The sequence below is a fragment of the Pseudomonas sp. KH_027 genome, assembly GCF_057838565.1.
Genome location: NZ_CM174470.1, coordinates 1 through 57417, shown reverse-complemented (window position 1 = coordinate 57417; position 57417 = coordinate 1). Strand labels below are relative to the sequence as shown.

The following is a 57417-nucleotide window of genomic DNA, read 5'->3' as shown; positions in this document are numbered from 1 at the left end:
TGCTTTCCACCAGCGTAGCCCCGTCACGGATCAGTTGATGGCAGCCGCGGGCACCCGGATGGTGAATCGATCCTGGAATCGCATAGACCTCCCGGCCCTGTTCGGCCGCCAGCCGCGCCGTGATCAAGGAGCCGCTCGACGGGCTCGCCTCGACCACCAGCACGCCCAGCGAAAGGCCGCTGATGATCCGGTTGCGGCGGGGAAAATTACTCGCCTGCGGTGGGCAGTCCAGCGGGAACTCCGATACCAGCGCCCCGCCTTGTTCGCGAATCGCCGCCGCCAAACGCAGGTGCCGCTGCGGGTAGAGGTGCTTGAGCCCGGTGCCGAGTACCGCGACGGTTTTGCCGCCGACATCCAGCGCGCCTTGGTGGGTCGCGCCGTCGATCCCCAGGGCCAGGCCGCTGGTGATCACAAAGCCACCACTGGCCAGGCTTCGCGCAAAGGCCCGCGCCGTGTCCAGGCCCGGCTTGGAAGCCCGGCGACTGCCGACCATCGCCAATTGTGGCTGCTGCAAGATGCCCGGCTCACCGGCCACGAATAGCAGCGGCGGGGCATCCGGCAGCTCGGCCAGCAGCGCCGGGTAATCGGGGTTGTCGCACATCAGTACCTGCTGACCCGGCTGTTCGAGCCAGGCCAAGGTGGCGGCTGCTCGTTCGCGAATATCGGCACTACGCCGTGGCTCGGCACAGGCTGCGGGCAAACCCAGGGCGCACCAAGCCGTGGCTGGTGCGCTGAGGGCGGAGGAGGCGCTGCCGAAGGCGGCGAGCAATTTGCGAAAGCGCCGCGGCCCGAGTTCGGGCAGGCAATGCAGGCGCAGGCGAGCTTCCAGCTCGGCGGGGGAGACGAGTGACATGCTGATCATCCTTGATCGGCCCGCCGCGGCGGGCGGCAAGATTACGGGTGAACGACAAGCCCCACGCCGTGCGAGAGGCCTGTTTTGTTACGGGTTTTGTACCTTGTCCATCACCGCAAGCGAGCGGGTGGCGTTCAGCACCAGGCCATAACTGAGCTTGTCGAAGGTGTGGAACACCATCAGCAGGCCGGCACGCTCGTCGGGGATCTTCACCGATTCGCCGGTGATGCGGTCGCGCACGGTTTCCCCGGTCTTGTACACCGCCAGCACGTTGCCCTCGGTCAGCCCATCGCGCTTGCCCTTGTTCAGGGTCACCACGTCGAACTGGCCGATCTGCGTGACGCCGCGCGGCACATCGAGGATCAGGCCTTTCACTTCCTGCGCTGGCGCGCTCGGCATGAAGGTCGAGTTCACCGCACGCTCTTCGGTGGGAAACAGCCGGTCGCCGTTGCGCACTTCCTGGGTGGTGCGCGTCAGGTTCATGGTCGCCACATCGCCTTCTTCGGCAACCACTTCGCCGCCACCGATATCGTCGGCGTTGATGCCGAGAAACTCCTGGGTGTCCGGATCGGTATAGGTCTTGCCCTGGCGGAAGATGCCGTAGATCGGGTGCGCTTCATCGAAGCTGCCGCGGGCGTACACGCGGTCACCGGCGCCACTGACCACCCGCTCGGCCGTGCCGGCCACGATATAGGGTGCGCCCTGGAACTGCTCGGGCGAATCGACGATGCGGTTCTTGATCAGGAAGCTGTTGATCGCTTCCAGTGGAATGGTCGGGATCGCTTCGGCCATCGGCGTGCTGCGCACCTGCGGCGACAGCTTGATGGTGCCGCGCGACTCGCCACGGTTGAGCATCAGGCGGGGTTGACCGTCGATGTAGACCAGGCTGAGCAGATCGCCCGGATAGATCAGATGGGGGTTTTCCACTTGCGGGTTGGCGTGCCAGATCTCAGGCCACTTCCACGGCTCACGCAGGAATTTGCCGGAAATATCCCAGAGGGTATCGCCCCTGACCACGGTATAGCGGTCCGGATGGCCATCCTTGAGCTGCACTTCGGCCTGAGCCAAGCCACTGGCGGCAAGGAGTAGCAGGGCGAGTAGTGATTTCCTCATGCGGTGAATCCCTTTATTATGTGTCTTCACGTAGAACGCCCAAGGGCTGCTCCGAAACCCTCGGAAGCCGCGGCCTGAAGCCGTTTTTCAATGCTGCTCAGCATATTAGCAGCGGATTTTGACTTTATTCCACAAGTGCATCACACAACGCATATGGCAATTCTAAACATCCTCGAGTTTCCCGACCCGCGCCTGCGCACCATCGCCAAGCCGGTGGACGTGGTCGATGACGCTTTGCGTCAGCTGATCGACGACATGTTTGAGACCATGTACGACGCTCCGGGCATCGGCCTGGCCGCCACCCAGGTCAATGTACACAAGCGCGTGGTGGTGATGGACCTCAGTGAAGACCGGAGCGAGCCGCGGGTATTCATCAACCCCGAGTTCGAGACCCTGACCGAGGAAGTCGACCAGTACCAGGAAGGCTGCCTCTCGGTGCCGGGCTTCTACGAAAACGTCGACCGCCCACAGAAGGTCAAGATCAAGGCCCTGGACCGCGATGGCCAAGCCTACGAAATAATCGCCGAAGGCTTGCTGGCGGTGTGCATTCAGCATGAGTGCGACCACCTGAACGGCAAACTGTTCGTCGATTACCTGTCTACGCTCAAGCGCGACCGCATCAAGAAGAAGCTGGAAAAGCAACATCGCCAGCAGGCTTGAGTCCGACACCAAAGGCTTGCTGCGGCAGGCCTTTTTCTTTTCTGGTGCACTTTATTTCAGGAGCAACCTTCTTTGCGCATCGTCTTTGCCGGCACGCCGGAATTTGCCGCACAGCACCTGCAGGCCCTGCTGACTAGCGAGCACGAACTGGTCGCCGTCTACACCCAACCGGATCGCCCCGCCGGTCGTGGCCAGAAGCTGATGCCCAGCCCGGTGAAGCAACTGGCCCTGCAACACGCGATTCCCGTATACCAGCCGCAAACCCTGCGCGACCCCGCCGCGCAGGCGGAACTGGCGACGCTGCAGGCAGACTTGCTGGTGGTGGTGGCTTACGGCCTGATCCTGCCGCAAGTGGTGCTGGATACCCCGCGCCTGGGCTGCATCAACAGCCATGCATCCTTGTTGCCGCGCTGGCGCGGGGCGGCGCCGATCCAGCGCGCCATCGAAGCCGGCGACCGCGAGTCCGGCGTGACGGTGATGCAGATGGAAGCGGGCCTGGATACCGGGCCGATGCTGCTGAAAGTCAGCACCCCGATCAGTGCCGAAGACACCGGTGGTAGCCTGCACGACCGCCTCGCCGAACTGGGCCCGCCCGCCGTGCTGCAAGCCATCGCCGAGCTGGCCGCCGGCTCCCTGGTCGGGGAGGTGCAGGACAATAGCCTGGCCACCTACGCGCATAAATTGAACAAGGACGAAGCGCGCCTGGACTGGCAGCGCCCGGCCCTTGAGCTGGAGCGATTGATTCGCGCCTTCAACCCCTGGCCGATCTGCCACAGCACCCTCAATGGCGAACCACTGAAAGTCCTCGCCGCTGAACTGGCCGAAGGGCAGGGCCGGCCTGGCCAAATCATCCAGGCCGGGCGCGAAGGTTTGACCGTGGCCTGCGGTGCCGGCGCGCTGCGTCTGACGCGCCTGCAACTGCCCGGCGGCAAAGCGCTGAACTTCGCCGACCTGTTCAACAGCCGGCGCGAGCAGTTCGCCCTCGGCACGCTGCTGGGGGCAAGCGCATGAATCCGCGCCTGGCCGCTGCCCGTGCCCTGGCGGCGGTACTCGCCGGCAAAGCCTCGCTGAACAGCTCCCTGCCGGCACAGCTGGACAAGGTCGAGCCACGGGACCGTGGCCTGACCCAGGAGCTGGCCTTTGGCACCGCGCGCTGGCAACCGCGTCTGGCGCTGCTGGCGGAGAAACTCCTGCAAAAGCCCTTCAAGGCTGGCGACAAGGACCTCGAAGCCTTGTTGCTGATCGGTTTGTACCAGCTGTTCTACACGCGCATCCCGGCACATGCGGCCATCAGTGAAACCGTCGGCTGTGCCGACCAGTTGAAGAAGTCCTCGGCCAAGAGCCTGCTGAATGCCGTGCTGCGCCGGGCCCAGCGCGAAGGCGAGGCCTTGCTCGCCGAGCTGGAAAAAGATCCGGCCGCCCGCACCGCCCATCCGCGCTGGCTGCAAAAAGCCCTGAAAGCCTTCTGGCCGGAGCAGTGGGAAGCCATCTGCGCGGCCAACAACGCCCACCCACCGCTGATCCTGCGGGTCAATCGGCGCCTGGGCAGCCGCGATAGCTACCTGGAGGAACTGCAGCGCGTCGGCTTTGCCGCCAGCGCCTGCAGCTTCAGCCGCGACGGTATCCTCCTCGCCGAGGCCTGCGATGTCACCACGCTGCCGGGGTTTGCCGAAGGGCGTGTCAGTGTGCAGGACGAAGCCGCGCAACTGGCCGCCGACCTGCTGGAGTTGGCGCCCGGGCAACGGGTGTTGGACGCCTGCTGTGCGCCTGGCGGCAAGACTTGCCATCTGCTCGAAGTGCAGCCCGAGCTGGCCGCCGTGGTGGCCGTCGACCTGGAGGCCAAGCGCCTGCTGCGGGTGCGGGAAAACCTCGCACGCCTGGGCCTGAGCGCCGAGCTGATCGCCGCCGATGCCCGGCAGACCGAGCTCTGGTGGGACGGCCAACCGTTCCAGCGCATCCTGCTCGACGCGCCGTGTTCGGCGACCGGGGTAATCCGTCGCCATCCGGATATCAAACTGACCCGCCAGGCCGAGGACATTCCGGCCCTGGCCACACTGCAGGGCGAGCTGCTGGATGCGCTCTGGCCCACGCTGGAAGTCGGCGGGGTGCTGCTGTACGCCACCTGCTCGACCTTGCCGACCGAGAACAGCGAGGTGCTGGAAGCCTTTCTGAGCCGCACGCCCGGTGCCCGTGAACTGGATATCGCCGGTCAACTCGGCCAGCCAGCGCCCGGGATGAAACAACCGCACGGCCGTCAGCTGCTCGCGCAGGAAGGCGGCCATGACGGCTTTTACTATGCCAAGCTGATCAAGATCGCCGCCTCGACTCGCGGCTGAGGAATTACAGGGATGAAAATCATCATTCTCGGCGCCGGTCAGGTCGGCGGCACCCTCGCCGAGCACCTGGCCGGCGAGCACAACGACATCACCGTGGTCGACACCGATGGCGACCGCCTGCGCGACCTCGGCGATCGCCTCGACATTCGCACCGTACAGGGTCGCGGCTCGTTCCCGACCGTGTTGCGCCAGGCTGGCGCGGACGACGCCGACATGCTGATCGCGGTGACCAACAGCGACGAAATCAATATGGTCGCCTGCCAGGTCGCCTACACCCTGTTCCACACCCCGACCAAGATCGCCCGGGTGCGCGAATCCGCCTACCTGACCCGCGCCGGCCTGTTCGACAACGAAGCGATTCCGGTCGATGTGCTGATCAGCCCGGAACAGGTGGTGACCAACTACATCAAGCGCCTGATCGAATACCCCGGCGCCTTGCAGGTGATCGACTTCGCCGGCGGCAAGGCCCAACTGGTCGCGGTCAAGGCCTACTACGGCGGCCCGTTGGTCGGCCAGCAGCTGCGCCAACTGCGCCAGCACATGCCGAATGTCGACACCCGCGTGGCGGCGATCTTCCGCCGCGACCGGCCGATTCTGCCGCAGGGCGACACGGTGATCGAGGCCGACGACGAGGTGTTCTTCATCGCCGCCAAGGGCAATATCCGCGCGGTGATGAGCGAAATGCGCCGCCTCGATGACAGCTACAAACGGATCGTGATCGCCGGTGGCGGCCACATCGGCGAGCGCCTGGCCGAGGCCATCGAAAGCCGCTATCAGGTGAAGATCATCGAGATGAACCCGGCCCGCTGCCGCCACCTGTCCGAGACCCTCGACAGCACCATAGTCTTGCAAGGCAGCGCCTCGGATCGCGATCTGCTGGTCGAAGAAAACATCAACGACGCGGACATCTTCCTCGCCCTGACCAACGACGACGAGGCCAACATCATGGCCTCGCTGCTGGCCAAACGCCTCGGCGCGCGCAAGGTGATGACCATCATCAACAACCCGGCCTATGTCGATCTGGTGCAGGGCGGCGAGATCGATATCGCCATCAGCCCGGCGCTGGCGACCATCGGCACCCTGCTGGCCCACGTGCGCCGCGGCGATATCGTCAGCGTGCACTCACTGCGGCGCGGAGCGGCGGAGGCCATCGAGGCCATCGCCCATGGCGACGCCAAGTCGAGCAAAGTGATCGGCCGCGCCATCGAAGACATCGCCTTGCCGCCGGGCACCACCATCGGCGCCCTGGTGCGTGACGAAGAAGTGCTGATCGCCCACGACGACACGGTGATCGAGTCCGGCGACCATGTGATCCTGTTTCTGGTCGACAAGAAATACATCCGCGATGTCGAGCGGCTGTTCCAAGTCGGCCTGACGTTTTTCTAACAACTGTGGGAGCGGCTTGAGCCGTGAGAGTCACCAGCTCGCGGCTCAAGCCGCTCCCACGAAACCGATGCACGCGGAGCTCAGATGCTCGAATCCCTGGAAAAAATGCTCGCCAAGGGCGTGGATAACGCCCTGTTGCGCTTCGGCCTGGGTAAGGGTTACCTGGACGTGGGCGACTTCGCCCGCGCGGCCGAGCATCTGCAGCGGTGCGTCGAGTTCGACCCGAAGTATTCCGCGGCCTGGAAGCTGCTCGGCAAGGCGTACCAGGGCCAAGCCGATCAGGCGGGCGCCCGCCGGGCCTGGGAGCAAGGCTTGAGTGCAGCCCAAGCGCATGGCGACAAGCAGGCCGAGAAGGAAATGACGGTGTTTCTGCGCAAGCTGGACAGGCAGCAGCCGCCAGCTTGAAGCCCGGGCCGTCAGGCGTCTTCGGGCTCCTGATAAAAGCGCAGGCCGACACCCTCGGCATCCACTCGCATCACTTCCATGCGCAGGATCGGCGCCTCGATCGGCAAATCCTGCACCTGCCCGGTCACCAGCGTGCCTTGTTGCAGCGCCACCAGATCCGGGTGTTTGACATACACGCCACCGTCGGACAGGTCGCGCGTCTGGGCAATCAACTCGCCAAAGCTCGGATGGCAAATCTTGATCCGGCACTTCATCGACGTACGTGGAGATTGTCGCTGGTTGGACATAAGCCTCGTCTTCCTGAACTGCGATTATCCGTTGATAACGCAAATCGACCCGCACGCCCAGGCATGCCCTGAAAAAAGCGCAGCCCTCAATACCACTTCGCCTCGCCCTCGGGCCGTTTCTTGAAGCGTTTCATGCTCCACATGTATTGGCTCGGATACGCCCGCACGTAGCGCTCGACCACCTGACTCATGGCCGCCACGGCCGTCTGCGGGTCATCGCTGTACATCGCCTCGGGAGCCGCCTCGAGGATCACCTTGTAGCCCGAGCCATCCTCCAGGCGCAGCGCATGCAGGAACACCCCGACCGCCTTGCCGCCGGCGAGCATGCCCGGCACGAATTTGCTGGTCAGCGCCTGCACCGCGCAGAAGGGCACGAAGAAGCCCGATGAGAGACTCGGCTCGGGGTCGGCGGGAATCCCCACGGCGCCGCCTTTGCGCACTTCCTTGATGACACTGAGGATGCCTTCCTTGGTCGAAGGCGCCACGCGGTTGCCGAGTTGCACGCGCTGTTTACGCAGCAACTCATCGACCGCCTTGAGCTTCGGCGGACGGTAGAAAATGATCGGCTTGCACTGAGTGCAGTAGTAATGATTGAGCACTTCCCAGTTACCCAGGTGGCTGGTGATGCCGACCACACCTTTGCCGGACGCCAGCGCCGCCTGCAGCACCTCCAGGCCTTGCACTTCGCGCACCAGTTCAAGGGATTTGCTCGCCGGCCAGACCCAGGCGCAAGCGCTTTCGGTCAGCGTACGGCCAATATCCATCAGGCTCTGGCGCAGCAGGCGATCATGGGCCGTCGCATCCAGTTCGGGGAAGCATTTGCGCAAGTTGATGCTTGCCACGTCGCGCGAACCGTTCGGCAGCCGCCACATCAGCCAGCCGATCGCGCCCCCGAGGCCTTGCACCACCCGCCAGGGCAGGAGGGCGAAGAGGCGTAGAAAGCCCACTATCAATGCACCTTTGAACTTCTCCACCGGCAACTCCTGAAATTTTCGAGGCGGCTATTGTAACCAGACCGAGAGATGACGAGGTGGCCCGCTCCTACCCGGCGGCTGCCAGCTCGGCGTAACGCGAACAATCGGTGGTGTGATCCATGACCATCCCGGCCGCCTGCATGTAGGCGTAACAGATGGTCGGGCCGACAAAGGTGAAGCCGGCCTTTATCAGCGCCTTGCTCATCGCCTCGGCCTGCGCCGTGACTGCCGGCACCTGGCTGCGATTCTCGAAGTGATTGATCTTCGGCACCCCGCCGACAAACGACCAGAGCAGCGTCACCGGGTCGTCCAGCTGCTGCCAGGCCTGGGCATTCCTGCGCGCGGCCTTGAGTTTTAGGCGATTGCGGATGATCCCAGGGTCGAGCATGCGCTCCTCGATCTCGGCATCGCTCATCTGCGCCAGGCGTTGCACGTCGAAACCGAATAGCACCTCACGGTAGCGCTGACGTTTCTTCAACACGGTGATCCACGACAAGCCGGCCTGGAAGCCTTCCAGCAACAGCAGCTCGAACAGCTGTTGCGGATCGCGTTGCGGCACGCCCCATTCCTGGTCGTGGTATGCCCTATACAGCGGGTCGTCGGTACACCAGAAGCAGCGTGGCATAAGGCTCCAGGGGGTAGAGGCGAGTGGGAATCGGGTATACTCCCGCCCTTTCTGTCGCAGCCTCAGTACAGGTGAATTTTCGTGAGCCAGCCTACGCCTGCCGTGCGCACCTTCCAAGACTTGATCCTCGCCCTCCAGCAATACTGGGCCGAGCAGGGTTGTGTGGTGCTTCAGCCCTACGATATGGAAGTCGGCGCCGGCACCTTCCACACCGCCACGTTTCTGCGCGCCATCGGCCCGGAAACCTGGAACGCCGCCTACGTGCAACCCAGCCGTCGCCCCGGTGACGGCCGCTACGGCGAGAACCCCAACCGCCTGCAGCATTACTACCAGTTCCAGGTGGTGCTGAAACCGAACCCGGATAACTTCCAGGAGCTGTACCTCGGTTCGCTCAAGCACATCGGTCTCGACCCGTTGGTGCATGACATTCGCTTCGTCGAAGACAACTGGGAATCGCCAACCCTCGGGGCCTGGGGTCTGGGCTGGGAAATCTGGCTGAATGGCATGGAAGTCACCCAGTTCACCTACTTCCAGCAGGTCGGCGGCATCGAGTGCTACCCGGTGACTGGCGAGATCACCTACGGCCTGGAGCGCCTGGCCATGTACCTGCAAGGTGTCGACTCGGTCTATGACCTGGTCTGGACCGACGGCCCGTTCGGCAAGGTCACCTATGGCGACGTGTTTCATCAGAACGAAGTCGAGCAATCGACCTACAACTTCGAACACGCCAACGTCGAAAAACTGTTCGAGCTGTTCGACTTCTACGAAAGCGAAGCCAACCGCCTGATCGAACTGCAACTGCCGCTGCCGACCTATGAAATGGTCCTCAAGGCGTCCCATACGTTCAACCTGCTGGATGCGCGCCGGGCGATTTCGGTCACCGCACGTCAGCAGTACATCCTGCGCGTGCGTGCGTTGGCGCGCTCGGTAGCGCAGAGCTACCTGCAGGCGCGGGCCAAGCTCGGTTTCCCGATGGCCAGCCCCGAACTGCGGGATGAAGTACTGGCCAAGCTGAAAGAAGCAGGGCTTTTAAGCGATGAAGTATTGGGCAACAGCCAGGAGACAGCAGAATGAGTGCGCAAGATTTCCTGGTTGAACTGGGCACCGAAGAGCTGCCGCCCAAAGCCCTGAAAACCCTCGGCGACGCCTTCCTCGGCGGCATCGAAAAAGGCCTCAAGGCCGCCGGCCTGAGCTACAGCGCCAGCCGCGTGTACGCCGCGCCACGGCGCCTGGCGGTGTTGATCGAGGCGCTGGCCGTCCAGCAGCCCGATCGCAGCGTCAACCTCGACGGCCCGCCACTGCAGGCTGCCTTCGACGCCGAAGGCAAGCCGACCCAGGCCGCCCTGGGTTTCGCCAAGAAATGCGGGGTCGAACTGGCGGCCATCGACCAGAGCGGGCCGAAGCTGAAATTCAGCCAGAGCATTCCCGGCCAAGCCGCCGCTGGCTTGCTGCCAGGCATCGTCAGCGCTTCGTTGAACGAGCTGCCGATCCCTAAGCGCATGCGCTGGGGTGCCCGCAAGGAAGAGTTCGTCCGCCCGACCCAGTGGCTGGTGATGCTGTTCGGCGACGCGGTGATCGACTGCGAAATCCTCGCCCAGAAAGCCGGCCGTGAGTCCCGCGGCCACCGCTTCCACAACCCGGACAAAGTGCACATCAGCAAGCCTTCGACCTACCTCGAAGACCTGCGTGGCGCCCATGTGCTGGCCGACTTCGCCGAGCGCCGGGAACTGATCGGCGCCCGTGTCGCGGCCCTGGCGGCCGAGCAGAACGGCACGGCTATCGTACCCGCCGGCCTGCTGGATGAAGTCACCGCCCTGGTCGAGTGGCCGGTGCCGCTGGTGTGCTCCTTCGAGGAGCGCTTCCTCGCGGTACCGCAGGAAGCCCTGATCACCACCATGCAGGACAACCAGAAGTACTTCTGCCTGCTGGATGCCAACGGCAAGTTGCTGCCGCGCTTCATCACCGTGGCCAACGTCGAAAGCAAAGACCCGGCACAGATCATTTCCGGCAACGAGAAAGTCGTGCGTCCGCGCCTGACCGATGCCGAGTTCTTCTTCAAGCAGGACAAGAAGCAGAAGCTGGAAACCTTCAACCAGCGGCTGGCCAATGTGGTGTTCCAGGCCCAGCTCGGTTCGGTATTCGACAAGGCCCAGCGGGTTGCCGGGCTGGCGGCCTTTATCGCCGAACGCACCGGTGGCGACAGCCAGCGGGCGGCCCGTGCCGGTCTGCTGTCCAAGTGCGACCTGGCGACCGAAATGGTCGGCGAGTTCCCGGAGATGCAGGGTATCGCCGGTTACTACTACGCCCTGAACGACGGCGAAGCCGAAGACGTGGCCCTGGCGCTGAACGAGCAGTACATGCCGCGCGGTGCCGGTGCCGAACTGCCGACCACCCTGACCGGAGCGGCCGTCGCGGTCGCCGACAAGCTCGACACCTTGGTCGGTATCTTTGGCATCGGTATGTTGCCCACCGGCAGCAAGGACCCCTATGCGTTGCGTCGTGCAGCCTTGGGTGTGCTGCGGATTCTGATCGAAAAGCAGCTGGATCTGGACTTGGCCGAGGCCATCGCCTTCGCCATCCAGCAGTTCGCCGACAAGGTCAACGCCGAAGGCCTGGCCGCCCAGGTGCAGGACTTCATCTTCGACCGCCTGCGTGCCCGTTATGAAGACGAAGGCGTGGACGTCGCGGTGTATCAGGCCGTGCGTGCACTGTCGCCGACCGCGCCGCTGGACTTCGATCAGCGCGTACAGGCGGTTCAGGCCTTCCGCGCCCGTAGCGAAGCCGCCGCCTTGGCCGCGGCGAACAAGCGCGTCTCCAACCTCTTGGGTAAATTCGACGGTCAGGTACCGGCCAGCGTCAACGTCGAACTGCTGCAGGAGCCGGCCGAGCAGACCCTGGCCCAAGTGGTCGCCGCCGCCGCCCAGGCCGTCGCGCCGCTGGCGGCTGGCCGTCAGTACCGCGAAGCCCTGGAACACCTGGCCAGCCTGCGTGAGCCGGTCGACGCCTTCTTCGAGGCCGTGCTGGTCAATGCCGATGACGCCGCGGTACGCGCCAATCGGTATGCGTTGCTGGCGCAGTTGCGTGGCCTGTTCCTCGGCGTCGCCGACATCTCGGTGCTGGGCTAAGCCGTGAAGCTGCTGATACTCGATCGGGACGGAGTGATCAATTACGACTCCGACGCCTATATCAAGTCGTTGGATGAGTGGATTCCGATTCCCGGCTCGATCGAGGCCATCGCGCAATTGAGCCGCGCCGGCTGGACGGTGGCGGTCGCCACCAACCAGTCCGGCCTGGCGCGCGGCTATTACGATTTGTCCACGTTGGAGGCCATGCACACGCGCCTGCGTGAACTGGTAGCGGAGCAGGGCGGAGAGCTCGGCATGATCGAGTTCTGCCCCCATGGGCCGGATGAGGGCTGCGACTGTCGCAAGCCGAAACCGGGCATGCTCGAGCGCATCGCCGCGCATTACCGCGTTGCGCTTGCCGGCCTGTGGTTCGTCGGCGACAGTAAGGGTGACTTGGAGGCGGCGTTGGCCGTCGATTGTCAGCCTGTGTTGGTGAAAACCGGCAAAGGCGAAAAGACCCTCGGCACAGCCGTGCCGGCAGGAACGTTGGTATTTGACGATCTGGCGGCAGTTGCCGCACAGCTACTCCACTCTCATTAGGCGGGCACTGCCCGCGACGGATAAAGCTCCTATGTCGACAGTGCAGGCCATCAGAATCTTTCTCTTCTACCTGCTGCTGTCCATCAGCGCTTTGCTCTGGTGCAGCCTGAGTTTTTTTGTCGCGCCCTTTCAGTCATTCGAAGCGCGCTACCGTTTCATCAACGTCAACTGGTGCCGCTTCGCGGTGTGGTTGACTGCGGTGATGCTCGGCATTCGCTATGAAGTCAGCGGTGCGGAGAACGTGCCGAAACAGCCCTGCGTGATTCTCTCGAAACACCAGAGCACCTGGGAAACCTTCTTTCTCTCCTGCTACTTCGAGCCACTCAGCCAGGTGCTGAAGCGCGAACTGCTGTTCGTGCCGTTCTTCGGTTGGGCGATGGCCCTGCTCAAACCCATCGCCATCGATCGGGACAACCCCAAAGCCGCCCTCAAGGAACTGGCCAAGCAGGGCCATGAGCGCTTGCAGGCGGGCATCTGGGTGTTGATCTTCCCGGAAGGCACTCGCATCCCCACCGGGCAGATCGGCAAGTTCTCCCGTGGCGGTGCGGCGCTGGCGGTGAACGCTAACCTGCCGGTACTGCCGATCGCCCATAACGCCGGCGAGTTCTGGCCCAAGCAGGGCTGGGGCAAGCGCGCCGGCACCATCAAGGTCGTCATCGGCCCGCTGATGCATGCCGAAGGCACGGGCCCGCGCGCCATTGGCGAACTGAACGACCGCGCCTATGCCTGGGTCTCACAGGCCCAATGCGATATCGGCGCCTTGCCGGCCTGCGACGTTCAGGCGCCGGCCTAGAGAATGGCCCTTCCAAGCCGCTCAGCATGCTTGTAAAACTCTGATTTATAAATAAAAAAAGCCCCGACAGAAGCGGGGCTTTTTTATTCCCGGGCACTTGATGTGCCCATATCGAGCAACGTGTCGACGGGCGACAAAGCTGTCATCCGCCAATCAGATAAAAACCATATAAATCAATGACTTACAAAATAGAATGGGCGCAATTATTGGCATGATTGAGCCACATAAAATGGCATTTTCTGTCGAAATGACCGCAATTAGTGTCATTTTCCGCAAGCCCCTGAATCGAGCCGCGTGCAGCACTACATTTCGGTAAGACAGCCGACGTGCTGGAGACAGGCCTCAAGCAACTGCCTGAATTGACAACCTGCCAATCTTGAACAGCGTAGCGATGTTCCAAGAACAACGGAATCTCCACCCGTCGCAGGCTTCGAGAGTTTTCAGTGTTGTCGGAACGGTGAACGTCTGACTACTTAAGACGCTCGGCTTACATTGCGATACTCCTAGCGCCAGAACCCAGGTGCTCTGTACCCGCCCTGTACCCACGTAACATTGAAGTGGTCGCCAGAACCCTGTCCGGGGCTGGGCACCATTGAACATAGCGCCCGATACACGCACTGCACGGATCGGGAATGTATTAACTTTTTGTTAATAATTCTTCGAGTCACTCGCCTTGCCAGCCCCACCCACAGAACAGCCGCAGCAGTTAGCTCCTTAGGATTGCAGGGGAACGGCCACGTGCCGCAGCTTTTTGCAGGCAACAAAAAACCCGCCGAAGCGGGTTCTTTCCTGACCATTCAACATCCTGTCGATGCGTCCTAGCGATGGTCAATCATCCTTGATGCCGAGCACATCCGTTGCTCAGTGGATGGAGCTAGATTAGTGCCCGCAAGGCCATGCCGGAAGCGGCGAACAACGCCAGGCCGTGTAAGCCATTCGCTATAGCGGCTCTGAGCGGCCTCATACGTTCGAGTCAGCCATCTCTTCGCCTTCGTAGCCCCACCCCTGCTTTTTGGCCTTTTCCACCAGCTCGGTAATTAGCGCCATATTGGGTAACCGTGCTTGACCCCGTGCGGCCTGGAGAGAACCGTCTTTACGTTTCCAGATGAAGCGATAGCCTCGTTGTTGAGTCCCATCGCTGTAATTGTAGATGCACCATTGGAAGCAGAGCTTCCATCCGTTCGGGAAGACGTTTTCTACATTTTCTATAACAGTAACGCGTGCCTGGACAGCCATAAATCACCAAAAAAGCAGTTAAGATCTTAATTGCACAATCAAGATCTTAATTGCTTTTTTGGTTTAATCAAGCCAAATCTCGACTATCGCGCCAACGCGGATTCCCTTTGCACCGGTTCCCTTTAGGTATGCCCTATCTGATACGTGGGGCGTGGTACGGAGGCGTTGGAATCAGCAGGCGGCTACACAGCTTTTTAAGGCACACGTTTAAGCCCCGGACATCCAGGCTTGGAAGGGTTTCTCAGCTAGAGAGGTATGAATCGAAGGATGCAAAAAGCTTTTTAACTCGTGTGCAAGTTGGGCGGGCGCCTGCGACAGATTCTAGATAGCAATCTGTCGCAAAGTCGAGCATGGAAAGGCGCCAGCCAACTTACTAGACAAAGCCTCACTCGGAGGAAGAACGGGCTTCCAGCAGGGACAGAATCCATTGCGCAGGGGCGTCATGCCCCTGTGTGTCAAAGACAAACTCCTGTCCTCTGGCCACGCTGCTGAGCAGGCACTCATTGCCCACTACGTGCCATCGACGTACATCACCGTGATAACTCAGCAGTGAGCGTCCACCTACAGGGGCAAAAAAACCTGGAAGCCTCCAGTTAGTCTGCGCGCCGCTCTCTGAAGCTGTCAGCACCAGCCGCTCATCAAAATGCGTGAATACACCTGCACCTGGAGCATGGGTGTGAGCGCCTCCAACGACTAGCTGATCTGCCGACTCGTACAGGGCATTAGATGCATCTGGGGAGTATGCGAAATGCGGGTGATAGCGCGCCCAATGCATTTCATCACTAGGGAGTTCATCGACCTTGTGAATCCGCCCAATCTGCATCCAACCCCAGATGATATGGCGTGCCCGTTCCGCTCTGTTGAAGCGCCAGCCTTCTGCCGTCTGCTCAACAGGTCTGAACGATCCAAAGAACAGAAAAACATCACCGGCTTGAACGCCCTGCTTGCGAAGGTGCCCTTGGGCACTACCCATCTGTCCCAATAAAGGTTTCCAACCAGGCGACCGTGGTAGGGAATCAGCGCGCAGATCTGGATCCAAGTGGGCGAAGTGGCGACTCCGCTTGGCATCGCCTGTGAGATCTACAACCAGATCACCAACGTTCATATCCCCAAACGACAGGTCTTGATAGGCAATGGGCGAGCCTTTATCCGGAATAGGCAATGAAAGCATGCGCCCATCCGGAAAAATCGGGCTTGGACACCCCCCTGCCGTGGAATCAAAACCTTTGCGACTCAGGATGATGCGCATCAGCGGCCTCCGCATTTAGACATACTGGTGAGCTCATCTTCAGGCCACTGAGTCGGATGACCGTGCCTACCCGGTTGGTAACGCGACCGTATAAAAGAGATAAAACGCTCGGCTAACGCTTCGGAGGACTGTATGCCATGTGCCGACTGCCCACCGGGCAGGGCAGGTCGAACTGCTTCAGGGAGCGCTATAGCTTGAGCTCCGAAGTAATAGAACTCGTCAGCAATCAAAGCGTACTGCCCAGATAGATCACGGCGTAGATCAAAAGGACTGGGGGCATCGACACCAGTATCCCAGTGATTGGGATTGGGCACTTGCTCAAAATGCCCCGGCTCGAATGCATCTGGAACAAGGGGCCGGTAGATGTTATCTCCCGCTTTGGGAATAGGGCCGGATTTGCCGAGGTTAGGTATTTTGTCCTGGAACAAGGGTTCGATGTAGTAGTCGCGCAGGTGCAGTTTTTTACCCACCTGCATCAGATAAATGAGGCGCTCTTCACCGACATGATCCCCAGTCAGAGCCTTGGAAGTGAATCCAGCAATCCAGTCTCCCTGTTTCTTTAAGCGACGAATCTGGGGCTTGCAGGTGGCTAGCGTCAGCGTATGACCAAATGGATTCGGTGCGAATCCAGTGTCATGAGTCATTTTGTAGCTGAACAACCGCATTGGTAGCTCCTTTTACCAGCAGAACATCAAACTAAAAGGCTCGCCCGTACCGGCCTCAAGCCAATCCAAAGATACTCGGTGCAAGTCACCGAATGCTGTCTCGCAGAAGTGGCCATGACGGCTGTATGCGGACAGATCAGCCGATCCTCCATCCAGAAAGAAACCGTGGAGTGTCGTGAACACACCTGCGGCTGGCAGTTCTAGCCTGGCCAGCGGAATGCCCAACTGCATTGAGAGCCACCCCAATGCTTCGACAGGCGCATGATTTTTGAGAGCATCTGCGCCAAGGCTGGAATACAACGTCTTTGCTGCATCCACAGATATGAATGCCCCCCAAGCCTGCATGCCCTGCCCTGAGACAAAAGAAACCATAAGGTCGATGTGAGGTACCACATCACTGATCTCGGGCCATTGAATAAGTGTCATCTGTGCCACCTCCTATGTGCTTGGCACGTAGACAGGCTTTAGGCCGCTCTAAGAGCGCGGAAAACCGTGACACGAATCACATTCCCAAGGGCTAAATAGCTAACGCAACGTATGCGTCCGGCAAAGGCATCTAGCCCGCTCTGCTAGGCCAAGACATGGTGTGCACTTCAATTTAAGTGGACACCTCGTCTAGCCTTTTTAAGCAGATATTCCATGCAGCCAACGCGCCGTTCCTATCCCAAATCCTTCAAAGCCCAAGTCATACAAGAGTGCTCACAGCCCGGGGCCTCGATTGCCAATGTCGCGCTGAGCCACAGCCTCAACGCGAACCTCGTCCATAAGTGGATTCGGCTGCAATCGCAGAAAAATGTCGCCCTGCAACCGGCCTTCATCCCGCTGAAATTACAGGCACCTGCGACACGATCAGAAATCACCGCCGCCACTATTCGCATCGAAGTCCCAAGCCCTCGCGGAACAGTCGCGATCAACTGGCCGACCGAAAGCGCAGCCGCCTGCGCGACCTTTCTTCGAGACCTGTTGCGATGATCCGCATCGACTCGATCTGGCTCGCCACCGATCCCATGGACATGCGCGCCGGTACCGATACCGCGCTGGCGCGGGTCGTGGCGGTGTTCGGTGCGGCGCAGCCGCACTGTGCTTATCTGTTTGCCAATCGTCGTGCCACGCGCATCAAGGTGTTGGTGCACGACGGGTTGGGTATCTGGCTGGCGGCCCGCCGTCTGCATCAGGGCAAGTTTTTCTGGCCGGGCTCTCGACACGGCGCTCAAGTGGAACTGGGCGCTGAGCAGTTGCACGCCCTGGTGCTCGGTTTACCCTGGCAAAGAGTCGGGCCAGGCGGCGCGATTTCTATCGTGTGACGCCTGCCATGGCCTTCCTGGCCGTGCAATTGTCCGATGAGTCTCTCGCCGGTACTGGCCTGCTCTGGCAAAGTCGGCGACATGACTTCGCTTCCCAATCTCGACCAGCTCAACCCTGAACAACTGCGCGCTCTGGCGGCGCAGTTGATGCAGCGCGTCGAGAGTCTCGATCAAAAAGTCGAGTCAATGGACAAGCAAATCCACCATCACAAAACGGTTAACGAGAAACTGGCCCACGAGATCGCGCAGCTCAAGCGCTTCAAGTTTGCCAAGCGCAGCGAGCAGCTAAGCCCGGCCCAGACCAGCTTGCTCGATGACCTGATCGACACCGACATCGCGGCCATCGAAGCCGAGCTTGAGGCCCTGCAACCGGCTCTCGTTTCGACCGAGGTTCGGCAAAAACCTAAACGTACGGCCTTGCCGCCACAGTTTCCGCGCACCCTGATCCATCACGAACCGGACAACACCGAATGCTCATGCGGCTGCGCCCTTAAGCGTATCGGCGAAGATGTCAGCGAGAAGCTCGACTACACGCCGGGCGTGTTCACCGTCGAGCGCCACATCCGTGGCAAGTGGGTCTGTGATCAGTGCGAAACCCTGATTCAGGCACCGGTTCCGGCGCAGGTCATCGACAAGGGAGTCCCGACCGCCGGGCTGCTGGCCCACGTGATGATCGCGAAGTTCGCTGATCATTTACCGCTCTACCGCCAGGAATCGATTTTTGGTCGAGCCGGTTTGGCCATCGCGCGCTCGACTCTGGCCCAATGGGTCGGCGTATGCGGCGTGCAACTGCAACCGCTGGTCGATGCGCTGCGCGACGTGGTGCTTGGGCATCACGTCATCCATGCCGACGAAACACCGGTGCAGATGCTCACGCCGGGCGCGAAGAAAACCCACCGCGCTTACGTCTGGGCTTATGCCACCAGCCAGTTTGCCGACGTGAATGCCGTGGTTTACGACTTCAGCCCCAGCCGCGCCGGAGAACACGCCCGCAACTTCCTGCACGACTGGAAGGGCAAGCTGGTCTGTGACGATTTTGGCGGCTACAAGGCCAGCTTTGAACTCGGCGTCACCGAGATCGGCTGCATGGCTCATGCTCGGCGCAAGTTCTTCGACCTGCACGCCACCAACAAAAGCCAGCTCGCCGAACAGGCCTTGCGCTACATCCAGTTGTTGTACGAAATCGAACGTGAAGTCCGCGACCTGGAGCCGGATTTACGCCGTCGAATACGGCAAGAAAAAGCTGTACCGGTGATGGACGCTCTGCATATCTGGATGATCGCCCAGCGTCAGCTCGTGCACGATGGCTCAGCTATTGGCAAAGCCCTGGATTACAGCCTCAAACGCTGGACGGCGCTGTCGCGCTATCTCGATGATGGGGCGGTGCCCATTGATAATAACTGGGCGGAAAACCAGATCCGTCCATGGGCGCTAGGTCGCAAGAATTGGCTGTTTGCCGGCTCACTGCGTAGCGGCAAACGTGCGGCTGCGATCATGAGTCTGATCCAGTCGGCACGGCTCAACGGGCATGATCCGTATGCTTATTTGAAGGACGTGCTGACTCGCCTGCCGACGCAGCGGGCGAGTGCTGTCGACGAGCTGCTGCCGCATAGATGGCAACCGGTTTAGCTGCGCAAGACGGGATGCCCGGACGCATACAACGCAACAGCGCTCCAGAATTTATTAACAGTTTTGATAAATAAAACCCGAGCTTACCGCTCGGCTGAACCGTACCAGTAGGAAGAAAGCAGGCCAGATAGGATCCAGGAGGAATCCATCAAGTACTGAGGATCAACAGGCCCATTGAAGAGCCTGTTGATCCTATTCAATTACTTCGACTTCGCAGGCGGGTAGTTACCGCGACCACCTCCCAATTTGTTACCCGTGGTACTTGGCTGAATAGCCCAGTTTTTCTAGAGACCGTCCTGTCTCAGAAAAAACTTCGCTTTGGGGTTGAACAGCCCGATGCAACAAAAAACCCGCCGAAGCGGGTTTTGTACAAGCACGATGGGTCAGGTGAGATCTACTGCGGATTTCGGAGCACCGTGACCGGCCGTTTCGGTTGATCGTGACCGGTCATTTCGCTAACGCGTGACCGCTCATTTCGGTAGCAACGTGACCGATTTTCCGCCTGTTCCGAAACAGGTGGTCACGGCTTACCGAAATCGCCGGTCACGACTTAGCGAAAGCCTTCCCCTTCGTTGCGCATGACCTGATGCGCCGCCATCCTCGACCGATTTCGGGAGAGGAAGATGGCGGCGCCGCGAGTAGCCATGCGAAACATCAAAGAATGTCTGCGCCTCAAGTTTGAGGCCGGCTTGTCCCACGAGAAGATTGCCCGTGCCTTGCAGCTGTCCAAGGGCGTGGTTAGCAAGTACATCGCGGCGGCGCGGGTGGCCGGGCTGGACTGGCCGGCGCTGGTGGCCATGGACGAGGCCGCGCTGGCGGCCGCCTTGTTTGCACCGACGTCGACGAACAAGCCGCGCGGTGAGCGAGTGCTGCCCGATGTGCTGAGCATCCACCGCGAGTTGCGACGCAAGGGCGTGACCTTGCAGCTGCTGTGGGAGGAATATCTCGCCGCGCATGCGGGCCAGCCGACCTACCGCTACACCCAGTTCGTCGAGCACTACCGGCGCTACGCCCAGACGCTCAAACGTTCGATGCGTCAGCTGCACCGTGCGGGCGAGAAGCTATTCATCGACTATGCCGGGCCGACGCTGCCGGTGGTCGACCCGGCCACCGGCGAAGTGCGCCGGGCGCACATCTTCGTCGCCGCCCTGGGCGCCTCGAATTACACCTATGCCTGCGCGACGCCAGGCGAAACCCAGGTGGACTGGCTGACCTCGCTGGGCCAGGCTCTGACCTACTTTGGCGGCGTGCCGGAAATGGTTGTGCCGGACAATCCGCGCGCCCTGGTCGCCCAGCCGGATCGCTACGAGCCGGGCCTGAACCGGGCCACGCTGGAGTGCGCGCGTCATTACCAGACGGTGATCCTGCCGGCACGGCCACGCAAGCCTCAGGACAAGGCCAAGGCCGAGGTGGCGGTGCAGGTGGTCGAGCGCTGGATCATGGCGCGGCTGCGCCATCGGCAGTTCTTCAGCCTGCATGCGCTCAATCAGGCCATCGCCGAGCTGCTGGAGGATCTGAATCGGCGCCCGTTCAAGCGGCTCGATGGCTGCCGGCGCGACTGGTTCGAGCGCCTGGATCGCCCGGCCTTGCGAGCGCTGCCGGTGCATCCCTACGAGGTCGCCACCTTCAAGCGCTGCAAGGTCAGCATCGACTACCACATCGAGGTCAATGGCAGCTTCTACAGCGTGCCCTCCGCCCTGGCCCGGCAGAACGTGGACGTGCGACTGACGGCACACACCCTGGAAGTGCTGCATGGCAACCGGCGGGTGGCCAGCCACCTGCTGCTGGGGCGACGCGGCGCTTACAGTACCCAGCGCGAGCACATGCCCGCGGCGCACCAGGCGCATCGCGAATGGACGCCACAACGCCTGCTCGACTGGGGCGCGCGGATCGGCCCCTACACGCGCCAACTGATCGATCACCAACTGACCCACAAGCCGCACCCGGAGATGGGCTACCGCGCCTGCCTCGGCCTGCTCTCGCTGGCCCGGCGCTATGGCAATGCACGCCTGGAAGCCGCTGCCGAACGTGCCGTACACCTGCGCGCCTTCACCGGGCGCAGCGTGCGCAACCTGCTCCAGCAAGGCCTGGATCAACAGCCGCTGCCCCAGCGTGCCGCCGAAACGACCTTACCCGGCGACCACGAGAACGTCCGTGGCGCCGACTACTACCAACCCCCGCAACAGGAGCTGTTCGATGATGCCGCAACACACCCTGAATCAACTGCACCAGCTACGCCTGGACGGCATGGCCCGCGCCCTGGAAGAGCAATGGACGCTGCCGGCCAGCCACAGCCTGAGTTTCGATGAGCGCCTCGGCCTGCTGCTCGACCGTGAACTGGCCTGGCGTGACAACCAGCGCCTGGTACGGCTGCGCAAGAAGGCCAAGCTCAAGTACGCCAACGCCTGCCTGGAAGATCTCGACCGCCGCTCCGGTCGCGCCCTGGACGAGCGTCTGATCGCCACCCTGGCCAGTGGCGACTGGATCCGCCAGCAGCACAACCTGCTGCTGACCGGCCCGACCGGTGCCGGCAAAACCTGGCTGGCCTGCGCCCTGGGCAACCAGGCCTGCCGCCAGGGCTATAGCACCCTGTACCTGCGCACCCCGCGCCTGCTGGAACAACTGCGCATCGCTCATGGCGACGGCAGCTTCGGCCGTACCCTGCAACAGCTGGCAAAGGTCGACGTCCTGGTGCTGGACGACTGGGCGCTAGCCCCGCTGGAGGAAGGAGCCCGGCATGACCTGCTGGAGGTGATCGACGACCGCGCTGGCAGCCGCTCCACCATCCTGACGAGCCAACTGCCCATCGAGCACTGGCACGGCTGGATCAACGACCCGACCCTGGCCGATGCCATCCTCGACCGCCTGGTGCACAACGCCTACCGGCTGACGATGAAAGGCGAGTCGCTGCGCCGAAAAAAAGCCGAGGAACAAGCCGCATCGTGACCGATGCGATTACAATCCAGAACCCGCGCAACCGGGGTGGAAGCACCGGTCACGTATTAGCGAAACGCTCGGTCACGTTCACCGAAATCCGCAATCTACCACCGGAGCACTAGGGCCGTACGCCTTAACCGCCGCGATACCACCATCACGTGCTTGAGTGGAGGTTGGTCTGTCCTAGAGCTGGTGGGCAGGTAGTTAAGAGCCAGAAACCATGTCGCCCAATAAGGACTGGTAGCTCTATCCGTTTACCCTGGCCTCTTCCGCATACCAAAGCAGAGCATCTAGTTCGGCTAGGTTTTTAGCAGGGTACCTCTTGGTTCGCCTGAGAGCCGTGCGGAGATGCCTGGCTGCATAGATGTACTTGTCTCCCTCGGAAAGCCCCCTAGGACGCACAAGGCCGCTTGCCCTCAACCAGCCTTTGATAGGGTTGTTCGCCACATGGTAGAAGCTCGGGAAGAACTGGCAGAGCATCTCCGAGAACAGGGATCCACGAGTCTCAAGGAAGATGTCGCTCATCCTGTTGATCTCGCGAACAACCACCACATCCCTTTCGACTTCTGGTGCATCCAAGACGCGAACCAGGCTCCTAGAGAGCTCCCTGTGATCACAGTGCTTGCCCTTGATCTCCCAGCCCTTTGCCTGGAAACGACTTCCACCATCCAGTACCCAGATTGCGCGAAGATTATCGTAGAAGGACAAATTTCTGTTCTGGCTCCACCTGGCAGCACTAGCAGCATCCCTGAACAGTCTCTCCAGATCGTCCCTGTTGGCATTGAAGATTCTCATGGCTGCACGACGAGCTCGCAGAATGCTACCCACCTTCTCCAGGTCAGTCGGAAGCGGGAGGACGTATTCGACGGCGTAGCTACCATCATCAGCGGTGCCCTTCTTACCCTTCTTGCCTGGCTTTGGCTGACGGGTGGCCTCTACATAGCCTTCCAGCCACTTCGCATCCACGACAGAAGACTGAGGCTGCAACTCCAGCACCCAGGTTTTGGCTTGCTGGAAAGACGCCTCTGAAATGACGGTGAAGCCATTTATTTCATGGTTATCGGAAAAGGCAGCCACAGAGAGATTGGACGATCCAATCAGGGAGTAGCATGTGCCGTCAGTCTCTCTCCAGAACATCGCCTTGGGATGGAATCCCTGAATGTCTTCTGCGGCGAAGAGCTGGGTCTTGTACCGAATGGGGAGCCACTTCAGAACGCTTTCGCAGGCGGCCTTACGGGTAAGGCCGAAATCCTGGCCGACCACCATCATGAATTCCTCACAATGAGATCCAAGCTTTTCTTCGATAGCCCAGTTCGTCAGGTACGCGCTGACGATGTAAAGCTCTTTGGATTCGGCGATAGCTCGATGATAGTAGCTTTTCAGGTTCTTTTGATCGGCCTTACGGGGCAGAAAAATCAGTTCCATCAGAAATCCTTTCAGAGTGAGGCGCCAGTGAAAGCCTGTGTTAGCCCGCTCAGGGGCGTACCAATATGTATATAGACCAGACACAGCACCATAGATGTGTCTGCTATTTCGCTAGCGGCAAAGTAATCAAAGGTCAGGTACAGAATCCGAGGGGGAGAGTGCTGACTTCATCCATGAATAAATACTCAGGCTTGAGGGTATACGGAACATTGTGTACCCGAGGCTGGCGTTACAGTTCCGATAACCTGTAATCGCAACGCTGCGTTCATATTTAAGAAAAGGCTCGTGGATCGGAAAATGAGCCTTTTATCTTCCTACTTTTGGCAACTGATATTTATACAGGCTCCAATGCCCGCTCCGAAGCATCTAAGTCAAAAAAATCCTTCGCTGTATTCCCGACATACTTTGTAAGCCAGTAATTTGTTGAGGCACCGATCACAACCCCCACACCAAAGGGGATTACCTTCATTGTAGCTTTCTTTGTGAACTCGATTCCGATCTTCTTAAACAGCTCTTTTATAGCCTGTAGAGCCGCTCCCTTAAGGTATTTATCAACCATTTTCACACCAGCTTTAGATGCGATTCTTGTTGCACCGGCAGAGCCGACTTGCTCCAATGAACCCGCTAAAGCAATGATGAATGACATGTGTTTTGCGTCTTCATTAGATAGATTTTTATTAATTGCCAATGCAATGCACATTGTCATATCTATCTGAAGTTTCATACAAACGGTTACGTCTGCAAGGCCGCCGCCCACCAAAGATACTGCGGTTCCAATTCCTGGTATCACACCCGCTAACGCGGTTGCACCACCAGACGTTGATGCCAATTTTGAGTATCTTTTTATTATTTTTTCGCAAACCAGATTCTTAAGTTCTTTTTCACTGGCTTTTGGGCGCGAAGCTCTTGCCTGCTGTTCATATTGTGAAACGACAACTCGCGCATCCGCTGGGGATATTGCAATTATCTCAACAGCCTTCATCAGGGCGGACGCGTTATCTTCCTTTTCTGTCATAATTACTTCCTCATACTACACGTGTGAATAACCCGCTTTTAGTGACAGTACCATCGACAGGCCTTTAGCGAGGATCAGTCGACTTTGACTGCCTGATCTCCTCTTCTTGCCGAGCACGAATCACCGTCTCCAGATCCTTGATGTGCCTTTTTGTCAGCTGTCCTGGTAGCGAGAAAGAAAACAGCATTGCGATGCACGCCAAAAAGAGCAAAAAACACTCGACCCCTATCTGAATGCAGCTAGGCCAGCCGAGGTTCAGTGATGCCAAAAAAGCTACAGCAAGAATAGCCAAGTACAGGTAAAACAAAGCAGCATGGCGCTTGAGATCGCGCCGTATCTGCACCAGGTAAAACGTATCTTGGCGCCAGTTTCTCCCACGCAAAGCACGCTCATTTCCGACAATAGCCATTACTGCGATCAAGAAGCCCGCCAGGATCGAAAAGACCGTAACCAAGACGGTGAGGGCATTGCTGTTATTGTGGTACTTCTCTTGAAACTGCCAAGCAAAGTATGCGGCGACGAGCGTGTAGAGCACGGCCAGCAGCACCTTACGCCTGCTTACCTTAGGCTCATCTGGGATCATTTCTGCCATAGCTTCTGAGTAATCAACTCGTCCCTGTACTCGACCAACGCCTTGTAGACCTCTGTATTGATCAGATCGTTAGCTCCGTCTCGACGCAGCAACCGAACCTTTTTGGTTGGCGTCACTTCACCAAGGCGAATAGGGGTACCCTTCTTGGTGATGACTGTGACATCAATGCTGTCATCTTCTTCATCCATGACGTCTTCGCCTACAGACTTCATGGCTTCTAGAACGATAGATTCTGCCCGAGAGCCGCCCTCTGCCTTGATGACGGTGCTCACCTGAACCTCCTCCCAGTGACTTGCCAACATCTCACGTTGTGCTTCGTTGACATCTTCTGCAAACAGGTCTTTCAACGTCCCCACGAATGCCTTCAAATGAGAGGACACGGTCGTAGCCCCGGTCTCATGCGAGTCCAAAATCTGGGTTGCCCGGTACATGGTAGTGTTGAGCCTCAACTCTTTGATGCCCTCGTCTTCAAGCACCTTCTTTTTATTCTGGTTGGTGACCTTCCGTAGCTCAAATGAGACATCGCCAGACTTCATGGCAGCCTTGCTAATAAGCTCTCGCAGATATGTCGCCACCGCTGCTACTCGGAAACTGCCTTCTGTAATAACAAGCAGATCGTTCTGATCAAGCAGAACGAAAGCGTCAGAAAGCTTAAATGCACGATTAGCCGGTGCCTGAGCAGCATGATCCTGGTCAGTAGCACTAGCGACTTTGAGCCCCATTGTGGTCATTTTTTCACCTGGGACACCTGCGCCTATAGCTAAGCACAGGGGCTGCTCACCTACTGTGTCACGATGACGAACCCCTACGACGCCAAGCGTTCCCATCGCAATTTCGGTCTGCGCCATGCTCCCCAACTTACTCATCGCCGAGCGAACCAGCTGCTCTAGGGGCTTACTAGGTGCCGTGTTTTTGTTATAGGTTGCACGAACATAATTGATGTTTTTTTGAACAGGGCGGCGAGACACTAAAGACACTCCATTGCGCAAATTAGGACTCTATCGTCGGTCTTTTCCGCCTTGTTTGCCAAGCTAGTTGTGCAGCACTTCACAATTCGGCTTCAAGAGCCGACAACTGCTCTATCAGCATCTGCTTGGCCCAAAACGGGAACATCCAATTCCTGTATTTCGGGACATATCGACCGCTGTACTGCCAAGCCAATCGCTTGAGCTCTTTAGCGATCATCGGACTGTAAGCGACAGAGCGGACAACTACAGATCCATATTCAAGTTCCCGCACATCCACCCACAGCCCCTGGATCGTGAACCTCATCCGCTCGGCAGACTGTGGGCTCGAATCTTGCGCCATGCTGGTCTCGGCAAGGGGTGAGGTGGGCTCGCTGAGCGATGCAGCATTCGGTAATTGCGGATAGAGCCACTGCTTCATATCTGTATCGTGCAAGATGATTCTTTTGAGTTCGAGCAGCCCATCAACTGAGGGCGTTATGGTCAAGCCACTCAAATCGATCTCGACGGTACGAATGCCTAACAGCTCAATCCGCACCTGCTTTTCATCTCGTACAAATGAAGTGGCTGCGAACTCAATCAGCAGGGGGCCATCGCTCAGGTCTGCAACTAGATCAGGCCTGAAGTCCCCCATCCAAAGCTCTTCTTTGACCGACTCAAAATCCCACCAGGAACTCTGATCTTCAGAATCAGGGAAATGTCCTGGCTGTGCGGGCAACTGCAATCCCAAGCTTTCCCTCACAACCTGCTTGGCGTATCGATGCAGAAAGCTTTCGGGGGTTACCTCACATGATATTTTTCGCGAGAAATGAGAGAAGTGATGAACGCGCTGAGGCCCTTTGCGAGCAACTACGGGCTCGTCGCATTCGAGGCATCGGCATCCGCAAACCAAGCCACGCGCGACATCGCCAATCGAAACAACTTGGTCATTAAGATCTACCGCTATCGTCATGGTCATGAGGCATTCCTCTGGAGTTGAGAAGGCCTCAAGGGTGAAAATAAGCGCAGCCAAAAACCTCCAAGAACCGCCGAATTCCGGAACTTCCGGTTAAAAGCACTTACTTATCAGCAGCATAGGGACATGCATGATCGAAGCACTTCAGCGTCTACAGCACCACTTGAAGGAGAACCCATCGCGCGGGCGCTCCTATGAGATCCTGTTTTTCATGGCTGATGCGGGCCTTGCTCGCCCTGATTGCACCGAAAAGCTGCGGTTCGAAGCCAAGGCCCTGCTAGCAGGTTGCGGTACCGTTGCAGAGCAAGAAATGGATCCCAAGGATTGGGTACCGTCCATTACGATCCTGCGACGCGCTCTGCGTCTGGCCCAACCAGCATCCTCTGAGCAACACCTGGAACTGGGCTACCAACCCGGCGGTGGCAGGGGCAACGTCAGTCTCTACTGGCTGGAGTTAGCAACCGAGAACACCTCAGCCCAAGACACTGAAACCGAACCCTCCTCGACGATGGTCTATCGTCGCTCCGTTAAAGGTTCCATCAAGCCATCACTCGCGGCCCGCCTATTCTTACGCGACGGTGAGATGCGTAACTTGAGCGGTCGTGGCATCAGCTTTCTGAGCTCGATTCTTCTGGGCAGCGCGTTTTGGATAGCCATGCTCGGCATGATGCTGCTCAGTCTGAGCCTACGTCAGGGGCCCATGACCATGGGAAGCCTCATCACCCTTTGCCTAACTCTGGTGGGGTTTGTTTTCATCTGGAAAGAGGTTTACTCCCCCTGGTTTCGCGTCATTGACGATTGCGTTGTCAAAGCGCCCCACTGGGTTTCTGCCTTCAAAGAAGTTAGCTGCGAGCTGGAAATGTTCCGCCATGAGGATTCTCGCTGGACACGCCTAGTGCGCTTCTCAGCAGATTGCCCTGTTTGCGGCAGCAATATCGAGCTCCAGCCCGGCAAACCAGACCACAAGCTCCCTCTGGTTGGCCGCTGCATCGAAAGCCCGCATGCACATGTCTATAGCTTTGACCGTATGACACTTCGCGGTGCGTACATTGGCCCCCCCATGCCCGAGGAGAGGGATCAGTAAGGAATCTTTATCTTCTGATCCAGAATCGCGTCCGGCAGCGCCACCAGCGGATCCAGCCAGTCCGCTTTAGCCCGAGCCCAGGCCAGAAACATCTGCTGCTGATCGGACAAGGCACCTGCTTCAAGGGCATCGACTTCTTGGGCGTGTAAAAACGCACGGATGGTTTCCGCCTGTTGCCAGCGCTGCGCATCTGCAATCAGCTGCTCCAGCCTTTTCTTCTCGGCGTCCTGAATCGCTTGCTGTGCCAATGCCTCCTGGCGGCGCTTTTCGCGGATCGCCGCCAAGCGCTCTTGCTCTTCCTGGTAGCGAAGCCTGCTGATCGCCCTCCTGGCCATCACCTCCACCGCCTGATTGAGCTGCTCCTCGATGGGTTGCCGCACCGTGTCTTTGACCACCGCGTCGTGGCCATCGCCGCAACGGATTTCGAGCGTTCCCGACGGGGTGTACTGATAGCGCGGCCAATAGCTATGTTCGCCACGACTTTTGGCCGCCAGCTCTTTCTCCGTTGGAACATAGTTGGAGCGTTTGGTGGGCTCATAGATGCCTAGCGTGAAGTGGCTACCAAACATCTCGACCTGCATGTGCCTATCACCAGGGCGCAGGCTGTAACCGCGCTTTTCCAAGGCTTTGACCAGGGTATTCAGCACCCGGAATGCCCGCTTGCGCTGGCCAACCGAGACAGCGATATCGAATCCTTGCCCTCCAGGGATCGGTATCCCTCGGTTGTCTTTGTAGCCGCTGTTGAGGGCATCTCGGGTAGCCGCGACCAGGGGATGCCAGTGCGTACCCCGGCTCGGTACCCGGATGTGATTGGCAGGATCATGCTCAAACGCCAGAACCGGCAGTAACCGCTCATCCAGCGGTGGTGCCTCACCAGATGGTTTGACGGGTTGCACGACAAAACGGTGAAGGTGACGGGGATTGCCTTTGAACACCGGCAGCGTTGGAGGAGCAGATACTGCTTTGCCCGCTTTCAGCTTGGCCCAATGACCACGGGGCGGGGTCGGAATCTGCAAGCGACTGCACAGCTTCTTCAAGCCGACATCCGACAGGCCATAACGCTTAGCCACGGATTGCACGGGCTCGGCCCACACCTCGGCAAACAGTTTGTCTCGATCATATTGCTCCCACATCACCGCCTCCGGGAAGTTGAGCTAGCGGCCATTTACCCTATAGCGTGTTATGCGAAGACCGGTTCGACTCCCCAACCGCCGACCCACGCCATCAAAAAATTCGCCCGACAGTCTCCAAGGCGGCGCGTTTACGCACGCCGTCACCGAGCAGTACATAGAACGTATGAAAGGTCTGAAACACGAAGCCGTCATTGAATTCATAGAGCGGAGAGGTGCGAACAAAATCGCCGACATCCCACCTGCGCGCGGAGTCATAAATGACGGTATGCGCGTACAAAACTACCGGCTGGCGATTAGTTTTTTCCAGCTCCGCACGCTGCGCATCGGTGACGTCTAGATCGAGCCACATCCAATCACGAACTAAACAAAACCCAGCCATCAGACGACGGTTTTGCATATGTGCCAACGCTTCTTCATCAGTCATTGCTGAGCCCGACATTGGCTGACCGGGGCCGTAGAGCATGTCGGATACCGCGTGAAGTTCATCCATCTCCGCGTCCTCAGTCGAACCAATCATCATTAATTGATGCACCGCCATCCTCGGTGAACCGGGCTTGTAGGTCACTCCACACGGCTTCCAACGGCTTGAGCAGAAACTGTTCTGCTTGCCCCATGAAGCGAAGCTGAAATTCTTGGCAAGCCAGCGCGGCGACTACCTTTGGTGCGGAGTTCGCATACCCCGATTCGAGATAAATACTGGTTGGCCGCGTCCTGACAGCCCGAGTACAGGCCCGCTCGACTGCCCGCTCCATCAAGGTTGGATCCTCATACAGCGCAGTCGACCACCCTAAAACCCGCTTAGTTTTAAGGTCTTGAACTAATGCGCAGTGCCATAACTGTCCGGCTGAGTGAACGAGGCCGACATCAACGATCCATACGCTTTCCGGGCAAGATGTAACATCCGTGATGAAAACCATATCGGTTAACTTTTTCATCTGAGCACTCCGAGGTCAGTGAACACACCAGCAAGAATGGGAAAGGCGTGCGGTCTGAAAAAGGTCAATGAGGTGCAGCAAGGACTGACGGCCACCCCGTGCAAAATTCACAATCACCAAACAATCGTTTTCTCGCGTCTTGATCAGCCAACGCCGCTCGCACTGCATGATTTCTGTGATGGTGCCGGAGATCAGCCGCTCTCCCGGCCTATAGCCCCACGCCTTGTAGACGGCCCCAACTAAGCAGCCAGCCTCGATGCGTGCATCGGTGACATAACCCGTGATTAGCTCACCCGAGTAGTTCTCCAGCAGCGCATCAGCGAGTCGTGCTTTTTGGGAGAGCGTCAGCACGTGGACTCCTCCAACTGCTTGGCGAGATCATTGATTGTTGGCTTTCGTAGTTGCGCGGCTCGCGCCAAATCTGCATTGCGCACGAGCAATCCACGCTGCCCCCCACCCGCTTCCTGCGGTGGTACAAGGATCTCGATCTTGGCTGGCCGCCATGATTGGATTAAGTACTGGGTTTTGGTGTTCATTTGCTTGGCAAGCTCAGCTGTCGGCATGTGAATCAGCAGAAACTCAATCAGGGCTGAGACCGGGACAACGTCGCGTTTGGCTTTGCCATGCGTCTGTACGATGCTTTTGAGGTATCCACCCTGAATCCATTTTTTGATCACACCGGCCTTCCAGCCAGACACTTGGGCCAGGTCATCAACACTCAGCTCGACGTTAGGATTATTGTTGCGAACCCGTTGCGCGATCTCCACTTTGTCAAATTGCAACCCGGCCAGCCCAGCGAGTGAGCTGACGTGAGCCACGGGCCGCACAATGCCTTGGAGAATGTCCTGCAACACTCCCACGATCTTGCTGTTAGAGATGCCGTGAGTGGCGGAGATGTCTTGAATGCCGATCAACTGCACTTTTCTGGGCTTTCTGCGGACACTCGCCACTAGTTGCTGAATCACCTGATCGACGTCTTCGACTCGGAATTCGCCGGCCACCAGTACGGGGCGCTCGTTGCGCTTGTAGCGGCGCAATCCCCCAGCTTGGACAAAACGCTCGAAGAAGTTCTTCGAGACGTTCAGGCGCTGACGGGCTTCCGTCGCAGAAAGATAGCTAGCTCGATCAGCGGCAAGCTGGTCGAGAGTTGATCTGTGAACAGCAACGAAACGACTCTTACCCTCCTGATGCACTCGCCCATCAACCTGCTGCGTAATCACAAGATTGGCCAAGATATCGGGAGCCACACCCAGAAGCCTTGCGGCCTCAGCAGCAGCGAACCAATGAATGGCATCTGCGTTGTCAGCCCCAAACATCAAGGCGCGAGTGCTAACACCCAGACGTCCATCGAAGTACTCGGCGACCTGTGCCTTAAAGCGCTCCCTCAGGAAATCAAAACTTGGCGTCGCATAGGTACTGAAAAGCTCTCGGTACCATGTACCAATTCGTCCTGCCAGGCTGACCCCTTCACTCTTACAGAGCTGGTCTTCCAAGGTGGCATCGAAACGCTGGGGCCATTCCCCCAACAGCGACTCCAAATGGCCCACCACAACCACAGAATCCTCGTAAGAGGAACTGGCACCAAATCGAAACTTGATCGGCAGCTGATCCTCCATACGCCCCTGCGCTTTGGCCAGCATCAGCAAAAAAGCAGGTAGCAGTGGCTCAAAGTTCAGCTGATTGAGTGGAGCCGGTAGCGCCTGCCGGGTTGGCGAATCAACATTTTCCAACAAGGCTGAAAGCCCAGCAGAAAACGCTGACTCAGGCGCACAGTTGGCGCGACGATAGTCGTAACCACAATCACAGTGCATCAACGCTCGTCTCGCGAGGCAGATCGGCTCTTCACATTGCGGGCATTGGCTGAGGAGTTCCGTCTGATGCGTATGGCAGGCGGTTACCAGCAGATGAGACCAGGCCTCACGCGCCCCCCCTCTTCAGTCAAGCACTGCGGACACACAGGCGAACACTGACTGCGCAAAAACGTCTTTTGCGAGAGGTAAGGAGCATGGCCTGCACTCGCTGGCATCAGGTCATGCTCAGCCAGCTCAAAGCACTCTCTAAGCTGCTCCAGCTCATCCAGCGAATAGCTGACTTTCATCGTCAATGCGGCGTCTGCCAGCAGCGCATGGGCTGAACCATAACCGTTGAGTTCTGCTTTACGCATCAACAGTGAATTCAAGCTTTCGCCAGGTTTTAGGGCGACACTCTGGAAAAATGACATGTAGGTCTACTCTCAAAGCTTGGGGATTGGCAGGTGTGCTTGCTGGAGCACTTTCACGTATTCCGCATTCAGCTCATGCTCTGAGATTTGAGTACTCGGCGAGAACGGATTGCCCGAAAACGGCTGATGGTTAATACCGTGGGCGTAGGCTTTGGCGAGGCATTTCATGTCGATCACTTTGCGGAGGTTATTGGTCTCAGCGTGACTCAAAAAATCGATCAGGACGCCAAACCGTCCCATACAGGCGGCATACAAAGCCTTAAGTGACTCTGGGTCATCAAGAACGGTTTTCCACCCCTGCTCGCGATAGGCCTCCGCGATTAGATCAACACCTGAGGCAAAGTCCTCTTGATGGACAGTACTGATCCACGCGTACGGATAAACCAACTCCGTTGACAGACAACGCCGCTGGAATGATGGATCCACTGTCAAAAATCGCTGAGCCGTTGGCAGTCCAACCAAAATCAATGAGACCGCACACTCATCGAGGATGTATTGCAGAAAGTTCACCGCAATTTTCATTTTTGATGCGTTGAGATTTTCAGCGAGATGCTGGACTTCATCGAAAATGATCGTTCTGACCTGAAGAATTTTCAGCTGCTCAATAGCTTGCTCGACCAAATCCGCTGTGTTGCTTTTTTTCAGCACACGGCCTTGAAAGCCTCGAATGATGCTCAACGCCATAGATCGCTGACTTGGCTCTACAGGACAGGTCGCACGGATCACTGGCTTGATGATCTTGCCTTGCTCGATCTGTTGGGGGTACTCCGCTACCCAACCAATAATCGTTTCGGTCTTGCCAACCCCAGCACCGCCAAGCATCGGAAAAATCAATCCCTCTCCCCGCAACGACTGTTCAATCACTTCGCGACCGCGCTCAAACGCCCGCAACAGATGGCCGTGTAAGAACCCTTCCGAGCGCACTACCTTAGTGACTACATCCACCATTATTTTTTCCTCCGATAGGGCTTAACTGGCTCGGCTCCGAAAGCAGAAGATTCCAACGGAACATCTGCCACCGACTGTTGAACCGCTGTAGTGATAGAGGCCTGCGCCTGCTCGATCTCACGCTCGGCTTTGCGATTACTGTTAATGCGGCCCTTTTTGCTCTTCTTGGCATTCGCGTCATCGATAATTTGCAGCTGGTTCAACACATGCGACTCTTTCGACAAAGCATGGTCTGATAGATAGTTTTGGCTTCTGTAATACTTGGCTTGCTCGAAACTCATGGCAGGCATATGAGTATTTTTGTTCGGCACCACCAACCAACTCTTCGATTCTTCGTCAAAAACATGAATCGCACTGCAATCCAATGGGTTAATGCAAACACTTACTTTAACTTTAGAGTTAGTCTTATACAGCGCCGATACATATTCACTCTGGTACTTTTGCGTCTGATAGTTGATCCCTTCGCGAGTAACATTGAGTTTGACCTCCAAGTGATGCCGACAAGCACTCATCATTTCATCTGGCGAGGGTGCAGGGAAAATTGTATATTGCTGACTCAACATATTCAGGGCCTGAATCGGAGAACAATTAAAACCGTACTTACTGGAAAGACGGTCACTTTTCTTAATATGATAAGTGTCCGTTACCCAACGGATAATATAGTTCTCCAGTTCATACAAAGTTAGCTTCGCCGATTTCTGTGCATTCTCCAGCGCGTGCTGCTCGCGCTTATCGTGCGAAAATTTCGCGCCTGGCAACTTATTAATTAACATCGTATGTAGCGTGCCAAAAAAGCGCTCAATGAAAGGCTTCTGATAGGGCGCTCCAGCGATACAGTATTCCAACAACATCGAGAGATAACTGGCGGCTTTTACAACCATTGGCCCATGAAAATCGGAGCCATTGTCCATTACAAGCGTGCGGACATCAGCAGGCGCTGGCCATTCATTAATGCATTCATGCCGTTGACGGAAGGCTTCGCCTTTGGGAGAGAATGCGAACTGAAGGGTCTGCAATACACCAATCTGACTCGCAGCTTGGATCGTTAGATAAATACCCACAATCGTTTGAGTAGCTGTATCGATCATTGCGTATAGTGTGGGACAGCCGATAACATTTCCAAAAGCATCAACAATAAAGATGTCCAGTACCGTCGAGTCGATTTCAACGCGAGCATACGGCTCTTTTACGTCGAGATAACTCAATGCATTACGCATAATCAAGCGGAATGAGTTTCGACTCAGGCGGCCTTTAATTTTTTTCAGATTGAGCCTGCCGATAAACCGGCTAACTGTACGTCTGGATACCCCACCCAAATCGATTTTTAACTCAGCAGACTTAGCATCGCATTTGGTGTTGATATCATTAACAATATCTTGAATGCCAAATTGATGATTATTGCAGTACTTTTCCTCGATGACATTGAGAATAACCTCTTCGACAAGAGGATCGATTGATAGCGCGCGATGGACACCGCGCTGCGAATAGTTGGCCGCCAAACAGTTGGGGGAGAGCGATCTTTTATAGATTGCCCAGACACGCTCAATAGTCCGTCGTGATGGAACTTTTCGCTTGCCGGAATATTTTTTCTGAATCTCAGCGTAGATAAATTCCCACGTGCCGGTTTCAATATGCTCCAAGATGAGATCGACATACTGTTTTCTCTCATCCCGAGATTTTTCTTCTGTTCCGGTCAGCTCCCGAGGTTGAAAAATCTCATCGATACCGCGCTCATTCGGCTTGCACACAACGAGCTTCAGTTCACCCGCTGCAACCTCATTACGAAACTCATCGTCTTGGTAAACATACGTCTCCCCCAGAGGCCCCAGAAGAACGACCTGGCGGGCCTTGGTGTGAATATTCCCAATCACATAAGTTCGCCCATCGCGACCAGCGACGAGGCCATCAACTTTGTAACGGCGCGGGCTAATGTGACTATCGTTGAACGCGGCCATGTCAAAGCTCCACGAACATCAGATGATCAAGCGAGCCGTTAGCCGCCTCTACACAAGCGGTGTCTGAAAACAGCGGCTGCGTAAGATCGGCACGGAGTACGCCGTAGGCGAGGCCAAAGAAAATGTCAGCACTCGTCAATTCAGCCCATTGCTTCAGCTCGTGTGTCAGCCAGCGATCTTGTTGCAACAGCGCCAGGCTGATTTTCTGTCCCGCCTCTGCGGCGTTCTGCTGCTGAGCCGAGCTAAGTGCTTTCTTCAGGTTTTCCAAGTTGGAGATAAATACGGGGGTGAAACCTACTTCAGTCATCGTGATGAACGACTTACCGTATTTGCCTAAGATTTTTTCTGCCAGTGCATGCTTCTCAGCATGCTTTACAAGAAAAGCGCTGGGCTTACTTTCGCAAACGCCTACCTGGCCATCATCGCGCTCATATTCACTATCTGGGGTGTAGCTAGCAGCCTTTTTGCCACCTTTCTTCGGCAAGTCGTCGCGACTATCGACCAAGGTCTCGTTTTCGAGATCAATGCAGACCGCTTGATCCGAGATACGCCTCAGCCCCATCTGAAGACTCAGCAGAAGCAGGTGGTTCCGCTCAAGGAAACTTTGCGCTGCAACAAAACCGTTCGCGTTGCGCTCAGTCGGCACAATGTGGGCTTTACTCCCACGGTTCGTGCGTTTAGCGACATCGCGAACAGGCTTAGTTCCTTTATTTCTAGTCGGCATTTATTGGCCTCCAATCTATCTACTTTACAGTAATAGCCAGCCTTGCTAGGCTTGTCAATAGATTCGAGTCCAACAAATTTAAGGAAGGCAATGGGACGGCACGTCGATACGAGCTGGTACGACACTTACGTGCAGAGCCGGGTGGTGGAGCAATCCATGGCTGAAGGGCCGCTCAGCGACCCTGAGCTGGCGGGACTTCTGGGACTGAAGCCGAAAACCTGGGCGCGGGTGAAAGCTGCTGGCCGTTTTCTGGATGGGCTTAAGCCGGGCATCGAACGGGAGCGCATCCAATGCGGTTATGCTCCGCTGGAACGTCTGGCTAAGCTCTGGTCGACCGCACCAGACACTGCTCAAGAGCTACTCGACGCGGTGCTGAGTAATCAACTTAAGCTAGCCGACCTGGAAACCTTGATTCGTGGCGATGTTCAATCGCAGCAAGGAACTGATTCCACGCGGCCCACGCGCAACACAGCGCAGAAATATGCGCTGTTCAACCAGCTCGAAGAGCTTTTTGATTCGTCCAAATTGCACCCTTTCAATACCTATAAAGGGCGCGTCATTCGACGACGCGGCACCCTGGGCAGCCCAGGTGGCTACTACCTCTACGATGCACAGGGAGAACTGAAGTGCCTAGTGCTGTGTATCCAGCCTGGCGCTTGGCGCGACCCCGCCACGGCAGCGCGCGAACTGTATGAACACGCCCTCGCACAGCGTCACCTAGCGCCCACTATTTGGTTTGTTTTCGAGCGCTACAACGGGGTGCTTCAGCGTTTGGCGGAGCTGAGCCTTTACTGGGGGGGCTCACCCTATGACAAAAAGGGCCACTGGTTGTTCTTATCGCACTTTATTGACACAGGCTATTTGCAGGTCTTGTTCGAAGACCACTTTGCCGAGCTCATTGTGCGAATTAACGCTGGGAAAAGGTTGATCGAGAAGACGGAACTGTTTTGTGCGCTGGAAGCGCTGGATGGGCAGCCACCCCCGAAGCCTGAGCCCTTGCGGCCTCTGCTGGATCTACCTAAACCCAGCAAGACGCGTAGCTACCGCGAGGTTGTCCAGGAGCGGATTTGGGCGGTTGGCAATAGCGACTCAGCAACCACTGAGGAGAAGCGAGGCAAGCTGAACGTTGATATGGACTTGTAAATTTAAGCCAGTCAATTGTGGCCTATTGATTTGTCGAGCGAGCACAGCTGACTGCGCGTAATAGGACGTTATGGTCAATCAGGCCCCACGGCTGACCCAGGGTCGGTGACCGCTCGACCTGCTGCGGTGATCGACATCTCCCTCTGCGCTATACCAGAACCCTGGGTACTGGTTTGACGCGAGAGCAGGGGGCGCCATGAAAAGGGCCATCGAGCAGGAGACGTTGCAGGCATTGGTCGAGACCGGTGCAGCGCGGGAATTTCGCGCACTGCGCGAAGGCGAGGCCTGGCGCCTGGAGCTGCGCCTCGGGGTGAAATGGCTGCCGGTGCGCTCTCGGCGTGAGCCTGTGCGATTGTGGCGCTCGCTGACGGCGGTGGGACGGTTCTGCGAAGGGGTGGGGATCAAGGTGCTGACGGTAGAACTATAACGGCTCGCTGACCCCGGCCTGCTTTCGGTAGTTCTGATAGCTATCTAGGACTTGCTCGTAGAGGGCTTTGCGGACTTTCGTGCACGCCGGATGAAAGGCGTTGATGAATGGCACGCCGTGGAACAGATGAACCCGGTAGGAAACCTTCTCCAGCTCAGGAAACACGTGCTCCTTGATGATGTCGTATGTCCCGCCCATCACCACAACATCTGGAGTAATTGAAAGAATCTGCTCGCGCAAAAACGCGCCGTGAGCCTCGGCAAATGCCCGAACTTCAGCGGTAGCGCGACGTCCACCAGTTGTTTTTTTAAGGTTAATAAAGGCCGACGCAAGCAGGGCGGATTTTCGGTTACGGTGTGCTTCCTTGAACCCACAAATACTTTCGTCACAGCGCTGCAAACCATAGGCCCAGCGACCGATGTTATGGAATGTCGGCCTGCACCAGAGCTTACTCTTGGGCTTTTCCACAATGGCCTTGCGGATCAGTTCAGCAAGACTTGAACCGTCATAGCCGTTCGCTTCCTTCAGGATAAACAGCACCTTGACCCGGCTCTGGTGCCAACTCTCAGGCGAGATAATGCCATCCACAATGTAGGTGGCGTCGGCATGTGTCTTGAGAACTGCATACCTGAAGCCGTTGTGGTTAAAGCCTTCCTGCGGGTAGCCACTCCTTCTGGGTTCTACCTCCAGATCTCCGTGCATCAATCATCTGTCTCATTAGCATGCCCAACAAACGAGAGGGTACCAACCCTACTCACTCCTCCTGATCGTCTGAAGGTGCAAGCTGCTGCCAATCATCAGCAATCTCTTTCCAGTTAACATCCCGCTCCACATTGACTCGGTTCCCTGCCTCATCAACGCGACTTCCAGACCATACGGCCCAGAAGTCTGGATCATCTGATTTAGGCCGCTGACCATCAGGTAAAGAATTCATCTGAACTAATACAGGTAATTCTGAAGCCCAGCCCAGCAGAATGGCATGACGTGAAGGTAGGGAAGGGAGATCACGTAATAGACCTCGCAGATTGTCTGGTACTAGCTTGTGCACCAACTCCTGGTCGCGGTCGTTACTAATGCGATGTAACAAGTAGCTGTTGCACTGTGAAAGCACTGTTTGCGAAAGCTCACTTGGCCGCTGGGAGGAAAGCACCAGCCCGAGGCCAAATTTACGACCTTCACGGGCAATTTTCTCGAACACCTGACAACAAATGGCGGCAGAGCTTTGGTTCTCTGCATCGTCTTTGTAGCGCTTGATGAAAGTATGCGCTTCCTCCATAACCAGCACGGAGGGGAGCGTCTTGCCGTGGTTCAGCTTGCGATAGCGCTGCAAGGCTTCCAGCGTCATGCGAGCGATAACAGCAGTGATGATATGCACCACCTCCGCTGGTACTAAAGACAGGTCGATAACTGTCACTGAACCGTTCGAAGCCTGGTTGTCTCCGATGTAGTTTTCCAACCAGCTGGCTAGGGTCACGCCCTGAGTATCACCGGTAACGGTTTTCATACGGCTATCCGAAAGGATCGTCCGGATACGCATCAACATCGTCTCGACATACTCCGAGACATTCAATAATTCCGCATTAGCCTCCACGCTGCGTAACAGTTGATCACCTGTGAACTCACGAGGAACGTCTGCATCAATTGGCAAGATATCGGTATCGCTACCACCAAATGCCGCATGGGCTGTTCTAGCTAGTGCTAAAAACTCGTCAATTTCGCCTCGGGTGAAATCAAAGGTCGGATACGGCCCACTACGAGCTTGGGAAAACTCGGAAATTTTATCTGTAAACGCACCCAGTGCCTGCCTTTCACCAAGGCTGAACGAGTCATCGTTATCTAGGCCGTCCTGCCATTTCTTTATCTTCTCGAAGAAGTTCTTTGGATGAGGAAACTTAGACCAAGGACTACCACTGTTTCGTTCAATCTGGATCGCTGAGACAAGTGTCCTCAGAAAGCGACGCATTTCATGACTAGGCGAGACTGAAGCTTCGATGGCCCCATCCCGCACAGATCGTAGCGCTTGTATCAACGTCGGGCGCTGCGCCTTGACACTAGCCTGGGTAAAGGCGCTCCACTCGACCGTGTTCCAGAACCACAAGGGGATTTGGAGCGGCTCCACTCCAGCATCAGTGTCAGGCTCAACCGCAAAAACTCTTACCTTGCTCATATCCCGAAAGGTGTTGGCGTACTCGCCATTCGGATCAAGCACAATGAACCGAGCATTGGGATCACGCCCACCTGAAGCCTTTCGTGCAGCATCCATAGACCATCGAATCAACCCAGCTACAGAGCATGACTTACCGCTGCCGGTATTACCCAGCACGGCTAGATGGCGACCAAATAGGCGATCCGGATCAATACAAACATCGGCATTAGCTGCCAATGGACTCACGCCGATCTTCACATGACGGTTTTCACCGGACTCAACAATCGAGCGAAGCTGATTTTGCGTCGGCAGAAGTACCGGATCGCCTACGGTAGGGTAAGCCTCTACTCCACGGCGAAAGGTATAGCGCTCCTTGCCATCTCGCTGCCCCTCATATGCAAGGCACCCTAGAGGGTTCAGGCTCATCTTGCGCAGCGGGTAAGGCAAATCAACGAGCCCGAAATCCTGCATACCTTTACGCTTCGGATACTGCGAGCGCTCAACAGTGATCCACTCTACCTGCGCCACCAAGTACCCCTCATCACTGGGCACCAACACGTAGCCATTGATCCGAGGGAAAGGCCGAGGTGTGCCTGTGTTTAATGCCACTGCATCAGGAGCTTCAATATCCAGCAGGACTTTGATTTCGTCAGGAGAGACAAATTCGATACTGCCGATACGTAGAGAGTCGGCATAAGCAAGGGGAGACATGCTCATATCAAATTACTCACATCGTCATCGGCTTTAGTTTTCCCAGCTCCGGTATCTGGGCGTGGCTCAGTGCCGAAACGCTGCTTGAGCAACTCACTCATGCGGAATGTAGTTTTGTCGATTGCCGCTTTGGGCAAGTAGGTTTCGGTCAGCGTTTTCAAATCCGACAACGCAGGCCCAACCATCAAACTAATCTGCGATGGACGTCCCAGCTCCTCATAGGTTTTCATGATGCGTCCCAGCGGGTCGTCATAAGAAATGATCACCAGATGAGTAGAAGGAATCGTCAGCATGTCGCGGATGACCCGATTGATGTGCTCATCCCCAAAGCTATAGCCATAAGTGACCAATGTGCTGTTCGGACGGCACACAGCCGCAGCCAAATCGCGAAAAAGCTCAACATAGGGATAGTCTGACGTCTCCCTATCCTTAGCTGCATTGGGATATATCATCAGCTTGTGCGCACTGGCACCGCCGAGACCTGGAGCCTTTAGATAGGGAAGCACCTCCTCTGCGCCGAAGGGAAGGCCAATACGGCGAATGTCTCCACCAACTTGAACCCAGTCCACCGAACCATGGAGCTTGGTGAAACGAGCCACCCCCTCTAAATAGCGAGGTTCGCCTCGTATGCCTGGTGGGTTGTAGTGCATATCCAGATCCAACCGTGATGAGCGGAAGATCGGCATCAGATTGCCTAGGAAGCGATCCAGCAGATGTAAACCAGCAAACTCAGCACCAGCCTCAATCAATCGGTCGTAATTGGTGGTGAAGATATTCAGACGATCACGCACACCTGAGCGACTAGCAAAACTCATCAAAAAAGTAACCAGGTGATTGAATGCCTGCTCACGGGTGGACTCATCCGCAGAGGCTATCCCGGTTTCGCTCCGAAGAATGGATTCAGAGAATGCCTCTAGGGTGACATCCAGATCCGCAGCTAACTTTTTGACCTCCTCCGCCTTCCCCAAGATTTCGAGGCCGCGTAGTAGCTCATTAGCGACTCGGAGTTGGTCTTCGAGGTTCCCTTTTTTGCGACCTGACCTCTCAGCGGCCTTCTCAGCAGCCTTATTTATCTCTGCCTGGTGGTTGGAAAAATCCACAGCCCCCATACCTGCGGCCCCTGTTCCGGCAGCTAGATAATGAACCGCGTGAGTTAAGCCAGATCCTGCGAGGAGGGATAGATGCTCCGACTGAAAAAGAGACGTCAGCCAAGGTTCGATTCGGCTACGCAGCTCCTTAGTACCGAAGTCTTGGTCAGCAGAAGCTACCCAACTAGGTGCCTCCTCCCCCTCATCTAGCGATAACTTGAATCTACCTTCCTCAACAGGCTCAAACTTGAACGGCTGGTGATCGTCTCTAACCTTGATGATATTCAGCGCCACAGAAACTACTCCCTTGTCTTAATGATGGGCACTTACTCGGTAAACCTACGCCACAGCCGTCGCCCGTATTCTCATCAGCACATCCACAATCCTAGTCACCGTCGCATCTGGGAATATCCCTATTGGGCCTTGCGCGTTCATATCGGTGAAAGGTGACTCGAACAGCCGCGCAGGCTCCATCACCCCTGTCTGCGTCAGCTCCTGGATGATCAGCTCAATGAACTCAATCTGGTTCGGGGTAGCTGTGCTGCCATTGATGAACTCGCTGAAAGCCTGCATGGCTGCTTCGTAATCGAGTCCTACGAGGGAACGGATGAAAATACCTAAGCCATGGCTCTGTTCCTTGGCCTCATCGATCAGCGCCGGTGAGCCTCCGGCATCGATCAGCATCTTTTCCAGTTCAACTAGGTCAGCAGGTGTCAGTGCCTGATTACGTCGCAACCGTTGCAAGGACAGATGGCTCTCATGAGTCCTCAGGAAGGCACGCGCCTTCTCCTTGAATTTCTGCATGTTTAGGCCTGCCGTCACTTGTGGCAGGTGGATCAGTACACCCTCGCCAAGCTGATCCTCGAAGTTTGAGTAGACGATCTTCTTCTGCCCTTTAGGAATCAGGCGAATCAATGCCCGCAAACGGCGGCGTACGGCCTCCAGCATTGGCAGAGTCACGCCCTCCCACCACTCCTCACTGCCCAGAGCCTGGATTAGGATGATCTCGGCCTTGATGGCAGGAATGCTGATTTCGGCTTCAAGAGACGCGGCGATGACCTGGATCTTCTCCTTGAGGGTCAGGTAATCCGGCTTGGCTTGGAGAATCGCCAACTGCGTGCGCAGAATTAGCATATCGAAGCGCTTGGCCTCTTCATTGTCGTCAACCTGCTCTGAGGGCAGATCAGCGATCTTGGAGATCAATTCGTGGAACTCCTCGGGGCCAATCGCCTGCCAAGCTCCTGCCTGGGCGAACTTCTCCACGAACTTGCGCTGGGGTCTGACTACGAAGTTATCCATATTCATCAGCACCACTTTCTCGCGGAGCAGGGCAGCGGTTTCCTGGCGCAACTGACTGACCGTGAGCTGATCCCCATTAGTAGGAGCGTCAGACTCAACCACCTGATCATCAGACTGAAGCTTCTTGTCTAGCTCGGTAATCATCTCCAGGCGCGCCTTGAACAGCCGAGTACCCAGCGGCTCCGCAGAGCTGCCCTCGGTGAACTCCGGGTTCTGACTGAAGAATTCCAGGTTCTGGCAGAAGTCGAAGATGAAGAAATTCTGCTTGTCCTCGCCGGGGCCAAACAGATCTTTGCAGAGGCGGGTGCCACGCCCGACCATCTGCCAGAACTTGGTCTTGGAGCGCACCACCTTGAAGAAGACCAGGTTCACTACCTCGGGTACGTCAATGCCGGTATCGAGCATGTCCACCGAGATTGCGATATGGGGCATCTTGTCCTTCTTAGAGAAGTCGTCGATGAGCGACTGTGCATACTCTGTCTTGTAGGTCACCACGCGGGCGAAATGGCCCTTGTAGTGCGGATAGCTGATGTTGAAGCGCTCGGCGATGAACTCTGCGTGCGGATTGCTTTTAGCGAAGATGATGGTCTTGCCCAGGCGGTCACCACCGGCCACCTTATGACCCTTAGTCATCAACAACTTGAGTGCCTTGTCGACGGTATCGAAGTTGAACAACCACTCATTCAGTTCGGCAGGATCGACCTCGACTGGAACAGTACCTTCCTCGTTCCACTCCAGCTCATCCCATTGCTCCTTTTCCTCCTCGCTGAGGTCGGCATAGCGAATACCTTCGCGCTGGAACTTCAGGGGTGCCGAGATGGCAATAGGCGGAACCAGGTGGCGATCCGCAATGGCCTCATCTAGGCCATAGGCATCGGTCGGTACACCAGTTTCCAGGTCGAACAGGCCATAGGTATTCTTATCTATCTCATCCTTGGGGGTCGCCGTGAGACCTACCAGCAGACAGTCGAAGTAGTCGAAGATCGCTCGGTACTTCTGATAGATCGAGCGATGCGCCTCATCGATCACGATCAAGTCGAAATGGCCGACACCAAAGCGACGCTGGCCATCTTGAGCTTCATCGATGATGCCCATCATGGTCGGGTAGGTAGAGACATACACGCGCCCTTCGGTGTGCTTCTCCGTCACCAAGTTGACCGGCGAAGCGTCAGGCAGATAGCTCTTGAAGGCCCCTACAGCCTGATTCACCAACGCGACTCGATCCGCCAGAAACAACACTCGCTTGACCCAGTTAGCGCGCATCAGCAGATCGACCAGTGCAATCACCGTGCGGGTCTTGCCGCTACCGGTGGCCATCACCAGTAGCGACTTGCGCTGCCGGTCGACCTCAAAGGTCTCGCCCACACGGCGCACCGCGCGGGTTTGATAGTAGCGCTCGACGATCTCGCTATCGATCACCATCTCAGCCAGAGCTTTGCGGCTGTTGCGCCGCTGGATTAGCAATTCCAGCTCATCCTTCTTGAAGAAGCCCTGAACAGAACGGGGTGGGTAGGCCAGATCGTCCCAGACCCAGTGCTCATAACCATTGCTGTAGAAGATTACTGGGCGCTGGCCGTGCATCTGCTCCAGACAGTCGGCATACAACTTGGCTTGCTGCTGCCCCTCATAGGGGCTTTTGGTAGTGCGCTTCGCTTCGACCAGCATCAGCGGCTTGCCATCATCGCCCCACAGCACATAGTCCACGAATCCGGTGTTCTCGCCATTGGGCATGCCAATGACTTCAACCTCGAAGTTCTTCAGCGGGTCGAGATGCCATCCGGCTTCCTTGAGTAGCAGGTCGATAAAGGCCTTACGGGTCTCGGCCTCTGAATAATCATGGTTATCCGGAACCGCCGCGTTTTCCTTCTTGGCTGCCGCCACTTGTTCGCGTAGGCGTTGCAGCTCTTCATTCAGTGCGGCCTGCCGGTTCAGCACCTCGGAGAGCTTGTCGTCCTTTTCCTTCAGCCGTTGTTCCAGCCTCACCAACTGCTCGGCAGTCTGAGGAGCAGCTCCGGAGGGCTTGGGCAGCAGATCTAGGGAGAAGGTAAGGCTGCCAGCTGGGCGCGAAGTACGCCCGTAGGTGCGGGCCAGCCAATAGCAGAAATGAAACAGCTCACGGGTGGTGTTCTGCGCATCAGACGAAGCGATCTTCTTGGTGCCATGAACGGCCAGATTGCCCAGATCCTTGATCAACCGTGCCTTGGTGAACAGCGCATTGCCGACCCCATCGCGAAAGGTCGGCTCATGGATCAGCGCGCTGAGGTTGTCCTGATAGGGCAACCGGAAGGACTTGTCGTGGGTATAGAGCCAGGCCACAGCGATTTCCAACGCACGCCGGGCGTAGAAGCAGGCCGTGCGCGGATCGCTGTTCACTGCGCCTTCCGCTTTACTGGCTGCTTCATGCAGCAATGTCCATTCAGTTGCTAGGAAGGCGAAATTGCTCATACCTTGGCTTTCTCCCTGATAAAGGCATTCATCCGTTCTGCAAGCGCTTCTCGTCGGTACTGCAAGAAATCTCGATAGCGCTCGGTCGACCACAGGGCAGAGTCAGTTGGCACGCACTGGCTGGTCAATGCCTCTTTGCCCTGCTTGGTGATGATATCGGCCAGGTACTGCGTGGCTTCCTTGTTACTGATGCGCCGGTTGGTCTGGCCCGTTATGAAGGCCATGTTGGCGATCTCGTTGATCTCGCCCGTCTCGTAATCGGCTTTCAGCAGAGACTTGGGAATGATGTGGTGCCACTGGATAAAGTGCAGCTTGCCCTGATGGGTCAGGGATAAACCAAGGCCGCTGTACCAATCCTTCGCACCTGCGGCCTTGAGCGCCAGGTAAGCCAGGGAGAACAGTGGGCTGTTCACACCACGCTTAGCCAGATCATTCGCCTCAACCGTGAGTCGTCCGAACTGTCGCTTCACCGACTCCATCAACGCCGCGATATTGCCGGTATTGAACAGAATGGATAGGTCTTCATTAAGCAGGGTTTCAGTTGAACCCCGTGAATAGCGGCCACGAGCATTGGCCACAAGCAGCCAGTGCAGCAGCTGGTTTTGCTCATCCGCCGTCAGCTTGTTGTCCTTAATTCGGCTGACCGCTGCCAGCACATGAATGAACATGGGCGAGGAGAGCAGCGATTCATCTTCGATCCCCGCATTGGTACGCAGAAAATTGATGGCAAACCGCAACCCTTCCTGGGCCTGCTTCCAGCCCTGTTTCAGCTTGTCCACCGGAGTGCTAGCAACCGTACGGAATAGACACTGCTGAGTCGCGAACACCACAACGGAACGCACAAGATGACCTAACTCGATGGTGAACCAGCTCTGCTCACACTCGTCCTGAAACGCTTCCAATTCCTTGAGAAGATTCGGCCAGCGCGAGGACATCTGCGCCAGCGCCAGATCAGAGGATTTCAGTTTGGCACCGAGCGAGTTCACCCGAACGAAAATCTCGGTGACCTCCTCATAGCTCATGTTGCGCTCCAGCACGTGCACCACGTACTGATAGTCTTTGATGGCTCGAAGTCGCTTCAGGCGGTCGGAATACTTCTGATAGCGCGGATCTTTGAACGACTCGATACCGGCTTTTTCCAGTATCTCCGCATCATTGGCCGTGCGGAAAACAGCACTCACGGAAACCCATTGTGGCAGAGATGCCAGATTCTTACTGGCCACCACAAAAGTGCGACGGTTCATCTTTTCTAAGATGCCCTGTTCGTTGTCTTCGGCTTCCTCAGCCTCATCGTTCAGATCATCATCTCCTGCAACCGGCGACTCTTCGTCCGTGGTGACCTCAGTGTCGTAGCTAGGCGGGCCTTCTGGATGTTCCAGGTTGAACAGGATATCGATGGGTCGCTTGCGACCTCGTACAGAAACCAGATCGCCATTAAGCACAGCAGTGAGGGAGGTCAGGCGCTGCTGGCCATCCAGCAAAAGCTTGCGGCCGGCAAAAGCGTTCGTCTCTTGGGCAATGGCGAAGTCGCGGGTAGGCACCGGCTCATCGGTTTCCCACATCAAGATCGAGCCGCTAGGATATCCCCGGTACAGCGAATCAAGCAGGTCACGCACGCGGGTGGCTCGCCAGACATAATGGCGTTGAATCTCTGGTAGTCGCAGTTCGCCGCGCTTATACATATCCACTAGCGTGCCGATGGGGATGTTTTGTTGCTGCATAGACTGCACCGTCCTTAGGAATCTACAAGCGAACTAAGATTTGTATCCAGCGTGAAGGTGAGGTACGGCGCGTAGCCCATCAGCATGATGGAAAGCGCTGCTAGGTCTCGGGCCTCTATTCCACGGAGACGTCCGGCTGGATTGCCTGCATGGCGAATCCCCGGGTAGTCCGATGCAAAGCCGTACAATTTCTTTAGCGATTCTTTGATGGTCGCATGCGGCCAAGAAGTCAATTGGTTACACATGTCTCCTAAAGTATTCGCTGTTACTTCGTCAGCGCGCGAGGCAATCGCCTCCAGCAGCATGACCTGACGACCAATACAGGTCTTGATGCGCTCCTCAGTCGCTCCATATCGAAGATCCCTTATGGCCTCTTCATGAGCGTGGAACAATGCAGAAAGGTGCTCATCGGAACTGGCAAAACGCTTCAGTGCTCCCGTCAAGTCAGCAAACATGCCTGGCAGCGTTGGACTTAGGGTGCATGGGCGTCGGAGAGAGTAACCGAGGCTGAACTTTTCAATGAAATCGGACAAGAGGACGAAGTAGCGATTTGATAATCCGTCACCCTGCAAGTCCTCTAGTATCTCGAACGCCGCCTCAAAGAAGCGCACCAATGCCTTTTCGCTAGTAAACTCAGTCGCTCCAGATGCTTCAAAGGCCTGCCAGCCCTGCTCTGGGTCATCAATCACATCGGCAAGTTCTTCCACGCTGGGCCTTACTGCGAATGTGGTGACCAGTTCCCTATACAGCTCGCAGAACATGTCCGATGGGGCTTCTTCTATTTCGGCAAGCGGGAGCCATATTGCTCTCCACGTCTCAGACCAAACTCCGATGAACTCACCTCGCATTAGAGCTCCCCTCTAAAAGCTCTGTGTTGGATTGTCACGAACAGTTTGTCAGTGTGCTCAGCCGCAGATGAATGACTTGCCTTCACTGCCATAATTTTCGTAATGCAATCGGCAAACTGCCTCTGAAGAACAAGAGGAGGAAGGGCAACTTCAATCGAAAGAACCTTCTCTTGTGAGATGTTTTTCATCGACCCGCTAGAACCAGAGGCACGGCGGCTAACTTCCGCCCGAAATTTTTTCTGCCGGAACAAATAATTTACAAAATGAGGGGATGCCAGTGGTTCCTCATGCCAAACAAATCGCCACAGCTTATCGGGAAGCAATAGGTGATCTGTCGTTTCGGAGACGTAGGCCGTCGCACCTACCAATTCAGCTGTATTCGCACGGCTGAACAGTAAGTCCCCTGGCTTAACAAAGTGTGAACTCTGGGGGATGTGTTCGGGCGGCGCGGCCTTAGATTCATTCGGTTTGAATTCAAGCGACGTAACAGCACTTACCTTGAGCACCCGATACCGTGATGTTTCGTCCTCCTCGTCATCTGCTGCCACACTCTTACCGCTTTCAAAACCAGCGACAAAACTAGATACCGGAACAATTTTCCATTTTGCGGCTGGTGACATAAGGTCGCCAAACATCTCCTCAAAAATCGACTGCGCAAGACTGTCAATCATGGCCAAGGTTTCTTGGCGCTTAGCTCTAATAGCATCAACTTTATCTAGGATGGCGGCGATACGGCGTTGTTCGGGGAGGGACGGCAGAGGAATTGGCGCCGACCGAATATCGACCTGTGTAATGTTGGTCATAGAACCGCTTGAGCCGCTGGCACGCTTGAAGAAATGACTTTTTGCCGCTGGCGAACGGAGGGCTCTTAGGAGGTATCTGCGGTCGACCGCCATCTCATCAGGAATTAGCTTGAGCAGCTTATCCGAAAGCAGCAAATTTGGATGGTCTCCCAAGACCATGATGGGTGCGCCGACGAGTTCGCGTGTATTGGCACGTGAAATCAAAATGTCTCCGTTCATGGGGCGAGGACAATCGCCTGGGTTGTAATCCGCGGGCATCGCTTTGTTTTCATAAGGGCGGAATTCACCCCACGTCACCGCGCTGACTTTAAGAATTCCAAACTCATGCGCAGCTGCGGGTCGCTCTAGAGTTTGAATGCTCTTTCCGGCGACGATATCTAGGAGAACAGCGCCGACAGTCGTTGTAGGAAAGCTCACCTAAGCATCCCCTCAAGCTCCGCCATGTCCTTCTGAATGTCCTTCTCCAACTCATTCAGTGACTTCAGGATGTCCAGCGGATGATCGTGCTCAACCACTTCATGTACCACTTCCTTGTAACGATTGATGGAAAGGGCGTAGCCCTGCTCCGCAATGTCGGCCTTGGGCACACTGAAGCTCTGCTCAGTACGGGTACGTTTCCGTTCGCCGCCATCTCGCTGCTGCCAGCGGGTCAGCGCATCCGGCAGGTTGTTCTTGGCGTGCTCGGCTTCGCTCAGCACCCGAGCAGGACAGGGGCCAAGCTTGGCTTCATCCAGCAGCGGTTGACGTTTGTCGTCCAGGCTCCAACCATCGGCCTGCATATCATAGAACCACACATGGTCGGTGCCGCCTGAGTTGGTCTTGGTGAACAGTAAGATGGCGGTGGAAACACCGGCATAAGGCTTGAAAGCACCGGAGGGCAGGGAGATCACGCCATCCAGCTTCTGATCTTCCACCAGAATACGGCGCAACTCCTTATGCGCCTTACTGGAGCCGAACAGCACTCCATCCGGCACAATCACCGCAGCCCGGCCACCAGGTTTTAGCAGACGCAGGAAGAGGGCGAGGAATAGCAACTCGGTCTTCTTGGTCTTGATGATGCTGAGCAGATCCTTAGCTGTGTTCTCATAATCCAAGCTGCCCGCAAATGGCGGGTTTGCGAGGATCAGCGAGTATTTTTCCTCATCCCCAGCATGCTCTTCGGACAGCGAGTCCTTGTAGCGAATATCCGGGTTATCCACGCCGTGCAGCATCATGTTCATGCTGCCGATACGCAGCATGGTGTTGTCGAAGTCGTATCCGTGAAAAAGACCGCCATGGAAGTGATCGCGCAACGCACCGTCCTTGAACAAATTGGCGTGGTTGTCGCGCAGATACTCGCCTGCCGCCACCAAGAAGCCGCAGGTACCGCTGGCAGGGTCGCAAATCACATCCTTGGGCGTGGGTGCTGTTAGCTCGACCATTAACTGGATGATGTGGCGCGGAGTTCGGAACTGACCGTTCTGCCCCGCACTGGCGATCTTGCCGAGCATGAACTCGTAGATGTCGCCTTTGGTATCGCGGTCATCCATAGATATGTGATCGAGCAGATCGACAACCTTGGACAGCAGGCCAGGCGTTGGAATGGTGAAGCGCGCATCCTTCATATGGTGCGCGTAGGTAGAACCATCACCGCCCATCAGTCGCAGGAAAGGGAAAACATGCTCCCCGACAACCTGGTGCATCTCACTCGGGGAGAAATTCTTGAACCGCGACCAGCGCAGATCTTCGTAAGAACGACCTTTATCGTCCTTACCAGCAGGGTAGATAGGATTGCGGATAGGTTGGCCAAGAATGCGGGCCTTTGACTCCGCCAGCATCTGCTCTTCATCAAGACGCCGGATGAACAGCAAATAGGTTATCTGCTCCATGACCTCCAAGGGGTTGGCTATCCCCCCTGACCAGAAGGCGTTCCAGATGGCGTCGATCTGGCTACGTATTTCACCGGTCAGCATGCGTACAGCTCCTTATGGAAACCGACAGACCTCCCTCAGGTTGGATCTGTCTTAAATAAGGTGATGGTACCTGAGCCCCTCTTCAGGCTGAACTGATAACTCGGTCAAAGAAGCTCATAAGCAAAAGCCCCTGGCAGCGATACTGACAGGGGCTTTAGTGTGGCCATTTAACTTTGGCCGAACCACTTAACTTTGACCGAAATGGCAAATAACTTTGCCCACCTACAGCAGGGTGGCAGGGTGGCAGGGTGGCAGGGTGGCAGGGTGGCAGGGTCATCAGCATGCGGTTTGTTTTAAAGAAACCGCAAGCGTGTCGCATCGCACTGCCCATCAGTTATGACTGCTGATGGGCGATGCCCTTTTGATTGGCATAAATTGAAGCGCTCTAGCCGTCCCGCCGAATCTCCCAGAATTCGTCCACGCCAAAACGAGATTTTTCGCCTCTTCCTTGTAGCTTCACTACACAGCTCGCCTATGCGTGGCTGTGTGGCTATGCCTAAAAGCCTGATCTACAAAGAAAAACCCCGGCGCTAGGCCGGGGTAGTGACAGAAATTGTCATGACAATAACTCGTTAAATCATGCCAATTAACCTGCCCGTCGACAGAATCAGAAGTCCAGGTTGGAGACCGCCAAAGCGTTACTTTCGATGAACTCGCGACGCGGTTCTACTTCATCGCCCATTAAGGTGTTGAAGATCTGATCGGCACTGATCGCATCCTCGATGGTCACCTTGAGCATGCGGCGCGCGTCCGGGTCCATGGTGGTTTCCCACAACTGGCTCGGGTTCATTTCGCCCAGCCCTTTGTAGCGCTGGATGCTGTGGCGCTTGGTGCTTTCGGCCAACAACCAGTTCAAGGCTTCCTTGAAGGTGGTCACGGGTTTCTTACGCTCGCCACGCTTCACGTAGGCGCTTTCTTCCAGCAGGCTGTTCAATTGGTCGCCGAGGCTGGTAACGGTTTTGTAGTCGTTACTGGCGAAGAAGTCGCGGTTGAAGGTGATGTAGTTGGAGACACCATGGGAAATCAACTCGACTTCCGGCAACCACAAATGCCGCTCCTGGTCTTCCCGCAGCTTGGTCTTGTAGACCAGGCCGGACTTCTCGACGGTACGCAGACGCTCGTTGAACAACTCCAACCAACCTTGCATCGACGCCTGGTTCGCCAGGTTGTCGAGGCTGACGGCCGGCAGGTAGACGAAGTGCTCGGTCAGCTCCAGCGGGTACAGGCGCGACAAACGCTTGAGAGTCTTCATTACCATGCGGAAGTCGTTGACCAGGCGCTCCAGCGCCTCGCCAGCGATCCCAGGCGCGTTGTCGTTGACGTGCAGGCTGGCATCTTCCAGGGCCGACTGGGTCATGTATTCCTCCATGGCCTCGTCGTCCTTGATGTACTGCTCTTGCTTGCCCTTCTTCACCTTGTACAGTGGCGGCTGGGCGATGTAGACGTAGCCACGCTCGATCAGCTCGGGCAACTGGCGGAAGAAGAAGGTCAGCAACAAAGTACGGATGTGCGAACCGTCGACGTCGGCGTCGGTCATGATGATGATGTTGTGGTAGCGCAGCTTCTCGATGTTGTATTCATCGCGACCGATACCGCAACCCAGGGCGGTGATCAGCGTGCCGACTTCCGCGGAAGAAATCATCCGGTCGAAACGCGCACGTTCGACGTTGAGGATCTTGCCCTTGAGCGGCAGGATCGCCTGGGTCTTGCGGTTACGTCCCTGCTTGGCGGAGCCGCCAGCAGAGTCCCCTTCCACCAGGTAGAGTTCCGAAAGCGCCGGGTCTTTCTCCTGGCAGTCGGCCAGTTTGCCCGGCAAGCCGGCGATATCCAGCGCGCCTTTGCGGCGGGTCATCTCGCGGGCTTTACGCGCGGCTTCACGGGCGCGGGCAGCGTCGATCATCTTGCCGACTACGGCCTTGGCTTCGTTAGGGTTTTCCAACAGGAAGTCGGAGAAGTACTTGCCCATTTCCTGTTCGACCGCGGTTTTCACCTCGGAGGAGACCAGCTTGTCTTTGGTCTGCGAGCTGAATTTAGGGTCCGGCACCTTGACCGAAATGATCGCGGTCAGACCTTCGCGGGCATCGTCACCGGTGGTGGCGACTTTATGCTTCTTCGCCAGACCTTCCTGTTCGATGTAGGTGTTCAGGTTACGTGTCAGTGCCGAACGGAAACCCACCAGGTGGGTACCGCCATCGCGCTGTGGAATGTTGTTGGTGAAGCACAACAGGTTCTCGTTGAAGCTGTCGTTCCACTGCAGGGCGATTTCGACACCGATGCCGTCTTCACGCTGGACATTGAAGTGGAATACCTGGTTGACCGGGGTCTTGTTAGTGTTCAGGTATTCGACGAAGGCACGCAGACCACCCTCGTATTTGAACAGCTCTTCCCGGGCGCTGCGCTCGTCCTTGAGGACGATACCGACGCCGGAGTTGAGGAAGGACAGTTCGCGAATCCGCTTGGCCAGGATGTCCCAGCTGAAGTGGATGTTCTTGAAGGTCTCGGCCGAAGGCTTGAAGTGAATCTCGGTGCCGGTGCTATCGCTGTCGCCGACTACCCGCATGGGTTCTTGAGGCACGCCGTGGACGTAGGTCTGTTCCCAGATCTTGCCGCTGCGCCGTACGGTCAGTACCAGCAATTCAGACAGCGCGTTCACCACCGAAACACCTACACCGTGCAGGCCGCCGGATACTTTGTAGGAGTTGTCGTCGAACTTACCGCCGGCGTGCAGCACGGTCATGATGACCTCTGCTGCGGAAATACCTTCTTCTTTATGGACGTCTACCGGAATGCCACGACCGTTGTCGCGCACGGTAATGGACTCGTCCGGATGGATGATGATGCTGATATCGTCGCAATGGCCAGCCAGGGCTTCGTCAATCGAGTTATCGACCACCTCAAACACCATGTGGTGCAAACCGCTGCCATCGTCGGTATCCCCGATATACATACCAGGACGCTTGCGTACGGCATCTAGCCCTTTCAGCACTTTAATGCTGGAGGAGTCGTACGTTTGATTCTCGCTCATGCCTTCACTCCCGATGGTCGTGGGTCTGGGTGATACGGCCATGTTCCACGTGGAACATGGCAACCGGCGTATCCGTGTGCCAGCCATCCCGCAACAATTCATGGTCTACACAGGTGATAAAAACCTGGCAGTTCAAATCTTCTAACAACCGACACAAAGCCTTGCGGTGCTGCTCGTCCAGCTCTGACGGCAAGTCGTCCACCAGATAAATGCATTGACCGCGACGGGCCTGGCTGACCAGATGCCCTTGGGCAATGCGCAAGGCGCAGACCACTAGCTTTTGCTGGCCGCGAGAAAGTATCTCCGCCGCATTATGCGCACCAAGCCGAAGCCTGAGATCCGCTCGCTGGGGGCCCGCTTGCGTATGGCCAAGCTGTTGATCACGGAGGAGGGAAGTGGCCAGCACTTCATTCAACTCACGCTCTTTGTCCCAGCCTCGGTAATAACTCAGCGATAACCCGTCGATTTCAACCAACTCGGCGAGGATGCGCTCGAACACCGGTTTCAGTGCCTGAATATAGGCTCGCCGGTAACCGTCAATTTCATCGCCGGCCAGGCACAGTTCACGGTCCCAGGCCGCTTGCGACGCGGCGTCAAGTGTACCATGTCGCAGCCATGAGTTTCGCTGCCGCAGGGCCTTCTGGAGGCGTTGCCAGGCCGGTAGAAAGCGAGGTTCCACGTGGAACACTCCCCAATCGAGAAACTGTCGCCTGATCTTCGGCGCGCCTTCGAGTAAGCGGAAACTGTCTGGATTGATCAGTTGCAGCGGCAGTGTCTCGGCCAATTGCGCCGCGCTGCGTGCATTCTGGCCATCGATACGAATCTGGAACTCGCCCTGTCGATCACGGGATATGCCCAAGCTGCTATGGCCACCTTCAGCCAACTCGACCTGGCCGAATACCGTACAAGCCAATTGCTCATATTGAATGACCGGCAGTAAGCGGGCACTACGAAAGGAACGGGCGAGCCCGAGCAGATAGATGGCTTCCAGCAGGCTGGTCTTGCCGCTGCCGTTTGCGCCGTGAAGGATGTTGATGCGTGGGGAGGGGGAGAGGGTCACCGGGTGCAGATTGCGCACCGCGGTGACCGTGACGCGACTGAGGGACATCAGGCGGTTTTCACGTCAGCGTCAGAGACGCATCGGCATTACGACGTAAGCGGAATCGTCGTTGTCGGATTCCTGCACCAACGCACTGCTGTTGGAGTCGGACAGGATCAGACGAACCTGCTCAGTGGTCATCACCCCCAGTACATCGAGCAAGTAGCTGACGTTGAAACCGATTTCCAGGTTGCCGCCGTTGTAGTCGACCGCCACTTCTTCCTCGGCTTCTTCCTGTTCGGGGTTGTTGGCCTGGATCTTCAGCTGCCCGGCCGCCAGTTGCAGGCGGATACCGCGGTACTTCTCGTTGGAGAGAATCGCCGTACGGCTGAACGCTTCGCGCAGTGCCTGGCGATCGCCCAACACCAGCTTGTCGCCACCTTTGGGCAGCACGCGTTCGTAATCCGGGAACTTGCCGTCGACCAGTTTCGAGGTGAAGGTGAATTCACCGGTAGTCGCCCGTATATGATGCTGGCCCAGGACGATGCTGACTGTGCCGTCCTGCTCGGTGAGCAAACGCGCCAATTCCAGAATGCCCTTGCGCGGCACTATCACCTGATGCCGATCGGCCTGTTCGATGCTGGCTTCCATCGAGCACATCGCCAGACGGTGACCATCGGTAGCGACCGCACGCAACACGCCGGTCTGCACTTCCAGCAACATGCCGTTCAGGTAATAGCGCACATCCTGCTGCGCCATGGCAAAACTGGTGCGCTCGATCAAGCGCCGCAACTTGCTTTGCACCAGATTGAAAGTGAACGAGCCCGGGCCTTCTTCGACCGTCGGGAAATCATTCGCCGGCAGCGTCGACAAGGTAAAGCGGCTACGACCCGCCTTGACCACCAGCTTCTGCTCATCGACGCGGATATCGATCAGCGCGTCATTCGGCAAGCTTTTGCAGATATCCATCAGCTTACGCGCCGGCACGGTGATTTCACCCGCTTCAGCCGGCTCTTCGAGCGTGACACGGCCAACCAGTTCGACTTCCAGGTCGGTGCCGGTCAGCGACAGCTGCTGGCCTTCGACTACCAGCAATACATTGGACAGTACCGGCAAAGTCTGACGGCGTTCAACCACGCCGGCGACCAGTTGCAGCGGTTTCAACAGGGCTTCGCGTTGAATAGTAAAATGCATGGTCTCGTCCCTTGCCTCGTGGGCTGCGTCGTGGGGTTTAGGTGGTCAGCGTGCGCAGCAGGTTCTTGTAGTCCTCGCGGATGTCCGCGTCGGATTCCCTAAGTTCAGCAATCTTACGGCAAGCATGCAATACCGTAGTGTGATCACGACCGCCGAAGGCGTCACCAATTTCCGGCAGGCTGTGGTTGGTCAACTCTTTCGACAAGGCCATGGCGACCTGGCGCGGTCGCGCGACAGAGCGCGAACGGCGCTTGGAAAGCAGATCGGAGATTTTGATCTTGTAATACTCGGCGACCGTACGCTGGATATTATCGACGCTGACCAGCTTGTCTTGCAGCGCCAACAGATCCTTCAGCGATTCACGGATCAGCTCGATGGTGATATCGCGGCCCATGAAGTGCGAGTGGGCGATCACCCGTTTCAACGCACCTTCGAGCTCACGCACATTGGAGCGAATGCGCTGGGCGATGAAGAATGCCGCATCATGAGGCAGATCGACCTTGGCCTGGTCGGCCTTCTTCATCAGGATCGCGACCCGGGTTTCCAGTTCCGGCGGCTCCACCGCCACCGTCAGGCCCCAGCCGAAACGCGACTTGAGGCGTTCTTCCAGACCTTCGATTTCCTTAGGGTAGCGATCGCTGGTGAGAATCACCTGCTGACCACCTTCCAACAGCGCGTTGAAGGTGTGGAAAAACTCTTCCTGGGAACGCTCTTTCTTGGCGAAAAACTGAATATCGTCGATCAGCAGGGCATCCACTGAACGGTAGAAGCGCTTGAACTCGTTGATCGCATTCAACTGCAATGCCTTGACCATGTCTGCGACAAAGCGCTCCGAATGCAGGTACACCACCTTGGCATTCGGATTCTTCTTTAATAGGTGATTGCCCACGGCATGCATCAGGTGGGTTTTACCCAGGCCCACACCGCCATACAGGAACAATGGGTTGTAGCCGTGCTTGGGGTTGTCCGCCACCTGCCAGGCCGCGGCGCGGGCAAGTTGGTTGGATTTACCCTCGACAAAGTTTTCAAAGGTAAAGGTGCGGTTCAGGTAGCTGGTGTGTTTCAACGCACCTTCTACCTGCACCGAGCGCTCGGTGCGCGCCGGTGCCGCCTGGCTGCTGGCGCCGGCCATCGGGTCGAAGCTGGAGCGCGAGGGTTCATTGGTAATTGCCGCTGCCGGCTCGCTGCTGCGCGGCGCGGCGCTTACAGGGGCAGCCGCTGCCGTTGGCGGCGCGGTAGAGGCCACCCGAGCAGCCGCACTGCGCTTGCTGCCGATCAATAAGGATAGCGCCGGCGCCATGCCATCGCTGCGCTCACCCAGCAGTTCCAGCAACCGCCCCAGGTATTTCTCGTTGACCCAATCAAGGACAAAACGATTCGGCGCATAGATGCGCAGCTCGTCGCTGTCCGCTTCGACCTGCAATGGGCGAATCCAAGTGTTGAATTGCTGGGCAGGCAGCTCATCGCGTAGAAGCTCTACACACTGCTGCCAAAGTTCCACGGACAC

The 57417-nt window shown here is 57.0% G+C and carries 52 protein-coding genes (1 of these 52 only partly in view); 17 read left to right on the top strand and 35 right to left on the bottom strand.

All coding sequences use genetic code 11. The features are described from left to right. Together dprA and AC3IYG_RS00255 are read right to left on the bottom strand one after the other, a co-directional pair. A protein-coding gene (dprA, locus tag AC3IYG_RS00260; RefSeq protein ID WP_489311730.1) for a DNA-processing protein DprA crosses the window boundary here: on the bottom strand, nt 1-853 show its 5' portion. 242 nt of this gene lie to the left of the window's left edge; the window shows 853 of its 1095 coding nt (coding positions 1-853); its start codon is at nt 851-853; the stop codon falls past the left edge of the window. Nucleotides 854-940: 87 nt separating this feature from the next. Continuing rightward, on the bottom strand, nt 941-1966 hold the full coding sequence (locus AC3IYG_RS00255; protein ID WP_489311729.1) for a LysM peptidoglycan-binding domain-containing protein: 1026 nt from the start codon (nt 1964-1966) through the stop codon (nt 941-943). A gap of 153 nt (nt 1967-2119) precedes the next feature. On the opposite strand from AC3IYG_RS00255, the gene def reads away from it, so the two are divergent. The 5 genes from def (at nt 2120) to AC3IYG_RS00230 (ending at nt 6753) form a co-directional block, all read left to right on the top strand. Next, the gene (gene def / locus AC3IYG_RS00250; protein WP_489311728.1) at nt 2120-2626 is read left to right on the top strand and encodes a peptide deformylase; all 507 of its coding nucleotides are present in this window, start codon (nt 2120-2122) and stop codon (nt 2624-2626) included. A gap of 72 nt (nt 2627-2698) precedes the next feature. Then, nucleotides 2699-3637: a methionyl-tRNA formyltransferase gene (gene fmt, locus AC3IYG_RS00245; RefSeq protein WP_489311727.1), complete on the top strand. Its 939-nt coding sequence runs from the start codon at nt 2699-2701 to the stop codon at nt 3635-3637. Next, a complete protein-coding gene (rsmB, locus tag AC3IYG_RS00240; RefSeq protein WP_489311726.1) occupies nt 3634-4962 on the top strand; it encodes a 16S rRNA (cytosine(967)-C(5))-methyltransferase RsmB in 1329 nt (442 codons plus the stop codon). Before fmt ends, rsmB begins: the two co-directional genes overlap by 4 nt. Nucleotides 4963-4974: 12 nt before the next feature. Continuing rightward, nucleotides 4975-6348 carry a Trk system potassium transporter TrkA gene (trkA, locus tag AC3IYG_RS00235; protein ID WP_489311725.1) on the top strand — a complete coding sequence of 458 codons (1374 nt, stop codon included), beginning with the start codon at nt 4975-4977 and terminating at the stop codon, nt 6346-6348. Nucleotides 6349-6432: 84 nt separating this feature from the next. After that, complete coding sequence (locus tag AC3IYG_RS00230; protein WP_489311724.1) at nt 6433-6753, top strand: tetratricopeptide repeat protein; 321 nt, start codon at nt 6433-6435, stop codon at nt 6751-6753. An 11-nt stretch (nt 6754-6764) separates the two neighbouring features. On the opposite strand, the gene AC3IYG_RS00225 is transcribed toward AC3IYG_RS00230, so the two are convergent. The 3 genes from AC3IYG_RS00225 to AC3IYG_RS00215 form a co-directional block, all read right to left on the bottom strand. After that, nucleotides 6765-7040, bottom strand: a complete 276-nt coding sequence (locus AC3IYG_RS00225; RefSeq protein WP_489311723.1) for a PilZ domain-containing protein — start codon at nt 7038-7040, stop codon at nt 6765-6767. 86 nt (nt 7041-7126) lie between these two features. Beyond that, on the bottom strand, nt 7127-8014 hold the full coding sequence (locus AC3IYG_RS00220) for a lysophospholipid acyltransferase (RefSeq protein WP_489311722.1): 888 nt from the start codon (nt 8012-8014) through the stop codon (nt 7127-7129). Between the two features lie 67 nt (nt 8015-8081). Then, nucleotides 8082-8639: a DNA-3-methyladenine glycosylase I gene (locus tag AC3IYG_RS00215; protein ID WP_489311721.1), complete on the bottom strand. Its 558-nt coding sequence runs from the start codon at nt 8637-8639 to the stop codon at nt 8082-8084. 81 nt (nt 8640-8720) lie between these two features. On the opposite strand from AC3IYG_RS00215, the gene glyQ reads away from it, so the two are divergent. The 4 genes from glyQ to AC3IYG_RS00195 are packed head-to-tail and all read left to right on the top strand — an operon-like array spanning nt 8721 to nt 13097. Further along, nucleotides 8721-9713, top strand: a complete 993-nt coding sequence (glyQ, locus tag AC3IYG_RS00210) for a glycine--tRNA ligase subunit alpha (RefSeq protein WP_489311720.1) — start codon at nt 8721-8723, stop codon at nt 9711-9713. Further along, nucleotides 9710-11764 carry a glycine--tRNA ligase subunit beta gene (glyS, locus tag AC3IYG_RS00205; protein ID WP_489311719.1) on the top strand — a complete coding sequence of 685 codons (2055 nt, stop codon included), beginning with the start codon at nt 9710-9712 and terminating at the stop codon, nt 11762-11764. The genes glyQ and glyS overlap by 4 nt, the downstream gene beginning before the upstream one ends. 3 nt (nt 11765-11767) lie before the next feature. Next, a complete protein-coding gene (gene gmhB / locus AC3IYG_RS00200; RefSeq protein ID WP_489311718.1) occupies nt 11768-12304 on the top strand; it encodes a D-glycero-beta-D-manno-heptose 1,7-bisphosphate 7-phosphatase in 537 nt (178 codons plus the stop codon). A 31-nt stretch (nt 12305-12335) separates the two neighbouring features. After that, nucleotides 12336-13097 carry a lysophospholipid acyltransferase family protein gene (locus tag AC3IYG_RS00195; RefSeq protein WP_489311717.1) on the top strand — a complete coding sequence of 254 codons (762 nt, stop codon included), beginning with the start codon at nt 12336-12338 and terminating at the stop codon, nt 13095-13097. Between the two features lie 960 nt (nt 13098-14057). Here the strand turns inward: AC3IYG_RS00195 and AC3IYG_RS00190 are convergent. The 4 genes from AC3IYG_RS00190 to AC3IYG_RS00175 form a co-directional block, all read right to left on the bottom strand. Next, nucleotides 14058-14333 (bottom strand): hypothetical protein, encoded by a 276-nt coding sequence (locus AC3IYG_RS00190; RefSeq protein WP_489311716.1) that lies wholly within the window; start codon nt 14331-14333, stop codon nt 14058-14060. A gap of 385 nt (nt 14334-14718) precedes the next feature. After that, nucleotides 14719-15582 carry an Nmad3 family putative nucleotide modification protein gene (locus AC3IYG_RS00185; protein ID WP_489311715.1) on the bottom strand — a complete coding sequence of 288 codons (864 nt, stop codon included), beginning with the start codon at nt 15580-15582 and terminating at the stop codon, nt 14719-14721. Further along, nucleotides 15582-16247 (bottom strand): Nmad2 family putative nucleotide modification protein, encoded by a 666-nt coding sequence (locus AC3IYG_RS00180; RefSeq protein WP_489311714.1) that lies wholly within the window; start codon nt 16245-16247, stop codon nt 15582-15584. Before AC3IYG_RS00180 ends, AC3IYG_RS00185 begins: the two co-directional genes overlap by 1 nt. Nucleotides 16248-16259: 12 nt before the next feature. Then, the gene (locus AC3IYG_RS00175) at nt 16260-16673 is read right to left on the bottom strand and encodes a hypothetical protein (RefSeq protein ID WP_489311713.1); all 414 of its coding nucleotides are present in this window, start codon (nt 16671-16673) and stop codon (nt 16260-16262) included. A gap of 213 nt (nt 16674-16886) precedes the next feature. Here AC3IYG_RS00175 and tnpA point away from each other — a divergent pair, with 213 nt between their 5' ends. The 5 genes from tnpA (at nt 16887) to istB (ending at nt 22126) form a co-directional block, all read left to right on the top strand. Continuing rightward, nucleotides 16887-17219: an IS66-like element accessory protein TnpA gene (gene tnpA, locus AC3IYG_RS00170; RefSeq protein WP_489310536.1), complete on the top strand. Its 333-nt coding sequence runs from the start codon at nt 16887-16889 to the stop codon at nt 17217-17219. Continuing rightward, nucleotides 17216-17551, top strand: coding sequence for an IS66 family insertion sequence element accessory protein TnpB (tnpB, locus tag AC3IYG_RS00165; RefSeq protein WP_489310535.1), 336 nt, complete (start codon nt 17216-17218; stop codon nt 17549-17551). Before tnpA ends, tnpB begins: the two co-directional genes overlap by 4 nt. An 81-nt stretch (nt 17552-17632) precedes the next feature. Continuing rightward, the gene (gene tnpC / locus AC3IYG_RS00160; protein ID WP_489313884.1) at nt 17633-19180 is read left to right on the top strand and encodes an IS66 family transposase; all 1548 of its coding nucleotides are present in this window, start codon (nt 17633-17635) and stop codon (nt 19178-19180) included. 623 nt (nt 19181-19803) lie between these two features. Further along, nucleotides 19804-21489: an IS21 family transposase gene (gene istA, locus AC3IYG_RS00155; protein ID WP_041506137.1), complete on the top strand. Its 1686-nt coding sequence runs from the start codon at nt 19804-19806 to the stop codon at nt 21487-21489. Then, a complete protein-coding gene (gene istB, locus AC3IYG_RS00150; RefSeq protein WP_003460139.1) occupies nt 21377-22126 on the top strand; it encodes an IS21-like element IS1474 family helper ATPase IstB in 750 nt (249 codons plus the stop codon). Before istA ends, istB begins: the two co-directional genes overlap by 113 nt. Before the next feature lie 237 nt (nt 22127-22363). Here istB and AC3IYG_RS00145 read toward each other — a convergent pair whose 3' ends face one another. The 5 genes from AC3IYG_RS00145 to AC3IYG_RS00125 form a co-directional block, all read right to left on the bottom strand. Further along, nucleotides 22364-23542, bottom strand: a complete 1179-nt coding sequence (locus AC3IYG_RS00145; RefSeq protein WP_489311712.1) for a phospholipase D family protein — start codon at nt 23540-23542, stop codon at nt 22364-22366. A gap of 334 nt (nt 23543-23876) precedes the next feature. After that, nucleotides 23877-24557, bottom strand: a complete 681-nt coding sequence (locus AC3IYG_RS00140; protein WP_489311711.1) for an EcsC family protein — start codon at nt 24555-24557, stop codon at nt 23877-23879. A gap of 64 nt (nt 24558-24621) precedes the next feature. Further along, a complete protein-coding gene (locus AC3IYG_RS00135) occupies nt 24622-25104 on the bottom strand; it encodes a hypothetical protein (RefSeq protein ID WP_489311710.1) in 483 nt (160 codons plus the stop codon). A gap of 32 nt (nt 25105-25136) precedes the next feature. Next, entirely contained in the window at nt 25137-26117 is a 981-nt protein-coding gene (locus tag AC3IYG_RS00130; RefSeq protein WP_489311709.1) for a hypothetical protein, read from the bottom strand. Nucleotides 26118-26196: 79 nt separating this feature from the next. Then, on the bottom strand, nt 26197-27072 hold the full coding sequence (locus AC3IYG_RS00125) for a competence protein CoiA family protein (protein WP_489311708.1): 876 nt from the start codon (nt 27070-27072) through the stop codon (nt 26197-26199). Nucleotides 27073-27199: 127 nt separating this feature from the next. Between AC3IYG_RS00125 and AC3IYG_RS00120 the strand changes: the two genes are divergently transcribed. Then, nucleotides 27200-28153 carry a hypothetical protein gene (locus AC3IYG_RS00120; protein ID WP_489311707.1) on the top strand — a complete coding sequence of 318 codons (954 nt, stop codon included), beginning with the start codon at nt 27200-27202 and terminating at the stop codon, nt 28151-28153. Here the strand turns inward: AC3IYG_RS00120 and AC3IYG_RS00115 are convergent. From AC3IYG_RS00115 to AC3IYG_RS00075, 9 genes are all read right to left on the bottom strand, one after another. After that, the gene (locus AC3IYG_RS00115; RefSeq protein WP_489311706.1) at nt 28147-29286 is read right to left on the bottom strand and encodes a hypothetical protein; all 1140 of its coding nucleotides are present in this window, start codon (nt 29284-29286) and stop codon (nt 28147-28149) included. The two genes, AC3IYG_RS00120 and AC3IYG_RS00115, sit on opposite strands and share 7 nt — an antisense overlap. Before the next feature lie 91 nt (nt 29287-29377). Then, nucleotides 29378-29776 (bottom strand): DUF6957 family protein, encoded by a 399-nt coding sequence (locus tag AC3IYG_RS00110; RefSeq protein ID WP_489311705.1) that lies wholly within the window; start codon nt 29774-29776, stop codon nt 29378-29380. 10 nt (nt 29777-29786) lie between these two features. Continuing rightward, nucleotides 29787-30221, bottom strand: coding sequence for a hypothetical protein (locus AC3IYG_RS00105; protein ID WP_489311704.1), 435 nt, complete (start codon nt 30219-30221; stop codon nt 29787-29789). A 15-nt stretch (nt 30222-30236) separates the two neighbouring features. After that, the gene (locus AC3IYG_RS00100) at nt 30237-30572 is read right to left on the bottom strand and encodes a hypothetical protein (RefSeq protein ID WP_489311703.1); all 336 of its coding nucleotides are present in this window, start codon (nt 30570-30572) and stop codon (nt 30237-30239) included. Further along, entirely contained in the window at nt 30566-32032 is a 1467-nt protein-coding gene (locus AC3IYG_RS00095; protein WP_489311702.1) for a TniQ family protein, read from the bottom strand. The genes AC3IYG_RS00100 and AC3IYG_RS00095 overlap by 7 nt, the downstream gene beginning before the upstream one ends. Nucleotides 32033-32115: 83 nt before the next feature. Continuing rightward, entirely contained in the window at nt 32116-32442 is a 327-nt protein-coding gene (locus AC3IYG_RS00090; protein ID WP_489311701.1) for a TniQ family protein, read from the bottom strand. Nucleotides 32443-32454: 12 nt separating this feature from the next. Beyond that, complete coding sequence (locus tag AC3IYG_RS00085) at nt 32455-33390, bottom strand: TniB family NTP-binding protein (RefSeq protein WP_489311700.1); 936 nt, start codon at nt 33388-33390, stop codon at nt 32455-32457. Further along, the gene (locus tag AC3IYG_RS00080; RefSeq protein ID WP_489311699.1) at nt 33390-35345 is read right to left on the bottom strand and encodes a transposase; all 1956 of its coding nucleotides are present in this window, start codon (nt 35343-35345) and stop codon (nt 33390-33392) included. The genes AC3IYG_RS00085 and AC3IYG_RS00080 overlap by 1 nt, the downstream gene beginning before the upstream one ends. A 1-nt stretch (nt 35346) precedes the next feature. Then, nucleotides 35347-36069 carry a hypothetical protein gene (locus tag AC3IYG_RS00075; RefSeq protein ID WP_489311698.1) on the bottom strand — a complete coding sequence of 241 codons (723 nt, stop codon included), beginning with the start codon at nt 36067-36069 and terminating at the stop codon, nt 35347-35349. Nucleotides 36070-36159: 90 nt separating this feature from the next. Here AC3IYG_RS00075 and AC3IYG_RS00070 point away from each other — a divergent pair, with 90 nt between their 5' ends. Beyond that, entirely contained in the window at nt 36160-37212 is a 1053-nt protein-coding gene (locus tag AC3IYG_RS00070) for a hypothetical protein (protein WP_489311697.1), read from the top strand. A gap of 196 nt (nt 37213-37408) precedes the next feature. Then, on the top strand, nt 37409-37639 hold the full coding sequence (locus AC3IYG_RS00065) for a hypothetical protein (RefSeq protein WP_489311696.1): 231 nt from the start codon (nt 37409-37411) through the stop codon (nt 37637-37639). On the opposite strand, the gene AC3IYG_RS00060 is transcribed toward AC3IYG_RS00065, so the two are convergent. The 12 genes from AC3IYG_RS00060 to dnaA form a co-directional block, all read right to left on the bottom strand. Continuing rightward, nucleotides 37634-38341: a hypothetical protein gene (locus AC3IYG_RS00060; RefSeq protein ID WP_489311695.1), complete on the bottom strand. Its 708-nt coding sequence runs from the start codon at nt 38339-38341 to the stop codon at nt 37634-37636. The two genes, AC3IYG_RS00065 and AC3IYG_RS00060, sit on opposite strands and share 6 nt — an antisense overlap. 52 nt (nt 38342-38393) lie before the next feature. Further along, complete coding sequence (locus AC3IYG_RS00055) at nt 38394-40502, bottom strand: ATP-binding protein (RefSeq protein ID WP_489311694.1); 2109 nt, start codon at nt 40500-40502, stop codon at nt 38394-38396. Continuing rightward, nucleotides 40499-41878 (bottom strand): SIR2 family protein, encoded by a 1380-nt coding sequence (locus tag AC3IYG_RS00050; protein WP_489311693.1) that lies wholly within the window; start codon nt 41876-41878, stop codon nt 40499-40501. The genes AC3IYG_RS00055 and AC3IYG_RS00050 overlap by 4 nt, the downstream gene beginning before the upstream one ends. A gap of 45 nt (nt 41879-41923) precedes the next feature. Beyond that, a complete protein-coding gene (locus AC3IYG_RS00045) occupies nt 41924-45328 on the bottom strand; it encodes a DEAD/DEAH box helicase family protein (RefSeq protein ID WP_489311692.1) in 3405 nt (1134 codons plus the stop codon). Next, complete coding sequence (locus AC3IYG_RS00040; protein ID WP_489311691.1) at nt 45325-47049, bottom strand: GmrSD restriction endonuclease domain-containing protein; 1725 nt, start codon at nt 47047-47049, stop codon at nt 45325-45327. Before AC3IYG_RS00040 ends, AC3IYG_RS00045 begins: the two co-directional genes overlap by 4 nt. A 14-nt stretch (nt 47050-47063) precedes the next feature. Further along, the gene (locus tag AC3IYG_RS00035; protein ID WP_489311690.1) at nt 47064-47756 is read right to left on the bottom strand and encodes a hypothetical protein; all 693 of its coding nucleotides are present in this window, start codon (nt 47754-47756) and stop codon (nt 47064-47066) included. A 140-nt stretch (nt 47757-47896) separates the two neighbouring features. Beyond that, nucleotides 47897-49117 carry a restriction endonuclease subunit S gene (locus AC3IYG_RS00030; protein ID WP_489311689.1) on the bottom strand — a complete coding sequence of 407 codons (1221 nt, stop codon included), beginning with the start codon at nt 49115-49117 and terminating at the stop codon, nt 47897-47899. Further along, on the bottom strand, nt 49114-50652 hold the full coding sequence (locus tag AC3IYG_RS00025) for a type I restriction-modification system subunit M (RefSeq protein ID WP_489311688.1): 1539 nt from the start codon (nt 50650-50652) through the stop codon (nt 49114-49116). Before AC3IYG_RS00025 ends, AC3IYG_RS00030 begins: the two co-directional genes overlap by 4 nt. Nucleotides 50653-51259: 607 nt before the next feature. Next, entirely contained in the window at nt 51260-53677 is a 2418-nt protein-coding gene (gene gyrB, locus AC3IYG_RS00020) for a DNA topoisomerase (ATP-hydrolyzing) subunit B (RefSeq protein WP_489311687.1), read from the bottom strand. Between the two features lie 4 nt (nt 53678-53681). Further along, nucleotides 53682-54785: a DNA replication/repair protein RecF gene (gene recF / locus AC3IYG_RS00015; RefSeq protein ID WP_489311686.1), complete on the bottom strand. Its 1104-nt coding sequence runs from the start codon at nt 54783-54785 to the stop codon at nt 53682-53684. A 21-nt stretch (nt 54786-54806) separates the two neighbouring features. Next, nucleotides 54807-55910, bottom strand: coding sequence for a DNA polymerase III subunit beta (gene dnaN, locus AC3IYG_RS00010; RefSeq protein WP_489311685.1), 1104 nt, complete (start codon nt 55908-55910; stop codon nt 54807-54809). A gap of 37 nt (nt 55911-55947) precedes the next feature. Next, nucleotides 55948-57417 (bottom strand): chromosomal replication initiator protein DnaA, encoded by a 1470-nt coding sequence (gene dnaA, locus AC3IYG_RS00005; protein WP_489311684.1) that lies wholly within the window; start codon nt 57415-57417, stop codon nt 55948-55950.

What these genes read in the sequence shown, in the direction of transcription:
- AC3IYG_RS00255 (WP_489311729.1), bottom strand. Translation starts at nt 1,966, where the DNA reads ATGAGGAAATCACTACTCGCCCTGCTACTCCTTGCCGCCAGTGGCTTG.
- def (WP_489311728.1), top strand. Translation starts at nt 2,120, where the DNA reads ATGGCAATTCTAAACATCCTCGAGTTTCCCGACCCGCGCCTGCGCACC.
- rsmB (WP_489311726.1), top strand. Translation starts at nt 3,634, where the DNA reads ATGAATCCGCGCCTGGCCGCTGCCCGTGCCCTGGCGGCGGTACTCGCC.
- trkA (WP_489311725.1), top strand. Translation starts at nt 4,975, where the DNA reads ATGAAAATCATCATTCTCGGCGCCGGTCAGGTCGGCGGCACCCTCGCC.
- AC3IYG_RS00230 (WP_489311724.1), top strand. Translation starts at nt 6,433, where the DNA reads ATGCTCGAATCCCTGGAAAAAATGCTCGCCAAGGGCGTGGATAACGCC.
- AC3IYG_RS00225 (WP_489311723.1), bottom strand. Translation starts at nt 7,040, where the DNA reads ATGTCCAACCAGCGACAATCTCCACGTACGTCGATGAAGTGCCGGATC.
- AC3IYG_RS00215 (WP_489311721.1), bottom strand. Translation starts at nt 8,639, where the DNA reads ATGCCACGCTGCTTCTGGTGTACCGACGACCCGCTGTATAGGGCATAC.
- glyS (WP_489311719.1), top strand. Translation starts at nt 9,710, where the DNA reads ATGAGTGCGCAAGATTTCCTGGTTGAACTGGGCACCGAAGAGCTGCCG.
- AC3IYG_RS00195 (WP_489311717.1), top strand. Translation starts at nt 12,336, where the DNA reads ATGTCGACAGTGCAGGCCATCAGAATCTTTCTCTTCTACCTGCTGCTG.
- AC3IYG_RS00190 (WP_489311716.1), bottom strand. Translation starts at nt 14,333, where the DNA reads ATGGCTGTCCAGGCACGCGTTACTGTTATAGAAAATGTAGAAAACGTC.
- AC3IYG_RS00185 (WP_489311715.1), bottom strand. Translation starts at nt 15,582, where the DNA reads ATGCGCATCATCCTGAGTCGCAAAGGTTTTGATTCCACGGCAGGGGGG.
- AC3IYG_RS00180 (WP_489311714.1), bottom strand. Translation starts at nt 16,247, where the DNA reads ATGCGGTTGTTCAGCTACAAAATGACTCATGACACTGGATTCGCACCG.
- AC3IYG_RS00175 (WP_489311713.1), bottom strand. Translation starts at nt 16,673, where the DNA reads ATGACACTTATTCAATGGCCCGAGATCAGTGATGTGGTACCTCACATC.
- tnpA (WP_489310536.1), top strand. Translation starts at nt 16,887, where the DNA reads ATGCAGCCAACGCGCCGTTCCTATCCCAAATCCTTCAAAGCCCAAGTC.
- tnpB (WP_489310535.1), top strand. Translation starts at nt 17,216, where the DNA reads ATGATCCGCATCGACTCGATCTGGCTCGCCACCGATCCCATGGACATG.
- tnpC (WP_489313884.1), top strand. Translation starts at nt 17,633, where the DNA reads ATGACTTCGCTTCCCAATCTCGACCAGCTCAACCCTGAACAACTGCGC.
- istA (WP_041506137.1), top strand. Translation starts at nt 19,804, where the DNA reads ATGGCGGCGCCGCGAGTAGCCATGCGAAACATCAAAGAATGTCTGCGC.
- istB (WP_003460139.1), top strand. Translation starts at nt 21,377, where the DNA reads ATGATGCCGCAACACACCCTGAATCAACTGCACCAGCTACGCCTGGAC.
- AC3IYG_RS00145 (WP_489311712.1), bottom strand. Translation starts at nt 23,542, where the DNA reads ATGGAACTGATTTTTCTGCCCCGTAAGGCCGATCAAAAGAACCTGAAA.
- AC3IYG_RS00140 (WP_489311711.1), bottom strand. Translation starts at nt 24,557, where the DNA reads ATGACAGAAAAGGAAGATAACGCGTCCGCCCTGATGAAGGCTGTTGAG.
- AC3IYG_RS00125 (WP_489311708.1), bottom strand. Translation starts at nt 27,072, where the DNA reads ATGACCATGACGATAGCGGTAGATCTTAATGACCAAGTTGTTTCGATT.
- AC3IYG_RS00120 (WP_489311707.1), top strand. Translation starts at nt 27,200, where the DNA reads ATGATCGAAGCACTTCAGCGTCTACAGCACCACTTGAAGGAGAACCCA.
- AC3IYG_RS00115 (WP_489311706.1), bottom strand. Translation starts at nt 29,286, where the DNA reads ATGTGGGAGCAATATGATCGAGACAAACTGTTTGCCGAGGTGTGGGCC.
- AC3IYG_RS00110 (WP_489311705.1), bottom strand. Translation starts at nt 29,776, where the DNA reads ATGGATGAACTTCACGCGGTATCCGACATGCTCTACGGCCCCGGTCAG.
- AC3IYG_RS00105 (WP_489311704.1), bottom strand. Translation starts at nt 30,221, where the DNA reads ATGAAAAAGTTAACCGATATGGTTTTCATCACGGATGTTACATCTTGC.
- AC3IYG_RS00095 (WP_489311702.1), bottom strand. Translation starts at nt 32,032, where the DNA reads ATGCACTGTGATTGTGGTTACGACTATCGTCGCGCCAACTGTGCGCCT.
- AC3IYG_RS00090 (WP_489311701.1), bottom strand. Translation starts at nt 32,442, where the DNA reads ATGTCATTTTTCCAGAGTGTCGCCCTAAAACCTGGCGAAAGCTTGAAT.
- AC3IYG_RS00085 (WP_489311700.1), bottom strand. Translation starts at nt 33,390, where the DNA reads ATGGTGGATGTAGTCACTAAGGTAGTGCGCTCGGAAGGGTTCTTACAC.
- AC3IYG_RS00080 (WP_489311699.1), bottom strand. Translation starts at nt 35,345, where the DNA reads ATGGCCGCGTTCAACGATAGTCACATTAGCCCGCGCCGTTACAAAGTT.
- AC3IYG_RS00075 (WP_489311698.1), bottom strand. Translation starts at nt 36,069, where the DNA reads ATGCCGACTAGAAATAAAGGAACTAAGCCTGTTCGCGATGTCGCTAAA.
- AC3IYG_RS00070 (WP_489311697.1), top strand. Translation starts at nt 36,160, where the DNA reads ATGGGACGGCACGTCGATACGAGCTGGTACGACACTTACGTGCAGAGC.
- AC3IYG_RS00065 (WP_489311696.1), top strand. Translation starts at nt 37,409, where the DNA reads ATGAAAAGGGCCATCGAGCAGGAGACGTTGCAGGCATTGGTCGAGACC.
- AC3IYG_RS00060 (WP_489311695.1), bottom strand. Translation starts at nt 38,341, where the DNA reads ATGCACGGAGATCTGGAGGTAGAACCCAGAAGGAGTGGCTACCCGCAG.
- AC3IYG_RS00055 (WP_489311694.1), bottom strand. Translation starts at nt 40,502, where the DNA reads ATGAGCATGTCTCCCCTTGCTTATGCCGACTCTCTACGTATCGGCAGT.
- AC3IYG_RS00045 (WP_489311692.1), bottom strand. Translation starts at nt 45,328, where the DNA reads ATGAGCAATTTCGCCTTCCTAGCAACTGAATGGACATTGCTGCATGAA.
- AC3IYG_RS00040 (WP_489311691.1), bottom strand. Translation starts at nt 47,049, where the DNA reads ATGCAGCAACAAAACATCCCCATCGGCACGCTAGTGGATATGTATAAG.
- AC3IYG_RS00025 (WP_489311688.1), bottom strand. Translation starts at nt 50,652, where the DNA reads ATGCTGACCGGTGAAATACGTAGCCAGATCGACGCCATCTGGAACGCC.
- gyrB (WP_489311687.1), bottom strand. Translation starts at nt 53,677, where the DNA reads ATGAGCGAGAATCAAACGTACGACTCCTCCAGCATTAAAGTGCTGAAA.
- recF (WP_489311686.1), bottom strand. Translation starts at nt 54,785, where the DNA reads ATGTCCCTCAGTCGCGTCACGGTCACCGCGGTGCGCAATCTGCACCCG.
- dnaN (WP_489311685.1), bottom strand. Translation starts at nt 55,910, where the DNA reads ATGCATTTTACTATTCAACGCGAAGCCCTGTTGAAACCGCTGCAACTG.